This window comes from Pseudoalteromonas sp. GW168-MNA-CIBAN-0100 (genome assembly GCF_040309225.1).
GTDB classification, from domain to species: domain Bacteria; phylum Pseudomonadota; class Gammaproteobacteria; order Enterobacterales; family Alteromonadaceae; genus Pseudoalteromonas; species Pseudoalteromonas arctica.
The window spans coordinates 1-57671 of the sequence record NZ_JBEOOL010000002.1 but is presented as its reverse complement, the minus strand read 5'-3'; the positions used below and the strand labels follow the sequence as shown (position 1 = coordinate 57671).

At 39.4% G+C, this 57671-nt stretch carries 56 protein-coding genes and 1 pseudogene (1 of these 57 running past the window's edge); 25 read left to right on the top strand and 32 right to left on the bottom strand.

The features are described from left to right. The 7 genes from AAEY62_RS01360 to AAEY62_RS01330 all read right to left on the bottom strand — a co-directional run. On the bottom strand, positions 1-35 hold the 5' end (the start) of the coding sequence (locus AAEY62_RS01360) for a DUF3653 domain-containing protein (protein ID WP_350634462.1). Its footprint begins 439 nt before the window's first position; 35 of the gene's 474 nt are visible here — the first part of the coding sequence; the start codon lies at positions 33-35; its stop codon lies beyond the left edge, outside the window. A 315-nt stretch (positions 36-350) separates the two neighbouring features. Then, positions 351-1310: a sugar-binding transcriptional regulator gene (locus tag AAEY62_RS01355; protein ID WP_002960874.1), complete on the bottom strand. Its 960-nt coding sequence runs from the start codon at positions 1308-1310 to the stop codon at positions 351-353. Between the two features lie 248 nt (positions 1311-1558). Further along, positions 1559-2560, bottom strand: a complete 1002-nt coding sequence (locus tag AAEY62_RS01350; RefSeq protein ID WP_350634461.1) for an ABC transporter ATP-binding protein — start codon at positions 2558-2560, stop codon at positions 1559-1561. Positions 2561-2570: 10 nt separating this feature from the next. Further along, positions 2571-3401 (bottom strand): carbohydrate ABC transporter permease, encoded by an 831-nt coding sequence (locus AAEY62_RS01345; protein WP_024589367.1) that lies wholly within the window; start codon positions 3399-3401, stop codon positions 2571-2573. 2 nt (positions 3402-3403) lie between these two features. After that, on the bottom strand, positions 3404-4276 hold the full coding sequence (locus tag AAEY62_RS01340) for a carbohydrate ABC transporter permease (RefSeq protein WP_350634460.1): 873 nt from the start codon (positions 4274-4276) through the stop codon (positions 3404-3406). A 146-nt stretch (positions 4277-4422) separates the two neighbouring features. Then, entirely contained in the window at positions 4423-5727 is a 1305-nt protein-coding gene (locus AAEY62_RS01335; protein ID WP_350634459.1) for an ABC transporter substrate-binding protein, read from the bottom strand. A gap of 152 nt (positions 5728-5879) precedes the next feature. After that, positions 5880-7208, bottom strand: coding sequence for a hypothetical protein (locus tag AAEY62_RS01330; protein ID WP_007582736.1), 1329 nt, complete (start codon positions 7206-7208; stop codon positions 5880-5882). Positions 7209-7737: 529 nt separating this feature from the next. Here AAEY62_RS01330 and AAEY62_RS01325 point away from each other — a divergent pair. The 5 genes from AAEY62_RS01325 to AAEY62_RS01305 are packed head-to-tail and all read left to right on the top strand — an operon-like array spanning position 7738 to position 13334. Then, positions 7738-8121 carry a response regulator gene (locus AAEY62_RS01325; RefSeq protein ID WP_007582739.1) on the top strand — a complete coding sequence of 128 codons (384 nt, stop codon included), beginning with the start codon at positions 7738-7740 and terminating at the stop codon, positions 8119-8121. A gap of 13 nt (positions 8122-8134) precedes the next feature. After that, positions 8135-9040, top strand: coding sequence for an AAA family ATPase (locus AAEY62_RS01320; RefSeq protein ID WP_007582741.1), 906 nt, complete (start codon positions 8135-8137; stop codon positions 9038-9040). Positions 9041-9046: 6 nt separating this feature from the next. Further along, the gene (locus tag AAEY62_RS01315; RefSeq protein ID WP_350634457.1) at positions 9047-10033 is read left to right on the top strand and encodes a DUF58 domain-containing protein; all 987 of its coding nucleotides are present in this window, start codon (positions 9047-9049) and stop codon (positions 10031-10033) included. Next, positions 10033-12003 carry a transglutaminase TgpA family protein gene (locus AAEY62_RS01310; RefSeq protein WP_350634456.1) on the top strand — a complete coding sequence of 657 codons (1971 nt, stop codon included), beginning with the start codon at positions 10033-10035 and terminating at the stop codon, positions 12001-12003. Before AAEY62_RS01315 ends, AAEY62_RS01310 begins: the two co-directional genes overlap by 1 nt. Before the next feature lie 8 nt (positions 12004-12011). Further along, positions 12012-13334, top strand: coding sequence for a Na+/H+ antiporter family protein (locus AAEY62_RS01305; RefSeq protein WP_350634455.1), 1323 nt, complete (start codon positions 12012-12014; stop codon positions 13332-13334). 427 nt (positions 13335-13761) lie between these two features. On the opposite strand, the gene AAEY62_RS01300 is transcribed toward AAEY62_RS01305, so the two are convergent. Genes AAEY62_RS01300 through AAEY62_RS01290 form a run of 3 tightly spaced genes read right to left on the bottom strand, consistent with a single transcriptional unit; the run spans position 13762 to position 15867 of the window. Beyond that, positions 13762-14193 (bottom strand): acyl-CoA thioesterase, encoded by a 432-nt coding sequence (locus tag AAEY62_RS01300; protein WP_007582749.1) that lies wholly within the window; start codon positions 14191-14193, stop codon positions 13762-13764. Positions 14194-14198: 5 nt separating this feature from the next. Further along, positions 14199-15017 carry a M23 family metallopeptidase gene (locus tag AAEY62_RS01295; protein WP_350634454.1) on the bottom strand — a complete coding sequence of 273 codons (819 nt, stop codon included), beginning with the start codon at positions 15015-15017 and terminating at the stop codon, positions 14199-14201. Next, entirely contained in the window at positions 15010-15867 is an 858-nt protein-coding gene (locus AAEY62_RS01290; protein WP_007582754.1) for a 6-carboxytetrahydropterin synthase, read from the bottom strand. The genes AAEY62_RS01295 and AAEY62_RS01290 overlap by 8 nt, the downstream gene beginning before the upstream one ends. A gap of 203 nt (positions 15868-16070) precedes the next feature. Here AAEY62_RS01290 and fabA point away from each other — a divergent pair, with 203 nt between their 5' ends. After that, positions 16071-16586, top strand: a complete 516-nt coding sequence (gene fabA / locus AAEY62_RS01285) for a bifunctional 3-hydroxydecanoyl-ACP dehydratase/trans-2-decenoyl-ACP isomerase (RefSeq protein ID WP_002960896.1) — start codon at positions 16071-16073, stop codon at positions 16584-16586. A 67-nt stretch (positions 16587-16653) separates the two neighbouring features. On the opposite strand, the gene rmf is transcribed toward fabA, so the two are convergent. Then, positions 16654-16824: a ribosome modulation factor gene (rmf, locus tag AAEY62_RS01280; RefSeq protein ID WP_002960897.1), complete on the bottom strand. Its 171-nt coding sequence runs from the start codon at positions 16822-16824 to the stop codon at positions 16654-16656. Between the two features lie 409 nt (positions 16825-17233). On the opposite strand from rmf, the gene acuR reads away from it, so the two are divergent. The 3 genes from acuR to AAEY62_RS01265 all read left to right on the top strand — a co-directional run bounded on the left by acuR (position 17234) and on the right by AAEY62_RS01265 (position 19400). Continuing rightward, positions 17234-17869, top strand: coding sequence for an acrylate utilization transcriptional regulator AcuR (gene acuR, locus AAEY62_RS01275; RefSeq protein ID WP_024589313.1), 636 nt, complete (start codon positions 17234-17236; stop codon positions 17867-17869). A gap of 49 nt (positions 17870-17918) precedes the next feature. Then, entirely contained in the window at positions 17919-18911 is a 993-nt protein-coding gene (gene acuI, locus AAEY62_RS01270) for an acrylyl-CoA reductase (NADPH) (RefSeq protein WP_024606893.1), read from the top strand. A gap of 72 nt (positions 18912-18983) precedes the next feature. Beyond that, a complete protein-coding gene (locus tag AAEY62_RS01265; RefSeq protein WP_007582761.1) occupies positions 18984-19400 on the top strand; it encodes a VF530 family protein in 417 nt (138 codons plus the stop codon). 102 nt (positions 19401-19502) lie between these two features. Here AAEY62_RS01265 and AAEY62_RS01260 read toward each other — a convergent pair whose 3' ends face one another. Next, positions 19503-19934: a DUF3859 domain-containing protein gene (locus AAEY62_RS01260; RefSeq protein ID WP_024589315.1), complete on the bottom strand. Its 432-nt coding sequence runs from the start codon at positions 19932-19934 to the stop codon at positions 19503-19505. A 206-nt stretch (positions 19935-20140) separates the two neighbouring features. On the opposite strand from AAEY62_RS01260, the gene AAEY62_RS01255 reads away from it, so the two are divergent. Together AAEY62_RS01255 and AAEY62_RS01250 are read left to right on the top strand one after the other, a co-directional pair. Then, positions 20141-21148: a YHYH protein gene (locus AAEY62_RS01255; RefSeq protein WP_350634453.1), complete on the top strand. Its 1008-nt coding sequence runs from the start codon at positions 20141-20143 to the stop codon at positions 21146-21148. A gap of 13 nt (positions 21149-21161) precedes the next feature. Next, the gene (locus AAEY62_RS01250) at positions 21162-21686 is read left to right on the top strand and encodes a hypothetical protein (protein ID WP_350634452.1); all 525 of its coding nucleotides are present in this window, start codon (positions 21162-21164) and stop codon (positions 21684-21686) included. A 112-nt stretch (positions 21687-21798) separates the two neighbouring features. On the opposite strand, the gene AAEY62_RS01245 is transcribed toward AAEY62_RS01250, so the two are convergent. From AAEY62_RS01245 to AAEY62_RS01215, 6 genes are all read right to left on the bottom strand, one after another. Continuing rightward, entirely contained in the window at positions 21799-23616 is a 1818-nt protein-coding gene (locus tag AAEY62_RS01245; protein ID WP_350604100.1) for a protein kinase domain-containing protein, read from the bottom strand. Positions 23617-23813: 197 nt separating this feature from the next. Beyond that, positions 23814-24263, bottom strand: a complete 450-nt coding sequence (locus AAEY62_RS01240; RefSeq protein ID WP_101163863.1) for a hypothetical protein — start codon at positions 24261-24263, stop codon at positions 23814-23816. 267 nt (positions 24264-24530) lie between these two features. Then, entirely contained in the window at positions 24531-25190 is a 660-nt protein-coding gene (locus AAEY62_RS01235; RefSeq protein WP_350634451.1) for an NADPH-dependent FMN reductase, read from the bottom strand. Between the two features lie 143 nt (positions 25191-25333). Next, positions 25334-26137, bottom strand: coding sequence for a hypothetical protein (locus AAEY62_RS01230; protein ID WP_165735124.1), 804 nt, complete (start codon positions 26135-26137; stop codon positions 25334-25336). A 702-nt stretch (positions 26138-26839) separates the two neighbouring features. Further along, positions 26840-27853: a DUF5924 family protein gene (locus tag AAEY62_RS01220; protein WP_024608279.1), complete on the bottom strand. Its 1014-nt coding sequence runs from the start codon at positions 27851-27853 to the stop codon at positions 26840-26842. Positions 27854-27988: 135 nt separating this feature from the next. After that, positions 27989-28738, bottom strand: a complete 750-nt coding sequence (locus AAEY62_RS01215; protein WP_024589322.1) for a spermidine synthase — start codon at positions 28736-28738, stop codon at positions 27989-27991. A gap of 614 nt (positions 28739-29352) precedes the next feature. Between AAEY62_RS01215 and AAEY62_RS01210 the strand changes: the two genes are divergently transcribed. Together AAEY62_RS01210 and AAEY62_RS01205 are read left to right on the top strand one after the other, a co-directional pair. Further along, positions 29353-30330, top strand: a complete 978-nt coding sequence (locus AAEY62_RS01210) for a DUF1852 domain-containing protein (protein WP_024589323.1) — start codon at positions 29353-29355, stop codon at positions 30328-30330. A gap of 104 nt (positions 30331-30434) precedes the next feature. After that, positions 30435-31469, top strand: coding sequence for a methionine synthase (locus tag AAEY62_RS01205; protein ID WP_024589324.1), 1035 nt, complete (start codon positions 30435-30437; stop codon positions 31467-31469). A 121-nt stretch (positions 31470-31590) separates the two neighbouring features. Here AAEY62_RS01205 and AAEY62_RS01200 read toward each other — a convergent pair whose 3' ends face one another. From AAEY62_RS01200 to AAEY62_RS01175, 6 genes are all read right to left on the bottom strand, one after another. Further along, positions 31591-32016 (bottom strand): retropepsin-like aspartic protease, encoded by a 426-nt coding sequence (locus AAEY62_RS01200; RefSeq protein ID WP_024589325.1) that lies wholly within the window; start codon positions 32014-32016, stop codon positions 31591-31593. A gap of 123 nt (positions 32017-32139) precedes the next feature. Further along, entirely contained in the window at positions 32140-32727 is a 588-nt protein-coding gene (locus tag AAEY62_RS01195; protein WP_350634450.1) for a DUF6624 domain-containing protein, read from the bottom strand. Between the two features lie 71 nt (positions 32728-32798). Beyond that, positions 32799-33410: a HEAT repeat domain-containing protein gene (locus AAEY62_RS01190; RefSeq protein WP_350634449.1), complete on the bottom strand. Its 612-nt coding sequence runs from the start codon at positions 33408-33410 to the stop codon at positions 32799-32801. Positions 33411-33915: 505 nt separating this feature from the next. Continuing rightward, positions 33916-34890: a transposase gene (locus AAEY62_RS01185; RefSeq protein WP_024589310.1), complete on the bottom strand. Its 975-nt coding sequence runs from the start codon at positions 34888-34890 to the stop codon at positions 33916-33918. A gap of 110 nt (positions 34891-35000) precedes the next feature. Continuing rightward, positions 35001-35240: a hypothetical protein gene (locus tag AAEY62_RS01180; RefSeq protein ID WP_197237323.1), complete on the bottom strand. Its 240-nt coding sequence runs from the start codon at positions 35238-35240 to the stop codon at positions 35001-35003. Positions 35241-35447: 207 nt separating this feature from the next. Continuing rightward, on the bottom strand, positions 35448-36986 hold the full coding sequence (locus tag AAEY62_RS01175) for a transposase (protein WP_350634448.1): 1539 nt from the start codon (positions 36984-36986) through the stop codon (positions 35448-35450). A gap of 451 nt (positions 36987-37437) precedes the next feature. Here AAEY62_RS01175 and AAEY62_RS01170 point away from each other — a divergent pair, with 451 nt between their 5' ends. Continuing rightward, on the top strand, positions 37438-38706 hold the full coding sequence (locus tag AAEY62_RS01170) for an IS110 family RNA-guided transposase (protein ID WP_350604082.1): 1269 nt from the start codon (positions 37438-37440) through the stop codon (positions 38704-38706). A gap of 56 nt (positions 38707-38762) precedes the next feature. Here AAEY62_RS01170 and AAEY62_RS01165 read toward each other — a convergent pair whose 3' ends face one another. Further along, complete coding sequence (locus AAEY62_RS01165; protein WP_197236709.1) at positions 38763-39074, bottom strand: hypothetical protein; 312 nt, start codon at positions 39072-39074, stop codon at positions 38763-38765. Positions 39075-39309: 235 nt separating this feature from the next. Here AAEY62_RS01165 and AAEY62_RS01160 point away from each other — a divergent pair, with 235 nt between their 5' ends. Both AAEY62_RS01160 and AAEY62_RS25330 read left to right on the top strand, forming a co-directional pair. Beyond that, on the top strand, positions 39310-39516 hold the full coding sequence (locus tag AAEY62_RS01160) for a phage integrase N-terminal SAM-like domain-containing protein (protein ID WP_182736427.1): 207 nt from the start codon (positions 39310-39312) through the stop codon (positions 39514-39516). A 16-nt stretch (positions 39517-39532) separates the two neighbouring features. Next, positions 39533-39664: pseudogene (locus AAEY62_RS25330) on the top strand (hypothetical protein); the annotation flags it as partial. A gap of 74 nt (positions 39665-39738) precedes the next feature. Here AAEY62_RS25330 and AAEY62_RS01155 read toward each other — a convergent pair. The 7 genes from AAEY62_RS01155 to AAEY62_RS01125 form a co-directional block, all read right to left on the bottom strand. Further along, positions 39739-40509, bottom strand: a complete 771-nt coding sequence (locus AAEY62_RS01155; RefSeq protein WP_197236708.1) for an SDR family oxidoreductase — start codon at positions 40507-40509, stop codon at positions 39739-39741. 9 nt (positions 40510-40518) lie between these two features. Continuing rightward, complete coding sequence (mmsB, locus tag AAEY62_RS01150; protein ID WP_197236707.1) at positions 40519-41418, bottom strand: 3-hydroxyisobutyrate dehydrogenase; 900 nt, start codon at positions 41416-41418, stop codon at positions 40519-40521. A 10-nt stretch (positions 41419-41428) separates the two neighbouring features. Then, entirely contained in the window at positions 41429-42580 is a 1152-nt protein-coding gene (locus AAEY62_RS01145; RefSeq protein ID WP_197236706.1) for an enoyl-CoA hydratase/isomerase family protein, read from the bottom strand. Next, positions 42580-43371 (bottom strand): enoyl-CoA hydratase, encoded by a 792-nt coding sequence (locus tag AAEY62_RS01140; RefSeq protein ID WP_182769636.1) that lies wholly within the window; start codon positions 43369-43371, stop codon positions 42580-42582. Before AAEY62_RS01140 ends, AAEY62_RS01145 begins: the two co-directional genes overlap by 1 nt. Positions 43372-43381: 10 nt before the next feature. Next, the gene (locus AAEY62_RS01135) at positions 43382-44539 is read right to left on the bottom strand and encodes an acyl-CoA dehydrogenase family protein (RefSeq protein WP_197236705.1); all 1158 of its coding nucleotides are present in this window, start codon (positions 44537-44539) and stop codon (positions 43382-43384) included. A 160-nt stretch (positions 44540-44699) separates the two neighbouring features. Then, positions 44700-46190: a CoA-acylating methylmalonate-semialdehyde dehydrogenase gene (locus tag AAEY62_RS01130; protein WP_101163878.1), complete on the bottom strand. Its 1491-nt coding sequence runs from the start codon at positions 46188-46190 to the stop codon at positions 44700-44702. 129 nt (positions 46191-46319) lie between these two features. Then, on the bottom strand, positions 46320-47501 hold the full coding sequence (locus AAEY62_RS01125) for a thiolase family protein (RefSeq protein ID WP_101163879.1): 1182 nt from the start codon (positions 47499-47501) through the stop codon (positions 46320-46322). Positions 47502-47831: 330 nt separating this feature from the next. On the opposite strand from AAEY62_RS01125, the gene AAEY62_RS01120 reads away from it, so the two are divergent. The 9 genes from AAEY62_RS01120 (at position 47832) to AAEY62_RS01080 (ending at position 57481) form a co-directional block, all read left to right on the top strand. Next, the gene (locus AAEY62_RS01120) at positions 47832-48266 is read left to right on the top strand and encodes a MerR family transcriptional regulator (protein WP_007580242.1); all 435 of its coding nucleotides are present in this window, start codon (positions 47832-47834) and stop codon (positions 48264-48266) included. Between the two features lie 56 nt (positions 48267-48322). Beyond that, complete coding sequence (locus AAEY62_RS01115; protein WP_101163880.1) at positions 48323-49498, top strand: isovaleryl-CoA dehydrogenase; 1176 nt, start codon at positions 48323-48325, stop codon at positions 49496-49498. A gap of 10 nt (positions 49499-49508) precedes the next feature. Next, the gene (locus AAEY62_RS01110; RefSeq protein ID WP_101217335.1) at positions 49509-51116 is read left to right on the top strand and encodes a carboxyl transferase domain-containing protein; all 1608 of its coding nucleotides are present in this window, start codon (positions 49509-49511) and stop codon (positions 51114-51116) included. 12 nt (positions 51117-51128) lie between these two features. Next, positions 51129-51899, top strand: a complete 771-nt coding sequence (locus AAEY62_RS01105; RefSeq protein WP_024590169.1) for an enoyl-CoA hydratase/isomerase family protein — start codon at positions 51129-51131, stop codon at positions 51897-51899. 8 nt (positions 51900-51907) lie between these two features. Further along, positions 51908-53926: an acetyl/propionyl/methylcrotonyl-CoA carboxylase subunit alpha gene (locus AAEY62_RS01100; RefSeq protein ID WP_024590168.1), complete on the top strand. Its 2019-nt coding sequence runs from the start codon at positions 51908-51910 to the stop codon at positions 53924-53926. Further along, positions 53926-54822, top strand: coding sequence for a hydroxymethylglutaryl-CoA lyase (locus tag AAEY62_RS01095; RefSeq protein ID WP_024607467.1), 897 nt, complete (start codon positions 53926-53928; stop codon positions 54820-54822). Before AAEY62_RS01100 ends, AAEY62_RS01095 begins: the two co-directional genes overlap by 1 nt. 63 nt (positions 54823-54885) lie before the next feature. Next, positions 54886-55584, top strand: coding sequence for a CoA transferase subunit A (locus tag AAEY62_RS01090; RefSeq protein WP_077537941.1), 699 nt, complete (start codon positions 54886-54888; stop codon positions 55582-55584). 14 nt (positions 55585-55598) lie between these two features. Beyond that, positions 55599-56255, top strand: coding sequence for a CoA transferase subunit B (locus AAEY62_RS01085; RefSeq protein ID WP_007580251.1), 657 nt, complete (start codon positions 55599-55601; stop codon positions 56253-56255). Between the two features lie 344 nt (positions 56256-56599). Then, positions 56600-57481 carry a LysR family transcriptional regulator gene (locus tag AAEY62_RS01080; RefSeq protein ID WP_024590165.1) on the top strand — a complete coding sequence of 294 codons (882 nt, stop codon included), beginning with the start codon at positions 56600-56602 and terminating at the stop codon, positions 57479-57481. Positions 57482-57671 lie beyond the last annotated feature (190 nt).

Below are 57671 nucleotides of genomic sequence, written 5' to 3'. Positions count from 1 at the left end.
CCAGCGCGAAAAAGCATGTTTTTAAAATTTGTCATAATAATTCCATTATTAACTATGATTTTTTTAGATTGATAAACCGACTTCAATTAATTTTATTGATTGAGCGGTTGTAGGGGAAAACGTGTAAAAACAACACGTAAGGCCAACTTTATCACTCTAAAGGGTTATAGCGTCATAATGGCGGGTTCGACTGTATTTAACATAATATAAATTATAGGTAGTTAATGTGTATATAGAAAGAGCGCTTAAGTGCGCCCTTACTATGTCCAATACTAGACGGTATCGGACATTAAGTGATTTTATTACAATAACAGATATTACTAATACAGATACTTTATTTATCAATTTGTTTAATCAATACTTAATAAACGCTCAGCTGTATATTCGTTAGTAATTAATCCACTGATCATGTTTGACCTTACTGCGCCCAAAATGGCTAACACTTTTTCTTCGCCAGCAGCTATCGCATAAATCTGTTTGTTAGCATTTGTTTTTAATGGCGTACTTGCTACACGCTGATTAACTGTGCAATCTAAAAGCTTACCGTTTTTATCAAACACCCAACTAATCATTTCACCAACAGCACCAAGATCTTGTAACTCTTTAAGTTCTTGCGCATCAATAAAACCATCTATATGTAATGGCGACTTTTCACCTAAGCTACCAATACCCACAAATGTTACATCGGCATCTTTAGCGAGTTTTAAATTACCGGTAATATTTTGTTGTGCATGTAACTGTTCTTTTTCTTCAATACTTCTTGGTAAAACTGGCAATGGCATTGGGTAATGTTTTGCATTGGTGTGTTCGGCCATTCTTACTACAACATCATAAGGTGAAGCCGATCCATCCAAAGCCATATTACCTAGCATTGCTACAATTTTATGTTGCGGACAATCAACGGTTCTTAGCTCATCCACACATGAACGTAAAACTCGACCGGTTCCCATAGCAAGTACTTTGGGTTGTTCTGATTTTAAATGACGTTCTATTTCAGCCGCGCCAGCTTGAGCTAAACCTAATGTAGACGATGGTTCTGAGGGATCGCTCGGTACAACTTCACACGAATCTAACCCAAAACGGCTTTTTAATTTTTCGGCCAAATCCATACATTTGGCAATCGGGTGGTCAAGTCTAACTTTAATTAATCCTTGGCTCACAGATAATGCGACCATTCTTTGTGCAGATTGACGAGATATATTTAGCTTTTTAGCAATTTCATCTTGTGTGTTACCGCCAACATAATATAACCACCCTGCTCTAGCTGCATCATCTAGCTTTCTAATTTCTGTATTTGATAGCTTTACCACGTAAACCTCTTAAAATATAAGGAAAACTAAATCCTTATTTTCATTACATAATTTTAATTATATGTGCTGCTATATAAATTATTTTATTAATTTTGGAATATCTATTTATCAATAACGTTTTTGTTATTTATAATTGTAAATATACCATTCCTTAATAAAAAATACCTAGGTTTCATAGGATTATGTAATTAGAATTTAGTTAATAGCACCTTTATAAAGGTGCTATTTAAGGTAATTAAAAATTGGCTTTAGCGAATAGTTAAACCGGTATTATCAAACTTTAATACTTTATCTGCCGGTGCGCTTAGGTAAATACTGTCGCCATATTTTAATGGGCAATCACCATCTGCTTTTACTGTTACGGTACCTTTGCCTTCAATATTTATATGTAAAAAGCTCTCCGATCCTAAATGCTCAATTACACCTACAGTTCCAGCCCAAGTACCTTGCTCAGTAGAGAGTGTTATATGCTCTGGTCGTATACCAATACAACTAACATTCGCATCTTCATTTTTTGGAGCACCTATAAAATTCATTTTTGGCGAACCAATAAAACCAGCTACAAATTTGTTTACAGGGTTTTTATAAAGCTCTAAAGGTGTGCCTACTTGTTCAATAATACCGGCATTGAATACCGCGATTCTATCTGCCATTGTCATGGCTTCAACCTGATCGTGTGTAACGTAAACCATTGTTGTAGATAAACTTTTATGTAATTCAGATATTTCTAAACGCATATTTACACGTAGTGACGCATCTAGATTTGAAAGTGGTTCATCAAATAAAAATGCCGATGGTTGGCGTACAATTGCGCGCCCTATCGCTACACGCTGGCGCTGACCGCCCGACAATTGCCCAGGCTTTCGGTCTAAATAATCGGTCAAATTAAGAATTTTAGCGGCGTTAGCAATTTTACTTTCGATTTCTGCAGGGCTTACCTTGGCTCTTTTTAAAGGAAAAGCAATATTGTTACGCACTGTCATATGCGGATACAACGCGTAGGATTGAAACACCATTGCTAAGCCTCTTTTTGCAGGCGGTGTTTTTGTAGCGTCAATGCCATCAATTTCTATATTGCCACTGGTGGTATCTTCAAGACCTGCGATCATACGAAGTAATGTAGATTTACCACAGCCCGACGGACCGACAAAAACGATGAACTCACCGTCTTTAATTTCTAAGTCGAGCGGTTTAATTACGTTAACTTCATCAAAGTTTTTAGTGACTTGTTTTAGTGTGATGCTGCCCATATGTATTCTCCTATTTTACTGCGCCGAAACTTAATCCACGCACTAATTGTTTTTGACTAAACCAACCAAGTATTAAAATTGGCACAATGGCCATGGCAGATGCTGCCGATAACTTAGCGTAAAATAACCCCTCAGGGCTTGAGTAACTGGCAATAAATGCCGTTAAAGGTGCAGCATTTGCAGCGGTCAAAATAAGTGTCCAAAACGCTTCGTTCCACGACAAAATAACATTGAGTAATAGCGTTGAGGCTATACCTGGTAAGGCTATTGGCAATAAAACATGGAATATTTCTTCACCAATTGTTGCGCCATCCATACGTGAAGCTTCAAGTATTTCGTTTGGTATTTCTCTAAAGTAGGTGTAAAGCATCCATACCATTATTGGTAAGTTAATGAGTGTCATTACAATTACTAAACCTAATTTTGTATCGAGTAGCGCAAAGTCACGAAACAATAAATAAATCGGAATAAGCACCCCTACTGGCGGTAACATTTTGGTTGAAAGCATCCACATTAATAAATGCTTTGTTTTTTTAGTTTGTACAAAAGCCATAGACCAAGCTGCAGGTACAGCAATTAATAAACCCAGTAAACTTGAACCTAGTGATATAACTACAGAGTTCCAAAAATGGGTAAAGTATGGCGAACGTGACAGTACATCGCGGTAGTTTTCGAGTGTCCAATCGAATGCATATAAGCTTGGGCTTGCCGATATTGCTTCAGCTTCCGTTTTAAAGCTGGTGATTAACGTCCATAAAATTGGAAAGAAAATCATGCCGCTTATTGTCCATGCAGCAATGGTATAAATTAGTTTGGAACGACGGCTATCTTTTATAGTCATAATTAACCCTCCAAGTTTTTGCCAATTAAGCGCATTAAAAATATAGCGACTATATTTGCAATAATAACTGCAACTATGCCCCCTGCCGAACCGCCACCTACATCAAATTGAAGTAGTGATTGCGTGTAAATTAAGTACGTTATATTGGTTGACGAATAACCAGGACCACCGCTGGTTGTAACTAATATTTCAGCAAAAATTGACAGTAAAAATATAGTTTCGATTAAAATAACCGCAGTTACAGCGCGCGATAAATGCGGCAAAACGATGTAAAAAAACTTACTAAATGGGCCTGCTCCGTCCAAGTCAGCCGCTTCTAATTGTTCACGGTCTAATGATTGTATTGCTGTTAGCAGTATTAATGCTGCAAATGGTAACCACTGCCAAGACACAATTATGATGATTGAAAATAACGGCATTTGAGCAAAAAAGTCGATAGGTTCAAAGCCAAGCCAAATCGCGAAATGTGCAAATAAGCCATTAACTAGGTTCATTAGCATGTTTTTCCATACCAATGCCGACACAGTTGGCATTACAAAAAATGGGGCTAGTACCATAATGCGAACGTAATTTCGTCCCCATATTGCTTGGTCTAGTAAAATAGCTAAGCCAATACCACCACAAATAGTGATAAGTAAAACCCCAGTTACTAGGTAAAGCGTGTTAAAAAATGATTCAAAAAAAGCCGGATCAGTTAGGAAAAATTCATAGTTTAAAAAGCCTATAAACTCTTTATCCCCTGGAACGAGTAAGTTGTAATCAATAAATGAGAAATACAGTGTCATACACAGCGGAACTATCATCCAAGCAAGTAATAAAATTACACTAGGAAGAAGCATAAACCGAGCAAGCGTGCGCGAGTTAGTTGTTGCCATAAAGGTGACCTTAAAAAAGCCAATTCTATTTACTTGTTAACTATCAAGTGAAAATCAGAAACCCTTGATAGCGTTTATAACTAACAAGTAAATAGAATTGACATAAAATATTGGGTAAGTTTGAGCACTTACCCGCCCATTACATGCTATTTTGGATAGCGAGCTTTACGCATTGTTCGCTCAACAAGGTGCTGAGACGTACTAAGCGCTTGCTTAACGGTCATTTGGCCAGTTAATGCTGCTGAAAATTGTTGCCCAACAGCTGTACCAATTCCTTGAAACTCAGGAATAGCAACAAACTGAATACCTACATAAGGCACCGGTTTAACGGTTGGATTTTTAGGATCTGCAGATTGAATAGAATCTAAGGTAATTTGTGCAAACGGTGCTGCGTCCATGTACTTTTGATTACTGTAAAGTGATTTACGTGTACCTGGCGGTACTTTTGCCCAACCTTTTTTGTCGGCTACAAGTTGAGTGTATTCTTTAGATGTTGCCCAGCTAATAAATTTCATTGCGGCATCTGGTTTTTTGCTGCTTGCCGGCACGGCTAAAGTCCAAGACCATAACCAGTTACAGCGTTTACCTAGGCCGTTATCTGGTGCAAGTGCAAACCCTACTTTATCGGCAACTTCTGAGTCTTTTTTGTTAGTAACAAATGCGCCTGCAACGGTTGCATCAATCCAAATACCACATTTTCCGGTTTGAAATAGTGCAAGGTTTTCATTAAAACCATTTGCAGATGAACCAGCAGGACCAGATTCTTTCATCACATCGACATAATACTGAAGGGTATTTTCCCACTCTGGGGTATTAAACTGTGGCTTCCAGTTTTCATCAAACCAACGAGCACCAAACGAATTAGCCATTGATGTAATAAGCGCAACGTTTTCGCCCCAACCTGCTTTACCGCGTAAACAAAGGCCATAAACACCTTCTTTTTTATCTGTCATCGCTTTAGCAGCTTTGCGTATAAAGTCCCATGTTGGGGCTTTAGGCATAGTTAGCCCTGCTTTTCCCATTAAGTCAGTGCGGTACATAACCATTGAGCTTTCGCCATAAAATGGGGCTGCGTAAAGCTTGTCGTTAATCGTTAAACCGCTTCGGATTGCAGGTATTAAATCGTCTAAATCGTAGTTTTCACCTAAATTATCCAGCTCTTTTAGCCAATTTTGCTTGCCCCAAATAGGTACTTCATAAGTACCTATGGTCATAACATCGTATTGGCCGCCTTTTGTTGCAACATCGGTAGTGACACGTTGGCGAAGAATGTTTTCCTCTAGAGTAACCCATTTTAGGTCTATATCAGGGTTTTGGCTGGTAAAGTCACTACTTAATTCTTTCATGGTGATCATGTCACCGTTGTTAACAGTCGCTATTGTAATTGTTTCTTTTGCCGCAGCGCCCATGCTTATAAAGCCACACGCGAGCATAATTAATTTATTTTTCATCGGGTATTCCCCATACACGTTATGTTTTAACAAGTGCTATTAAATTTCAATCTATTGCCAATTCTATTTATGGCAGTTTTAACGCATAAAACTGCCCGCAAAGTGCCTTTTTAGGTCCTTTGTTTAAATAGTTAGACTAGTTGGATAATGATTTAAAATTTAACAGATATTTCAGAAGTGAAGCCGTCAAATCCTTTACCGATTTGGCCGCCCGAATTAACACCTTCTTCTTGGTTAACATACTCAACTTTTAAAAGCGTTTTATCGTTAAACCAGTAACCTGCGGCTACTTGAATACGCTCTACTGTGTTGTCTGTTTGTTCAATTAAGTCGGAAGTGTTTTCGGCTTCTGCATAACGAGCCGCTACATATAGCTTTTTAGGGATTAGATATTGTTGTGCTTCAAACACGAAGTACTCAACCGATGAGTCGCCTTCTATTACACTGTTTGAATCAAAAGTAGTGCCATTCTCATCAGCTATGCCGTTTGTACCAAAGTAGGTAATACCGGCAACTGCATTACCAGCGGCATCTGCGAACGTGTAGTCATCAGACGATTTACCAACCATAAAAATTAGACTAGTTTCATCAGATGGTTGATAAGCTAAGTTAAGCTGGATGATTGATTGCTCAAGCCCTGGCATTGCGCCAACATGAGTGTCACGCTCGTTTGAAGGTGACGCCGAGAAATTATAGTTTTCACCATCGCCAAAGCGATAGTTTGTTGTGGTTACACCATCAAGACTGGCTACGCCATTTTCAAAACGTAACTGGTCGCCTTGATTGGCCTTTAATAAGTTTAAGCCTGCTTTAAAGCCACCTTCAAATTCTAGAGTACCTTGAAGTCGGTAGTTATAACCTCTGTCTTCTTGAAACGCTTCACCAAAACTAGAAGTCGTAATGTGACCTGTAACATTATAAGCACGTACTACACCACTTTCGAAAGTTTCGCTGTAACTTAGCTGTGCGCCGTTTTCTGCGGTTGCGTAATCGGTAATACCATTACCAATAAGTGCATTATTTTGGTTATCTGCGCCGTCTTGAAAACCTTTAAATTGAAAAGGCGAGCCACCAATGTTACCTAAACGCAGTGTTAAATTTGCGTTTTCTTTTGGTGTGCCATAAAGACCTAGTAAGTCAAATTCAACACCTGCAAAATCGTTGTGAAATGAAAAGTCACGATCTTCGCCACCAAAGTCATTAGGCTCTTCTGCAATATCTATATCGGCAGTGATGAACTCGTTAATATGAAATTTAAGCATTAGATTAGCTCTAATACGGCCAAATCCTGATTCTTGTTCTTCATCTTCTGGACGAAATGCGCCGTCTTTAGCTTGAATTGACTGAAAGTTTTGCATTAGTAAAAAGTCTACGTCAACGCGATCTAAATATTCAGAAATATCAGCCTGTGCTGGAGCCGATGTAGCCATAGCTGCCGCTATGAGAGAAATTGCAAATTTAGTCTTTTTATTATTCAACATAATAAGCTCTTTATTTAGTGTGGTGTGTGATGCCAACTTTATTAAATTGCATATTCATTTAATGAAATTGGTATTAATTCAGTGTGTGTAGATGAGGCTGGCTGAGCAAAACATTAAATAGATAATGAAATTGCACTTGTGAGCATAAGCCCATCTGGTGAGCATAATCACAGAGTGAATTTAGAAGGTCAACGCTTTTTTATTACAAAACGTTTACAAAAAATCGGATTCATATGTAAATATTTTTGAATCAATAAGTTAAGTAGCAAATTTGTTACATCAAATTTTGAGGAAATAAAGTGTATGATTAAGGGATTTATCGTATATACGTCATTATTGTTCAATACAATTAATGAAAATATAAGTTAGTAGAAGATATAAAAGCAGGTAATCCTTTAAAAATAGGTTGTTGGGCAAACCTATAAACAGTTTATTTATTAGTGTTTTTTAAGTAACGTTCTTGAGCTTATGATGGGGTTAGCTTAGTATTAAAGCACTTAGATGTATTCAAAATAGAAGTAACCTACATATGGAATTTGTTCGCCCGCTAGAGCCCATCCTCATTATTGATGACGTTAAGGAAATTCGTGATTATCTAAACCAAATTTTAACTGATTTAGGGTTTGAAGATATATTAGAAAGCGCTGATTTTAGCTCTGCTAAACCTATTATGAACAATAAACCGCCAGGCGTAATATTTGTAGATGTAGATTTACCTGACTCTAACGGTGCAGATATATTGGAATACATTAATAGTGCTTACCCGCACACTCATGTTGTTATGTGCTCTGGCCACAATAGTCTCGAAAATGTACAAAACACGTGGGAAATGGGCGCTAAAGGCTTTATTGCAAAACCTTTCAACACAAAAAAAGTAGACACTGTAATGAAGCGTCTTGAAATAATAGAATAATAATAAGGTTAGCATGCATAGTACTGTTACTGCGATTATAGAAGATCTTTCGACTGTTATATTTGGTAAACAACAGCAAATAAAACTGGCACTTACATGCTTATTTAGCGAAGGGCATTTACTCATTGAAGATTTGCCAGGTATGGGAAAAACCACTCTTTCTCATGCATTGTCAGCTGTGTTAGGTTTATCGTATCAGCGTATACAATTTACCAGTGATCTTCTTCCTGCTGATATTCTGGGTACTAATGTGTTTAACTCTACCGAGCACAGTTTTACGTTTCATAAAGGCCCTATTTTTAGCCAAGTTGTTTTAGCTGATGAAATAAACCGCGCAGGACCCAAAACACAAAGTGCGTTGCTTGAAGCAATGGAAGAGCAACAAGTAACAGTTGATGGAAAAAAATATACGCTGCCAAATCCATTTTTTGTGATTGCAACACAAAACCCGCTTTACCAATCAGGTACCTACCCGTTACCTGAGTCGCAATTAGACCGTTTTTTAATGCGTATTAGCTTAGGTTTTCCACCCAAAGAAGCCGAAAAACGCTTAATTTTGAATATGCAAAAACGAGATTACAGCCAATTACCTAAGCGTATTAACCAACAAGAGTTAGCGGCAATTCAAACCCAGATAAGCCAAATTACTTTGAGTAGCCCGATTATTGACTACATTATAGAGCTTGTTAATTACACACGCACAAGCAACGCTTTTGCAGCATCGTTATCACCGCGTGCCAGTATGGCTCTGGCTAAAGCGGCTAGGTCGTGGGCCTTTATTGATGGTCGTGATTTTGTAATGCCAGAAGATGTTCAAGCCGTATTTGCAAGTGTCTGTCAGCATCGATTAGGTTTGCATAATGAGTCAGGTGAAGCGCAAGTAAACGATATTTTAAAAAACGTTTTAGTTCCGGTATAAACTTTTATGCCAAAAAAAATAGTTAAACGCCCTTCTTTATTTAAGTCATTTAAGCAAAGTGTATTTAATAAATTATTAAAAAATAAGCATTTAAAAAACTCAATTACACTTGAACACAGAACAATTTATGTATTGCCATCATCCCTTGGTTGGTACTTTGTAATTGTGGCTATTTTAAACTTTGTAATGGGCATTAATTATCAAAATAACTTAATTTTAATAATGTCTTATCTTATGTTTGTGGTGATGATTATTGCTGTATTAATGGGCTACAGTAACGCTAAAGGCTTAACGGTTAAATTTAAAGATGCATTTAACAGCTACGCACCTCAAAAACCGAGTATTGTATTTGAATTACAAAGCCCTTCTGTTACCCAATCTATTAATTTAACATATCAAGGTAATGAGCAAATTCACAAACATACCGACGAAGTTGATAGTAAGACTCAGTTACTTACACTCCACTTACCCTACAGCTCACGGGGTAAGTACTCAGTGCAACGTATTAAAATAGCGAGTAACTATCCCTTTGGTTTAATAACTGTTTGGAGCTACATTCAATTACAAACAGATGTTTTTGTATACCCGTCGCCTGAACAAGTTCACAGTGATACGCATGTTTCTATGCTTGATGAGCAAGCCGATAAAGGTATTTCTTCCCAATCTGGTAGCGAAGAGTTTGAGTCGTTAATCCCACACTTACCTGAGATGGGCTTGCAAAGAGTGTCGTGGAAGCATTACGCAAAAACACAGCAGTTGTTAGTTAAAGAGTTTGTAGACTTTAAAACAGCGAATGCGCTTCTCGATTTTACGTTGATGAATGGGGATACAGAACAACGTTTAAGCCAGTTATGCTTTTTATTGTGTGAAGCAACCGAAAAAAATACCCCTTTTATGTTAAAACTACCGAGTAAAACAATAAATACAAATACCGGACAGCAACATAAGCAGCAATGCTTAGAATTATTATGCTCATTTAATGGTGATGTGTAATGGACATACTTAAAAACGAAAAAGTAATAAATTATTCACTGTCTTTTATATATTCAAGTTTAATTGTATTTTTTGTATCACATTTACCGCTTGTTTTTGTTGGTGTACTTACACTCATTTGTGCATGGAACTTTTACATAACGCTGAGTAATAAACCAAAGCCAAATGCTTGGCTGGCAAATATACTCGCAGGTGTGTCACTAGGTTTAATGCTCTACACAGTAGGCATGTCGGATACGGTTATTTTATTTGTGGCCATGCTGCTACTTGCTAGTTTATTTAAGCTACTACAGGCTAAAACCAAAAAACACTATCATGTAATTACAACGCTTACGTTTTTTTCACTCTCATCGGTGTATTTATTTAACCAAAGTATTTTAACGACTTTAACTGTAAGTGGTTTATACATATTAAACTTTGCAGTACTTGGCCTACTCGAATCCAAACATAATTTAAAAATCGCCTCTAAGCAAAGTGGTAAATTGCTACTTTTAGCGCTTCCTTTAGCTATATTTTTACTGCTTTTTTTACCAAAAATGCCCGCCTTTTGGCAGCTTCCTGGGCCTAAACTTGCAAAAACAGGGCTTTCTGAACAAGTCGATCCATTCGATATTGCAAAGCTTTCAAATTCTGACGAGCTTGTGTTTAGAGCTAAATTTAATGAAGAAAAACCTGTAGCGCCTTATTATTGGCGAGCAATCGTTCATGATGAGTTTAATGGCAATGCGTGGCTTACGTCTGACTTTTTAAAATATAATAATCTAAAAACAAATACCCAGAGCGAAAATGATGAGCAACTTATTGCAAGCTACTCAGTTATTACAGAGCCTGCTACACAAAAATGGCTCTATGGTTTAGCGTATTCCAGTAGTAACTCACCAAATGTTGAAGGTAATTCGCTAGGTTTATTGCGTAAAAAAAGTCGCCAAGCTAAAAACTTACAATACGATGTAAATAGCTTTAACTTCACAGCTTTACCGCTTGGCGAATTTGAAGAAAAACGCTACAAATACCTCGCTTATAAAAAGAATGTAAAAACATCATCACTTGCTAAAAACTTAAAGCAAGATACACACTCTGACCGCGATTTTTACAATACCTTATTACAATACTTTGCAGGTACGGGATTTACTTACACGTTAACACCCACTCCTATGAGCGGCGATAACACCATTGATCAATTTTTATTTGATAACCAACGTGGCTTTTGTGGCCATTATGCAAGCGCCGCTGTGTACATATTTAGAACCGCAGGGATACCCGCTCGATTAGTAAGTGGTTATTTAGGCGGTGAATTAAACCAAGATAATAATACACTAACAGTTCGCCAGTACGACGCACATGCATGGGTAGAAGTATATTTACAAAACGAAGGTTGGGTTATTTTTGATGCAACCGTCGTTGTTGCACCTGAGCGTTTAAATGGCTCGCTTTCGCAAAACGAAGAGCTGAATGACGAATTTAAAAGTAATCTTGATTTTGGTTTAGTGAGTTTAAGTAATTTCCCCGCTATTAACTGGTTAAGGTTGGAACTTGAAAATCTCGATTATCAATGGTCTAGCTGGGTACTTGGTTTTGACGAAGAAAAACAAAATGATTTTTTAAAATCAATTTTTGGTAGTAAAAACATTTGGCTTGTACCATTAATGGTTTTACTAACAGCTGGTTTTTGTTTTGTCGGTTATTTTGTTTATTTAAACTTACCAAAACGCCCGGCTAAATTAGCGCCTATGGTTAAAGAGTTTTATGAAGTAAAAGCATGGGCGAAAAAACAAAAAATAAATACACCCGATAATTTAACACCGAGTCAGCAGTTACATTTTTTTGCTGACAAATCCCCTCGTTCTGCACAATCTATAAACACATTTCGTCAGTTATTTAACCAAGTACGCTATGGTAAAAAACCTTTTACGAAAGAGCGTAAAACTCAGGCTAAAGATCTGATAAAATTAATTAAAATTTCCAAATAGAGAATACTATGAATGCTGTTGTTATAGGCGTTATTTTAATGCTCGGGCTATCTCTGGCTCGCGTTAACGTCATTGTTGCCATGATCATAAGTGCTTTAGTTGCTGGTTTAACCGCAGGCTTGGGTATAAAAGAAAGTGTTGATGCATTTAATTCTGGCCTTTCTGCCGGAGCTGAAATTGCACTAAGTTATGCCATGCTCGGTGCATTTGCCGTTGCTATTTCTAAGTCGGGTTTAACACGCATTCTCGCTGATAAGTTACTTGCTAAAGTAAATGCTAAAGGCAGCGGGAATGAAACGTTTTTAAGTTACTTCATTTTATTAATTATTTTAGGTTGTGCGATTTCTTCGCAAAACTTAGTACCCGTACATATAGCGTTTATTCCTATTTTAATTCCACCGTTGCTCGTTGTTTTTAATCAGTTAGGGTTAGACAGGCGTGCTATAGCGTGTATTTTAACATTTGGATTAGCAACTTCTTACATGGTGCTGCCTTATGGTTTTGGGGGTATTTACTTATATTCTATTTTGCACAAAAACCTAGTTGATAACGGCCTAGACATTGTAAATACCCAAGTCCCTGTGGCGATGATAATTCCTGCATTAGGTATGTTTATTGGGTTACTTATTGCGGTATTTATTACCTACAAAAAACGCCGCGAATACACCGAGCTCCCATTAACTACTCAGAGTAAATCGGCTGAGGTAGAAAACCCTAAAAAAGTAATGATTGTAGGGCTATGTGCGGTACTTGCCTCACTTGTTGCACAAAACCTAAGTGGCTCAATGATTTTAGGCGGTTTAGTAGGTGTAATGATATTTAGTGTATTTGGTGTAGTTAAGTGGGAAGAAAACGGCGACGTATTTAGTAAAGGCGTTGCGATGATGGCGATGATTGGTTTTATTATGATATCGGCACAAGGCTTTGCATCAGTTATGCAGGCCACTGGCGACGTAGCGAGCTTAGTACACAGCACAGCCGCCCTTTTAGATGGTAATAAACCTTTGGCCGCCGGTGTTATTTTGTTAGTCGGGTTATTAATTACAATGGGAATTGGTAGTTCGTTTTCAACAGTGCCTATTATTGCAACTTTGTTTGTTCCTTTGTGTTTAGACCTCGGGTTTTCTGTTATGGCTACCGCTGCACTTGTTGGTACTGCGGGCGCTTTAGGTGATGCAGGCTCCCCTGCTTCAGACTCAACGCTTGGCCCAACGTCAGGTTTAAATGCAGATGGCCAGCACGACCATATTAGAGACTCTGTTATTCCAACGTTTATTCACTTTAACATTCCACTGCTGATATTTGGCTGGATTGCTGCAATGGTGCTTTAATACCAACCTGCATAAATCTTTGATCAATTTAACGAATTAAATTGCACTATAACGTCGTTAAAAGTTTTTTATTTAGAACAACTAAATATAAAAACTTTTGCCTAGTTCTAGCGTAATTTTCTTAACGTTAAATAGACCCCATATATAAGCAGATTGGTATAAGTAGTATTCATGTAAGTATTAAAAAATTTAATTAAAAGCTGAAGATAACCAAAAAGGTATGTTTAAAGCATGCCTTTTTGGTTCTAACAATTCTTATCCCTATCAATTTCCCCCCAGTTTGATTATTTTTTTAGTTAATATTAACTCTGTTGTTGAGGTTATATTTAATGAACATTTAGTATGATGTGTTCTTTCAGGGGTTTTATATAAGCACCAATTAAGGTGCTTATATAAATTTACTTTACCGCATATTTAAAGCTTTAAATTAATCAAAACCATAAATCATTTTGTCGCATACTACCGGAGTCGGTCTGTGGTTATCATCGACTGCAACAAACGTAAAGCTACCACTAATGGCAGAGTGCTTATCATCTCTGTGCATAGTTTCTAATAATATATCTACGTCAACTTTTAAGCTGGTGTTACCTACATGCACTACTTTAGCTATTAACTCTGCAAAAGTACCTGCTGGTATGGCTTCTTTAAAATCAACTCTATCGGAAGATATGGTAACCAAAGGTTTACGACAAAAACGAGTAGCTGCTATAAATGCCACTTCATCCATCCACGCCAGTGCATCACCACCAAATAAAGTATTGTGATGATTGGTACGCCCTGGAAACACAGTTTTAGTTACCGATGTGGTTGAGTCTTCAATACGCTGAGCAATTATTGCATCGCGATTTACGTCAGTCATAATCTCTACTTTTTGTTTGCTAATGTATCTTGCATTAGTAATGCAGGATCAAGGCGTTCGCCTTTCCAGTTAAAACGCCAATCTAGGTGAGGACCCGTTACACGCCCTGTTGCACCAATTTCAGCCACTTTGTTACCTTGCTTAATTTTGTCACCCACTTTTACATCAAGCTTACTTAAATGAATGTAAGTTGAGGTAATACCATGGCCATGATCAATAATTAATGTACCGCCTGAGTAGTATAAATCAGGTTCAGAAAATACCACGGTACCACTAATTGGCGCGTAAACAGGAGAACCTGTTTTATTAGCGATGTCTAAGCCAAAGTGCGGACGACGAGGCTCGCCATTAAAATAACGCTGGCTGCCATAAACACCCGATATACGCCCTTCTGCAGGCTTTAACACAGGGTCTAAAAAGTACAGTAAATCAGAGTCTACTTCTCTCGCTTTACGAACAGCAACTGCTTCGCGGCTTATACGTGCACTGACTTCTTTTGCCGGTGAAACATACTTCTTAGCCACGCCGGTAATTTTATCAATTTCATATTCACGCTTAGTTATGGCTAGCGGCTGAGAATGCGATTTACCCGTGTTATCTACCCATTTTAAAGTATGAGTCGTTTCAGCGTCACGCCCAAAACCAAATACAAAGTCACCATTTGGCGAAAGTTTTAAGCTTTTGCCATCTAAGCTTACTGATTTAGCGTTTTCTAGCTTTCCAGTAACTAAACCGCCTTGTGTTAAATGCCCTTTTAACTCAAGCGCCATAGCACTAAAGCTAGCAGAGGCAAAAAGCGCTGTTGCTAAAAGTGTTTTAAACATAGCTAATCGATCCTTTTCCAACCCCTTCATAAGCGGTTACTTTTACTGCTTTTTCTGGGTATTGGGCTTTAATTTGGCCAGCAACATGTTCAGCAATACATTCTACAGTGGTGTCTACTGGTAAAATGTCGCAACGAGATTCGCTAATCGCCATTTCAAAATAGCCTTGTGCCGATGTATAAGCAAAACATACATCACCCGCTTTGGCTGTTATGTGTTTTAAATCAGGTGCGTTAATTTGATCTTCACTGGTGGCTAAGTAAATATCTTCCCACTTTTGAGACCATTCTTTTTGCAAGCGCGGCATAGAGATGCCATCTAGGCTAATACCAATTTGAGAACGATGCCCATGAATAATACGTTGGCAATTACCGTCATGCTTTTTAAGGCCATGGCTGTAATGATAGTAAAAGCTTTGGCTGTGCTCAGGCTTAAGAGACAGCTCAATTTTTTCAATGTTATCTGGTAGCTTCGGTAAAATAGTCGCAATTAAAAATTCAGTAACCGATTCAACCGTTACTTCGTCTGCGTTAATCATGCAATAAGCTTGATGAGGAGCACTCATAGCTAAGTGGTTGTTTTCACCAAATGTACAGTCGAGTGTTTTATGCTCGTCAAATTCAGATACAGTGCCATTAAGGCCCGTAGGAATTGCTAATCGGTGATCAATACACTCATCTATAATGCCTTTAATTTGCTTTTTAACTAAACCAAAGTCTAAAACCATAGACTCTTCGTTAAGTTTACCGTGCAAAGTTAAATCAACAATCCAGCTCTCGCCAACGGCGCCGCGTTTGTTACATAAGTAAGAAAAATCAATCACAGTTAGTGAGTTAACAAAAAGGATCATAAACTTCCTTTAGACTGGTTATAAGACAGCGTTAATTATAATGATTTCTGATTGTAATTGCGCGGTTTTATAGTGCAAAAACCAATCGCGTTGATTGATTGATGATTTAATATGCAATATTTTGATTTTTTAACTGCTCCGAGTTGTTTAGCGTACAAGTGTACGCTAAAGTACTTGGCAATTTCTAAGCGAAGATAAGTGTTATGGAACCTAAAAATAGCTATACAAAAGAAGAGTTGATCCTGTGTGGTCAAGGTGAAATGTTTGGTGAAGGTAACTGCCGTTTACCAAGTGACAACATGTTAATGATGGATCGCATTACCTCTATTACTGCTGATGGCGGTATTCATGGTAAAGGCGAAATTGTTGCTGAGCTTGATATTGACCCTAGCCTTTGGTTTTTCGATTGTCATTTTAAAGGCGACCCAGTAATGCCAGGTTGTTTAGGCTTAGATGCTATGTGGCAACTAGTTGGGTTTTACTTAGGTTGGTCTGGTGGCCCTGGTCTTGGTCGTGCGCTAGGTGTGGGTGAAGTTAAATTTACTGGCCAAATTTTACCAACTAATAAAAAAGTAACTTACCGTCTTGTAATGAAACGCGTAATTAAACGTAAATTGTTTATGGGCGTTGCTGATGGCACTGTAGAAGTAGATGGCCGAGTAATCTACGAAGCAAAAGATTTAAAAGTGGGCTTATTCCAAGACACTAGTGCGTTTTAATTTTTAAATGCACAAACAAAAAGGCCTCCAATGTGGAGGCCTTTTTGCTTAAATTCGATTATTGATTTTAGGTTTTGTACATGTTGCGGTTTTCAATCGCTTCACGCCAACCTCCTAACCACTCTGATTTTGGATCTACTTGTTGATAAGGGCATAGCTCTTTTGAGCGACCTGCTAAACCTGCTTTAAAACCTTGAGAATGAGCTCTTTCTAAACGATCTCTTTTCTGTCTCTTCATCGGTAATATCCTCACCTTTTTATTTATATATTGTGTAGCATTAGTGAAATCTACATTTAATGAATAGTTAATAAAAATGTAAAATTCAAATTGTAAAAGCAATTAAATTGTTTGACTTTAACTAAGCTGCTGATGCAAAAATGAATTAACATTTAAAAAAGTAAGTGGTCATACAACATTTAATTTGACCGGTTCGTAAAAACAAATTGGCGATTTAATAATCGCTAAAAAGCACTTATGTGCTTTAATTGTGACCGACTAATATTGACTAAGTTCCAAACAAAAATGTAATCGTGACACTTTTATTTCATTAATTTTAAATTAGTATCCCGCCCCTAAATTTGAACTATTTTTAAACAATTTAAATTTATACTTGATTATTTAAAGTCGATCGGTCTAATATAAGTTCATGAACAAAAATACATCAACACCAATACGCCGTGGTCGCCCACCTAAAATAGCCAGAGAAAACGCCGATACAAAAGCGTTACTTATTCGCACGGGCCTAGAAACATTAACTGAGTTTGGCTTTAGCGCCACGGGGCTCGATACTATTTTAAAAAAAGCAGCTGTACCTAAAGGCTCTTTTTATCATTACTTTAAAAGTAAAGAAGCCTACGGTATTGCGTTAGTTGATGCATACGACAGTTATTTTATTGCCAAGCTTACCCATTACCTACAGCAAGAAGATGTTCCCCCACTTGAGCGAATCGTTAATTTTACCCAAAGCGCAATTAAAGGGATGAAAAAATACGATTACAAACGTGGCTGTTTAGTCGGTAACTTAAATCAAGAGCTTAACCATTTAAGTGAAGAGTTTAAAACCAGATTAATGCAAAGCTACACCGCTTGGCAAAACCATGTAGAGGTTTGCTTAAACCAAGCTAAGCAACAAGGCACTATTGCAAGCCATGTAAATACAAAATTGATGAGTGAGTACTTTTGGATAGGTTGGGAAGGTGCTGTTATGCGCGCCAAGCTCACAAAATCAAATACTCCACTTACTTTGTATACAGAAATGTTTTTACGCGCATTATTAACCTAATGTGTTTTTATTTACCAATTAAAAGACGATCGGTCTAAAAGGATATCCCATGAGTAACCCAATTAAAGCCATTGTTATTAATAAAGAAGATAATAACTATAGCGCTTCATTATCAACTATCGAACATAGTGATTTACCAAACGAAAACGTATCTATCGACGTGCTATACAGCACACTTAACTATAAAGATGGTTTAGCTATTACGGGTAAAGGCCCCGTTGTACGTAGTTTTCCTATGGTGCCAGGTATTGATTTAGTGGGTACGGTTACAAATTCCACCAGCGATGAATTTAAAAACGGCGATAACGTAATATTAAATGGCTTTGGTGTAGGCGAAAAACATTGGGGCGGACTTGCTCAAAAAGCGGCACTTAATAGCGATTGGCTAATCCCCTTGCCTGCAGGTATTTCACCAAAACAAGCAATGCAAATAGGCACTGCGGGTTATACCGCCATGCTAAGTGTTATAGCACTTCAAAAACAAGGTATTACGCCTGAATCTGGCGAGATACTTGTAACTGGTGCTAATGGTGGCGTAGGCAGCTTTGCTATTTATTTATTAAATCAACTTGGGTTTAATGTAACAGCAGCAACGGGCCGATTAGATCAAAGTGAGTACTTAATAGAGTTAGGCGCTAAACACGTAATTGACAGAAATGAGCTATCAAACCCAGGCAAGCCTCTGCAAAAAGAGCGCTTTGCAGGGGCAATAGACTCTGTAGGTAGCCATACACTGGCAAATATATGTGCATCATTAAAATATGGAGGTGTAGTAACCGCCTGTGGACTTGCACAAGGTATGGATTTACCAGGGTCTGTTGCGCCATTCATATTACGTGGCATATCGTTAATGGGGATTGATAGCGTAATGCGCCCTAAAGCCGACAGAATTGAAGCATGGGATCGTTTAGCTAAATTAGTAAGCGCTGATTATTTAGATAAAATTTCGACAGAAATATCACTCGAACACGTAATCGATAACGCAGAGCAACTTATGGAAGGTAAAATTCGTGGTCGTGTTGTAGTTAATTGCCAAAGTTAAGCTATTTACTCTGTTAAAGCCTCGTTATTAAATTTATAATGCAATTTGTATTTTAATAACGAGGCAACACCTATGAGCAACCAAGAACTTTTCAGTAATAACCCACTGCAAGGCGTAAAATTAGAACAAGTGGTTGAAGAGCTGGTTGAACAATACGGGTGGGAACTCCTACACGCTTATTTACAACTTAACTGCTTTAAAAATAATCCTGATGTTAAGTCTGCGGTTAAATTTTTACGTAAAACACAATGGGCACAAGAAAAAGTAGATAACTTTTACCTTTACCGCCTTAAAAACTTACCTAAGCCTGATGATGTTCAATACGAATTACCACCACGAGATCGTGTGATCCCAGCTGATCATAAACCGGGTGAGCCGTGTGAACTTAGTTTTGTTGATGCTAAACGTATTGTAGAGAAAAAAGAATCTAAGCAACGTGCTCGCGATCGTAAACAGCGTTCTAATTCTAGTAACCCTTGGGGTAACTAAAAACTTACTAATTTAAGGTTGAAGAGCTGTTTATAAATAGCTCTTCGACTATTTTCTCATTAACTTCAATTATTTCCGTGTTACATAGCCAATAAATAACAATTAATATCCTCGGTTTTTCCAAAAATCTGTTTCGGTGCGCTCTGCCTCTAATGCCACATTAAAAGTTTTATCAGCAATGATTTTTCCATTTAGTTCAATCGTCATACGCCAATCACCCAATTTATTTTCTATTGGCAACCAAAGCGTATCGCCTAAATAAAAGTTCCAATTACTGTTTTTAACGTATACATCGCCTTCAAAAGGGTCCATTACATCACCGTTACTACCTGGAATATCAGGATGGTAAATACAGTAATGAAGCTTTTCGCCTTTACCTTTTTTAATATTTACGATTAAGCCAAACTCAATATCTACCTCAGCTATTACATTTGTTGTAAATTGCTCTATTTGCGGCAACGTTTTACTTTCACTATCCCACTTTGAGTAAATGCCGTGGCTTTGAAGCGTTACTACAGGTTTTATTTTAGCCATTTAGGTAGCCTTTTATATTAGCTATTTTGGCATTAGTTTAACTTTTTGAAATTTTAAAATAAAACACATTCTCATAAAGTTAAATCTCAACTTAGCTTTAATACTCCGCCTATTTACATAATTGCTAATTTGTCATCATTGTTTACACACTATTTGCACAATTGCTGATTATTGTTTGAGTAACTTAATTGATCAGGTAGGCAGCAATGAAACAATACGCACTTAATAATAAAAATCGAAATAGGATAAATGCTTTAAAGCTCACTTCTCTTGCTTTAATTGTTTCATCGTTAGTTGCATGTGGAGGTGGAGAAGGCATAGCTGATAGCTCAGCAACTACAGAAAGCTCATCACAAACCACCACAGATAATGGCACAGGTACCAGCAGTTCAACCCAAAGTGTACTTTGTGAATATAGCTACAGTGAATATAACGAATCAGAGTCAGTACAAGCCACCAGCGCAGCAGATTGGTCATGCACAGGAACTACACGCGACTTAGTAGCTAATGGCATACCCGATCACGAAGTAGGCACATTCCCTAATGCTGATAACCCAAATACTATTTCTGAACAATCAGTAAATGAAAGCTACACACTTGAGCCTATAGAAACAACACAAGCAACCATGCTTGGTGGTCCTCGTGGAATGATAGGCGTTGTACTTAATGGCATTAAAATAGACGCTGGTACAGGCGGAAGTTGTGATGATTCTGGCACCGATTGCGATTTAGGCGACAACAGCGGCAACTGGAATATAGAAGCCCTAAGCCAAGACACGTTTAGTTTTGGAACAGACGACAACAATGCACATGTACAACCCGATGGCACATATCACTATCATGGTATGCCAGAAGGCTTTGTAGCAATGCGAGGTGGCAATAGCACCACTATGACTCTAATAGGCTGGGCAGCAGATTGCTTTCCTATATATGCACGTTACGGCTATTCAGACTCAAGTGATGCAACTTCAGCCCTAACCGCAATGACCGGTAGCTATCAACAGGTAACAACCGAAAGTGCAAACCGCCCTTCTACCGATATATACCCGTTAGGTACATTTGCACAAGATTGGGAATACGTAGCAGGCTCTGGTGATTTAGATGAATGTAATGGCCGCGTTGGTGTAACGCCTGAGTTTCCTGATGGGATATACCACTACTACGCAACAGACACTTACCCATTTTTTCAACGCTGCGTTAAAGGCGAAGTTTAGTTAGGAGTAAGTTATGCCTTATACAAAAAGAGGTCTACTGAGTATGACTACTTTGGGTTTGTTGATTATGCCAAATTTAGCAAACGCACATTTAATGGTTGCAGAGCACGGTACGCTGAATTTTGTTGATAATAACGTGTTTATTGTGCTTTCAATCCCTATGTCGGCTTTTAAAGGGGTTGATGAAAACAAGGATGGCAAAGTATCAATAGTTGAGTTCAATGCTCATAAAAAAAAAATAAGTAAGCGAGTTAAAAAGAACGTTTATTTAGCAGATCATCAGTATAAATTTACTATTGACGGACTTTTGCTAAACCCAGAAGCGTCGCATACACATAAAAGCGACAATATAGACCAAGTAACCATTACTGGTCGCTACTCTTTGCCCAGTAAATTAACCAAAGTTAACTTTAACGTTAAGCTATTTAGTAACAATGAGCACAAGCAGCATTATCAAATAACAGCGACTAATAAAACGCAAAAACTTACTCATCAATTTGAGCTAACACCAACGTCGCCCTTTAGTAAGGTGTTTTAATAATTAGTAATACTTACCTAATAATTAAGTAGCAAAGAGTACAAGTTAAACAAACTTGTGCTCTTTTTTATCTTTGTCTTTTCATTCAGTACTCTTTATTTAAGTGCTTTTTCTATAAAGGTACAAGCTTAGGATTTTTAGGAAAGTAATGCTCTTCTTGCTGCTCACATAAACTAAACTCACGGGTGTTTTTATATGGGAGTTTCATAAAGCCCGCAACACCAACGTCCGTAATATTTACCGCGTATTGCATTAGTTTATTTAGCAAACGTTTAAACTCAACCTCTTTACTCGAATCGAGTAAGCGGTAGTAATGGTGAATCTTCATTCTATCCGGCAGTGCTTCAAAAATAATACACCCTGTATGGTGAATTTGGTTAAGCTCAAATACGCACTTGATTACTTTTTTAGGGAGCTGTAGTTGTTCATCAGGATCTTTACCGTCTTCAAAGTATGAATGCGGGCGGGTTATGTCGTTTGCTTTCATACTGACTACTTCGTATTCAAGCTCTGGTAGGCTATCAAACTTAAATGCCCCCGTGCCATCTCGCTCTAGCTGAATGGTTTTACGGGCATCAAACAAACAACACTTAAATAACCCTTTTTGATTAATCGCTTGCGCAAGCATCACCGTGTTATTAATCGCATCACTAAACGCATCACCCAATGATTCGTCATGCATAATTAAAGACGATTCAACAAACATTGACTCATCCTTCCAATGAAAACTAAGCCCTCCTACTACAGGGTACTTAGCTAATCGGCTTATCGATGCTAAAAATGCTTTTTCGGTATCGCCTGTATCAAACAAAAACTCTTTATAATAACGGTCAAGTTGCGCGTCGTTTATATCTAGTAATTGCTGATTATGATCGGCTTGGCGTAAAAACTGTTTTCGTGAACTATATACAACCGTGTCGGGTTGCTCTGCCTTGCCATACCAAAAAGGGATATCTGCTTTTTTTTGTTTTTTATCAAATTCAGGTAAATACGCTTTAGCCATAGTTGTAATGTTACGCATAAAGTAATCACCGGCACCATCACGTTGTGCCTTACTTTTAGAGAGCATGCCATCAATCACTTTAGCCAGCTCTTTTGGGAGCCCTAAGCTGCTTGCAGGGATGGCTTGCGCACCAAAGCGACACGACTGCGCCGACGCTAGCGCATACAACGTGGCGGCTACACCTTGCTCGTCAAATCGTGGGGATGATTGCTCCCCCGACATTTGCGCTTCACCAATAAAGTACACATCGCCCATACGGGCATTCGTTGTGCTTAAATCGCCCGACATTAAATCCATAAAATTACTCGCAACAGGATTCCCATCACTATCGAGCTGTGCATACACAGAGCTGCCCCAATCCACTAACGAAAGCGCATCAGTGTTTGCATCCCAAACAAGGTTTGAAGGTTTTATATCGCCATGCACTATAGGTTGTGGGCTAACGCCATTTTTGTGGCTACGTAAATCAATTAATACATTACGTAACCTAACAGCTAGCGCCATTATTTGCGCGGCACTAAAGCGCCCTGTTTTAAGCGATACTTTTTCAAGGTCCTCTCCAATGGCGCGCGCCATCATTAAAATCCCTTGTCTTTTAATTCGCTCAAATGCATAAAAGGTAGGCACTAAGGGGTTATTAATTTGCGAAAGCATATACGCTTCGTCTTCTAGGCGATCACGTACACTTTGGGCAAGCGTAATACGCGAAAACTTAAATACCCAAGGTAAGCCATTATCGTCATCACCTGCAAACACAAAACCAAAAGCACCCGAGCCAATCATTTCAACGTTTTTGTAGCCCAGCAGTGTTAGCTGCTTGATACAAATATTAAGCCACTGGCGGTGTTTTTTAGCATCGCGGTGCGAAAGCAAATAAACAGATTGCTCTTCGTTGATATAAAAATTGCGGATTTCTTTGGCTTTCAATACAGGTACTCAAACTTATAAAACTAACCAATTATTAGTTTTATGTAATGAGATTACAATAGGTTAAATAAGAGTTTTGAAATCGTTGAATAAAACAGCGCTAAAGTAGCGCCAGAAAAGTAAATTTAAGTGTAAACGTTAAAGCTCAAAGTAAGCTTTTACAATGCACTGTATATAAATACAGTGCATTGTTTTTACTAACTTTCAATAACACGAAGTTGCTTGAGTGATGACACAGCTATGTGCGTTTGATAATAATATTTATTAGTGACTCTTCCACGGCTCATAAAATCGATAGTTACCCGTTTGGCTTCGCCTGTTACTTCTATTGTTTTATCAATAAAAAAGGTGTCTGCTGGTTGTCCGTATTTACTTTGAAGCTCTGCTACCACATTAGGTTGTATTGATACCGTAATTGAACGCCTGTCACGATAATCAGTTTCTGTATTTAAATACAACCAACTCCCCTGAGCTCCCGCCGCTTTAATATGAAACTGGTAAGTGCCAGCAACACCCTTAGGTGCACTTTGCTCAGTTAAAGCGATAAGGTTCATATTTGCAGCCGTACTTTGGCTCATTTCAATTTTATGGGGAACAGAACTACATGCACTAAGCGTTAGCACACTTAGTAAGGCTAGATATTTCAAGACACAATTTCCTTGTTTCTTACACCAATTCGCATAATTCAGTGTTCTATTTTGAGACAAGAAAATCGTGTCGATAACAAAGCAAAAATTTCGTTATTGAGTTGTTCTATATCAAAATTTTTTAATGCCGTTAGCGATTTAATCCCTAAAATTGATTAAGTATTATTGCGGATTGGTATTATGCATTATTAAAAATATGTAGCGTTAATGATACCACTATATGCAGCCATGTTTCTATAATCAATCCAAACAATTAGTTAGCGGGTATTAAGGTGCATTGCGCTGAGAAGGAGCTGTTTTAAAGCTCTTTAGCAAACTTTGCGGGTCAACCACCTCGGTATGGTCTTTAGCAGCCTGCGCCCACCATATTAGTTGGCTAAACGTGCGTGAGAAATAATTAAACCACGATGATTGACTCTCTCCTGCAACAGGTTTGCCATCCTCACTAAACACATCTTGCGCTTTTGGCACGTGGATCATCGCCGATACCGGCAAACAGCCAAGTTCAGATAAAAATGTGCGCATACTAATGGCCGCTCTTACGCCACCCCACTGCCCTGCTGAGTAAGTTACTATTGCACTTGGTTTATACGAAAATAGTGAGCTACCAAAATGATTAAGTAAGTCAGCGAGAGCTGGACTCATGCTGTGATTGTACTCAGGGCTAATCATTATATACCCATCTGCGGCTTTAATTTTATCAGCTAAAAGAGTGAGCTCTGTAGGTGCATTACTTTCAGCGTATGCAAAGTGTGGTTTAAATATGTTTTCGCAAGGAAAATCCAACGTATCAATTAGCTCAAACTCATGATCGCCAAAATGCTCTGTTAAGCATTCTATACAAGCCCTAGAAACCCTTAAGCCTAAGCGAGCTGGTTTTGGTGGAGTGCTATCGCGTACTGTGCCTAAAAATACTAAAAACTTCATATGTAATTCTCAACTGTGTTTAAACGATAGCTAAACACTAACATTTTTTAGTTATTGTGTATTACACATACGCATTGTTCATTGATTCAAAACATACGAATAATTTAAAAGCTGTAAACTCACCCTCGAAAAGCAAACACGCCCTAGTATTGATAACTTAGCCCTACACCACCCCAAAATATATTTCGAAGTGTCTCGTCACCTGCAAAGCGTTTTTCATCTTTATTAACGGCAATGCTATAGCTTGTATATGTGTATAAGGCTAATTGATTAAAAAGCTGATACGACAAGTTTGCAGTAAACTTTACGTTGTTAATTCCGTTGTGCCCATTACTAACATACCCCGCGTTAAACCCCACGCCCGATTGAATATCCAATAATAGTAAATCGTTAATATAAAAATCTTTTTTTACTGCCAACTCCAAAAATGTACCGCTGGCATCAAATGAATGATAAACACTACTTAACAACTGAATATCGTCTGCATAGAGATACGCAAAGTCGAGGCTTAGCTCATTATCGTGAGCGTCAATGCCATCTTCGCGAGCTTTAATATAGTTATAACCTACATACATCTCTACTCGCTCAGATAAGTGAGCGGTATAAATGGCATTTAAATTAAGCTCTGAATAATCACTACTAATACCTTTTGCGGCCCAAGGGATCACCGCAAAGTTTTTATAATTAAACTCAGTAGCAATTGATACAATACCATTACCGGCAAGGTTATCTCGACCTTCGGTTACATATCGGCTTTCCCATAATGGGTGAATATGTAAATCAAACTCTTTATTTTTATAATTTACGTCAGTATGGGTATGCTTAATATTTCCGCCTACACCCACTTCAAGCTCTTGATAGTGCTCTTGTGTTTTTGCTTGTGCGTAAGCTGTATTTGCACCCGCTAGAGTCGTAATAACAAATACATATTTTAAATAGTGAGTCATTTATTAAGTCCAAAACCATCATAAAGGGTAAATGTGGCGCATAGTATTGTTATAAAACGTGTTAGCGCAATAAATGGATGCATATATATTGTTTTATTTATTAGATTTGAAGTATTTACTAAGTATTACCCATAAACTACAAGTTGCAATTAGCTCGGATTTCAACCAACAAACCAAAGCTATATACGCACCGAGCAATGCTCTAGCAGGTACTTAATTTAATAGTTAAAATGATAGTTATAGTACTCACGGTGAGGTGTTCCCTATTGCAAAAACAGGAAAAGTATAAGTAGGAAGTGTAAAAAAGTGCGATAAAGGGGAAAACTATAAGCAGCAATAACTCATTAAGCTGCTTATTATTCTTAAAATTATTAACCTAATTTGTTGGCCAGTTTAGTGATTTAAATAAGCCATAAGGACAATCAGTGCAACATAAAAACAAAAACCGAGTAAGAAGATTAAGTCGACTCTTCTAGCTTTACTCGCTTTATAAGATGCAAAATCCTTAAACTCGCTTTTATACTGCCCAAACGTTACCACTTTTAATAGCAGCCAGCCGGTCGAGTAAAACAAGAAGCTCAAACAAGTTTCAACTATTAGCCAAATAAAAATCTCAAATGCAATACTCATTAACTATGTCCATTAGTTTGGAATACAAAAACTATATCAGCTATGTGTTTAAAATACAGCCAGCTAAGTTAATTAAGGTGTAACAGTAAATTTCGTTAAACCTATTAACTGACCTGATTCGGTGACTACTTTTACTTGCCACTTACCAACAGAGTCACTAGGGAAATTTACCTTGTGGGTCCATGCTCTGTACCCTAGCTCTCTCCCGCCGTTTATATTTAACGTGATCCGATCAACTTCTTTTTTATTATGAAGCCACACATGAAATATTTTTTCATTTAAGCCTCTTGGTGCTTTAACAGCAGTCCAACTATATAAACCTTGATGGTGCAGTGTATAAGAGTCTAACTGTTTAATACTCCCTACTGGCTTTTTATGCTGTAAATCAACTTCATGAGCTAACGTAATATCGGTTAATCGCAGCGCTGCAGGAGGCACAAAGCTTCTTAATTGCCACACAGCAGTGCTCAAAGCACATAAAATCAATACAAGAATAGGAAAACGCCACCAGCGTGCATTAGGCATTAAATTGTTTAAACTCGGTAGAGTAACCACTACAGCCGTTACAAGGGCTGCGGCTAAGCTTTGGCTCGTTGTAAGGTTCAACAAAATAGGTAAAGTAACAAGCAAAACAACGAATAAAGCAAAGTTATGAAACACACTAAATAACGTGCGATTTCTAGCAAGTTTTTTGTAATAAAAGGGGTCTATAACCGATATAACCGCACACAAAACAATGAGGGAGGTAAAAATTGCTTGAGGATGATCCCACTGTGTAACCGCTAAAAAAAACGGTAAAGCAAAAAATAAGCTTTCTTGCTGCACCATTTGCAGAGCAAAACGCATTACATTAGGAGATACAGCCACACCAAACTTTTCTTCTACTTTGTCACGTAACCAATTATCAATAATTAGCCACAACCAACTAATAAGCAAAAATATCGCAATAACTTGCGAAAAAGACTCTTTTCTATCTACAAGTGCAAAGCTAGCAACGCCCGACAAAAATGCCAACACAGCCAACAATCCAGGTCGCTTTTGCATCGCGCTTATAAATTTAGCGATTATATTTTTACAGTAATCCATGTATGAGTGTTTCCGTACGGGTACGTACTTTATTATTTTTATTCAGAGTATGATTAGTTTAACCAAGTTTAAATGAACAACAGATAGATGGATGGATTCAAACGCGTCATTTACCAGTAAATCAAACTAACCATTTTAATTAAATAAAAGCCCGGCATAGCGCGTCATTGGTACGTTTATTAATTTTTGTAACACGTGAGCTTTAGCAAGTAATTCATCTTCACTAAGTGCAGGCATTTTATTGTTAAAAGCGAACACAATTTTATTACCGCCTTCAATAATAAAACTAAGAATCTTTCCTGCAAATTCTTTCTCAAGAAGTTGATCAAACGCTTCCCTCTGCCCAACTTTGGTATGGCAAATATTAAGTACTAAAACACCATCAAAAGTGAGCGCATTTTTACAATCGCGTAAGTAGGATGATTGCACCTGATCTGATTCCATCCCATCTGAGCTATATAAATCAGAAAAAATAACATCCGTTTTTATCTGCGTTTTTTTCATGTAGTTTGCCGCATCATCAATATGAATAAACAAACGTTCTGACACAGGCAGTTCAAAATATTTTATAGCCATATCAGCCACGGCTTTACGGTATTCAACGGTATGTATGGTCAGTGCAGGAAACGCATGATAAAGACTTTTTGCTATAGAGCCCGCCCCAAGCCCCATTATCATCGCGGTTTTTAAGTGTGGAATAAAAAAAAGCGCAGCCATCATAGCTTGCGTATAAGCTAAGCTTAACCCGTTTATATTATTTAATTTAATACAGCTTTGATAAATTTTTCCGTCAAAGCTGAGAATAAGATTTTTTTTTGTTTGATATACATAAACAGGGCCATGCTCATCAATAGTTGATGCAATACAAGTGCCTTTGATATCCACGAATACTCAATAGGTGAGGTGATGAAAAACGAGTATAACTTACTTAACGCACTGGCATTGCCATTAATATGGTTTATAGCCTTTTATTAATTTACAAGCATTTATATACGTACTTAGAAAAGTCGGTTTATCTTTTGAGATTAGATTAGCTAAGGTATCTACTTATATAGCTAGATGGAACTTACCCGTGACGACATTTATTATAAACAGCGACTTAACATACTAAAAATTTGGCTAATGTACTGTTATAGCTATAAAAAAACCCCTTTGAATATTCCTCATGTTCAACATGAATAAAGTGCACGCCACCACCAAAGAAGTCTAAACGGCTAAACATCTATCTTTTATTTTTATCGATTTATGCCTTTTTATCGTCAATTACTACGTAATCGAATTTAACAATAATGATTAATGAATATGACTCATGTTTTATGTGAAATTAAACCGTTTTTCTTCATATACCAATCAACGTATAAATTACTCATCCCTTAGCGCTAAACACTATTGCTAACAACTTAAAGCTGCTAAATAACAAAACCAGCTAAGTAAGTTGCAAGGCTAATAAAGCGCAGAGCATCAATCAGGTTTAAATTATAAAATTGGATATAAACACGATGAAAAAAGATTTTACATTTAATATAAAGAGCGTTTCACTCGATGAAAATTATCATCCATCAACTAATACGCGTATCACAACCAACTTTGCTAATTTAGCCAGAGGTGAATACCGCAAAGCAAACTTGCGTAACGCCTTAAACATGATTAACAACCGTTTTAATGCCCTAGCCCACTGGGATAACACCAAAGGTGAGCGTTATGCTGTTGAGCTTGAAATTGTCTCTGTTGAGATAGGTATTGAAGATGGCGGCGAAAGCTTCCCCTCTATCGAAATATTAAAAACAAATATTGTTGACCATAAAACTAATAAGCGCATTGAAGGCATTGTAGGAAACAACTTTTCATCGTATGTGCGCGACTACGACTTTAGCGTACTCCTACAAGAGCATAACAAAGGCAAGCCTCAATTTAGTATTCCTAATGACTTTGGGGTTTTACATGGCAAGCTATTTCAGTCATTCGTAAATTCGGATACATACAAACAAAACTTTAAAAAACCACCGGTTATATGCCTAAGTGTGTCAGATAACAAAACCTACAACCGCACTGAAAACCAACACCCGGTACTTGGCGTTGAATACGAGCCAAATGAATCGTCTTTAACTGAGCAATACTTCAAAAAAATGGGCTTGCAGGTACGTTACTTTATGCCGCCAAATAGTGCCGCGCCTTTGGCATTGTTTTTCTTTGGTGATTTACTTAATGATTACAGCAATCTTGAGCTTATAAGCACTATTAGTACGATGGAAACGTTTCAAAAAATCTACAGACCAGAGATTTATAATGCCAACGCAACAGCGGGTAAATCATATAAACCAAACTTAAAAAACTTGGATCACTCACTAACGCAAATTGTGTATGACCGAGAAGAGCGCGGCAAGTTAGCGAATGAGCAAGGCAAGTTTGCACAAGAGCATTTTATCAAGCCGTACCAAAGAGTTCTTGAGCAATTCTCTACTAGCTATCTGTCATAACAACTAATAGTAACAACCAGTTATAACAACTAATAGTAACAACCAGTTATAACGCGCTTAACGATACGTTTAATAATTAACTAAAATATACGGCATTATTTATTATGAAAAAATTACTACCTACATCTATCGCTGGCAGTTTACCTAAGCCTTTATGGCTTGCAGAGCCAGAAACACTTTGGTCACCTTGGAAATTACAAGGTGATGAATTAACCCAAGGAAAACACGACGCCCTACGTTTGTCATTATTTGACCAGCAACAAGCAGGCATTGATATTGTTAGCGATGGCGAGCAAACAAGGCAGCATTTTGTAACTACATTTATAGAGCACCTAAATGGCGTTGACTTTGAAAAACGTAAAACAGTAAAAATTCGTGACCGATACGACGCGAGTGTACCCAGCGTTGTGGGCCCTGTTAGCCGTCAAAAGTCTGTGTTTGTTGAAGACGCTAAATTTTTACGCAAGCAAACCAAACAACCTATTAAATGGGCATTGCCAGGCCCAATGACAATGATTGACACGCTTTACGACGATCATTATAAAAGCCGCGAAAAGCTAGCGTGGGAATTTGCCATAATTCTCAATCAAGAAGCAAAAGAATTAGAAGCCGCCGGCGTTGATATCATCCAATTTGATGAGCCCGCGTTTAACGTATTTTTTGATGAAGTGAACGACTGGGGAATTGCCTGTTTAGAGCGCGCAATTGAAGGTCTTAAATGCGAAACCGCCGTGCATATTTGCTATGGCTACGGCATTAAAGCAAATACAGATTGGAAAAAAACACTAGGAAGCGAATGGCGACAGTACGAAGAAGCATTCCCTAAGCTTCAGCAATCTAATATCGATATTATCTCACTAGAGTGCCATAACTCGCATGTACCAATGGATTTACTAGAACTCATTCGTGGTAAAAAAGTAATGGTAGGCGCAATTGATGTAGCAAATCATACTATCGAAACGCCAAAAGAAGTAGCTAATACGCTACGTAAAGCACTGCAATTTGTAGATGCCGACAAACTCTACCCGTGTACAAACTGCGGCATGGCTCCACTACCTCACCATATAGCCAGAGGTAAACTAAATGCCTTGAGCGCTGGGGCTGAAATTATAAGAAAAGAGTTATTAGAAAAGAACTAGAAAAGTAGCTTTGAAATACAAATTGTAAACAATAACAGCTGTCGCACCATGCCACGGTTAAACCCATAAACATGGCATGATGTGCTAGTTAAAACCGACTAAAGAACAAAGTTTAGGTTAGTTATTTAATTTTTTTATTAAAAAGCTCTAACCTATTTTTTGAAAAATCGATAACTGCTTGGTATTGAGTAAAAAAGGGAGAGCCTAACAAGCCATGTACTCCCTTTTCACCACCCGCGACCTGAACATGGTCAAGATTAAGTGACACAAAGTCAGGACTTTCAAACAAGGCATTTCCAAACTCAATTGAATGAACTTCTATATCCCCCATTGCGTGATCAGAAGTGCCTAAGCCTGCCGCATTCTCAATATTGAGTATTTCTTCAATGCCTAACTCACTTAGGCATCCCCTGTCTAAAACAGATGTCCCAGCGCCAGTATCTAAAATAAAACGTAACAATTTACCGTTAATTTTAGCTTCAACAATTTGGTGGCCTGTTTCTGATATTTCAAACTCAATTACAGTTTTGTTCTCAAATAAATTCATATACGTTCCTTGTTATAAAGTTTTTAAAATCTTACTTACTATTTTCAGCTACCCACAATTAATAGCCAAATTTTACTAGTCGCCCACTTCAGCGCGTTTTGTTATATGTACATTAATTCAAGACTATTTCAGGGTGTTCTTTAATCCCGTACATTTTTCCATTATTTTTAAGTAAAAATCTAAAGAGGGCATATTCATTTCTTCACGCCGTTTATCTACATTAGTTTCATCTTCTATAGGGCTAAACACAACTTTACCTTCACTCACGTCAGCTTGAGTACCATAGATTTGTTTCTTTCCTTGTGCAATAAGAACTTTATCAGTTAAAAGAGCAACTTGTTGTCCGCTAACACCTTCGCCATTCAAATATGATTGCTTTAAATAAGGAAGCATTTTTACTTTAAATGCAACATCAGGAGAATGCTGGATGACTAAAAATGCTGCTCCAACTCCTTTAACTCCGACTAAATCCCTTGTTACCCAATGATGCTTTTTAATGATAGCTTTAAGTTTTCCTGTATTACTTTCATCTATTTTCATCATTTTTTCTAGGAGTGCTTTAGGCGGGCTATGCCACCCAGCTTCTCCTATTTTGTTTCGAATATGTTGATCTTCAATTTCCATTTCAATTAGTTCTTTTTGCAGAGGAAGGTTAATTTCGGCAAAAGAATAAAAAGGTATTATCAACAGTAAAAATAATAGGTAACGCATCAACTGAACTCTCCTTGTACATATAACGCCCCACTGTTATTTGTCCTGTTTGAGTGGCTTGTTATACGTACCTACAACGGAAACCATTTTTTATATTTTTGTTTCCGGGCTAACTCCACAGCATCTATTATCTCGTCTCGTTTTGACGTTGAACAAAAAGCTAAATACTCATCAACCTTTTTCCCCGACCAACCTGGAGCAGCAGCTAAGACCCAAAAGTGCATTCCATCATTGTTGTTTTTAGCGACAACATAATTAATTATTTTTTCTATATCTAGATTCACTGGCACTACTTTAAGCATTGCCATTGCTCGAATAGCTCCGTCAATAAGCATGTCGTTTTCTGTATCTATGGCTTCAAATATCGTTGTAACATCCTGTTCATTTTGCATAGATAATCTTTGGATTGCATCACCTATAGCGACATAAACCATTGTCGCTTCGAAAGTTTGGTGTGCAAGTGATTGAAGGAATTCCAGCGCAGGTTTATAGCCACATTCTCCAATGGCCATAATCATTTGATACTGAGTTTCCCAAGTACGTAAATCTTTAAGTTCTTCTTTTAAAGCACTTAATAGAAAGGGGCCAGCATCAATATTTTTAAGTTTACGTAATTTCTTAGTCGCAGAGCGTCGTTTAGGTGACTTTTTATCCTTAAGCTGCAAAATTATTTCATCTAGCACAAAACCCTCCTGTACGTATAACGAGCCTGTAGATTAACTCGTATTTTATTTATTTTTATTGATAAACAAACCATAGCTGAGTTCCTATTTTGGTTCAATCGATTACTGTATTTTTACGCAGAATATAAAAAGGTTTGGTGTTGTTTTAATTGGCGTTTTAGAAGGGATTACGGGAAAACTAAACATGACAGCCACTCTATTTTTAATCTGGCTATTCACTTTTAGGTTGAGAATTTATCTTTTAAAGGAATACAAACCTGACAGCCACCTTAATCGAACAAACAAAACTGTGCCACTAAATTCAAAAACTAAACAAGACAGCCACTCTATTTTTAATCTGGCTATTCACTTTTAGGTTGAGAATTTATCTTTTAATATTGGGTTACTTTTATTTCATCCATTAAATAAGTCATTAGCACGTTAAAACCTGAATTACACGCATGATAATAACTACATAATTGCAGTTATAATGTTTACTGAATGGTTTTACTGAGTAGCTTAAGTATTATGCGAGTAGCTTTTCGCAGTTGCTAATATTTGATCGCCGTTTCCGCTTTAAGTTTTCACAGTAACTTGCTTGTGAAGTGGGCCTGCCTACTGCACCATGAAATACGCGCGTAAATTGCGTAGTCAGTTTTAACCAGTTCTCTGGAGAGATATTAAGCCTTTCTAACAAAGGTAGGTTCATGTAATCAATATACCCGCGTTTATCCTCTCGTATTATTCGCCCTGTTAACTCAACAAGTTCAAGGTACGATTTAAGCTCAAACGGCAGTCCTTTAGGCATAATCTGACGTGGCATACCTGCAAAACGTAGTAACTGTTTAGGCTGTTTACCTTCTGTCGCGCATGTTAAGCGCTTTTGTACACTGGTATGGTCTGACTCTTCTGGTGTGTTAGCCATTTTAGCCCTAATGGGATTTAAATCGACATAGGCCATGCAGGCCGCAAGGGCTGCTTCATCTAGTAATGCTTGCGATTTGAATCTACCCTCCCAGAATCGTCCTGTGCAGTTATCTTCTTTATTTGCTCTGCGCGCAATGTCTTCATTTAACAACCGCATAAACCAGCTAATACTTGCTAGGCGTTCGCGGTATTGTTTAACCGTTTGGTTGAAAAAGATGAGTTCAACTTTACTTAGCTTTTCACCTTGTACATATTTTTGCGTTAACAATGTGCCTTTACAGAGTTTATGCCAGCGAATAACAATCGCTTTATCATTCAGCCTGTTTGCTTTCTTATCATCTACATATAGTACCAAATGGGTGTGATTACTCATTACGGCATAAGCACATACATCAATACAAAATACCTTTGCTAATTCAAGCAGCTTATCTTCAACCCACCCTCGTCGATGCTCGTAAGATTGACCAGTAAAACGGTCTTCTCCACATAAAAATGCACGACGAACACAGCGTGAAATACAGTGATAGTATTTTGTATCAACCAAACTTACTTGACGCTTTCTTGCGATAGCCATAAGACACCCTGCTTATTTTTTACACTAAATAAACGTAGTCCTTAATTTTAAAAAGATCAAAATTTAGGATGGGTGTCACTGTTAATTAAAATTTAGGATGGGTGTCACTGTTAATTATGATCAACAACAGTAACAAATAGACTTAATGCTCCCAAAACCATGGCTGCAATTATTAAATTTAATGTGATACCTGTAAACGTAACACCATCAGATGAACCTCTACCTGGAAGGTAAAGTTCACCGTGTTGGTAACCATATAAGGCATAACTCAATAATCCTAGCCCCCAAATTATATTGAAGACTCTCTCTGGTTTTGGGATAGAATTTGGAATATTGTACGAACCTTTCATTTGCTAGCTAACGAGCCTGTAGATTAACTCGTTTTTAAATTTGTTTTTATTGATAAACAAACCATAGCTGAGTTCCTATTTTGGTTCAATTGATTACTGTATTTTTACGCAGAATATAGAAGTGTTTGATATTGTTTTAATTGGCGTTTTGGAAGGGATTACGGGTGTTTGAGTGGCTTTTATTTAGGGTGAAAGGGCTTACCCTTCTTAATGCATCGTGTTTTGCAGCTTTTCTATATTATGAACAAGGCAATACAATTGCCATTGCGCATTCACTTTCATTTGACCCCGTAAGGTCAATTTATTCATACCTTTATTCACCGTAATATTCCCGAACACCGGTTCGATACACCCGAGTCGTTTGCTGTATTGTCGTCGACCTATGGGGCTGTCTATTTTTACTTTCATTTTGTCGATATAGCTTAGCTTTTTGCGTGATTCATTATTTATAAACTGTACTTGTCGCCCCGTTTTAATGGGTGGCTTTCGCATGCATTGTTGTTGTAGTGGGCAGGTTTTACAGTCTCTTAAATAACCACAGAATCGCGTGTATTGTTGGCTATGGCTGTTTACATTGACCCCGCTTCGCCACATGGCATTGCCTGCAGGGCAGCGGCATGTTTGCGTTGCCTCATCATAATGAAAATCGTCTGAGGTAAATAACCGAGGCTTGCCTTTTCTGCGTTTTAGTCGCCGTTTTTCTTGCTCTGTTTCGTATGTTTCGCTGTCTTTAAATAGCGGATTTCGTTTTCTAAATTGGTTATCCGCAATGTAGGTATCGAACCCGCTTTGCGCCATAAACTCAAGGTTTACTTCGCTGTTAAACCCACTGTCTGCGGTGAATTTGATAGTGTGTTTATCTGCCATTTTTTCTGTATTGAGTTTAGCAAGCTGCTGTTTTAATTGTGCAACGGCTGGCTGTAAAGTTTGTTGTTCGCCCACTGAGCCCCACGCTTGTGCTTGCAGGATGATTTGATGTTTATCATCGTTTATCGCGATGCCGTTGTAGCCTTGAATTGTCCCTTTTGAGGTCGTCATCTTCGCACTATCTGGGTCAGTGATATTACTTTTAACAGGCTTGCCTTTACTGCCTGTTTTCTCTTCGTGAGTGGCTAAAAACTCGGTGATTTTACCTGCACTTCTATCCAGCTTTTCTTTTTGTTTTAAGTCCTGAGTTATTAACTCTTCGCCCAGTCCATCTTGTGATTGGTGGCGTTCAATAATACGTTTGCTTGCGCGTTCTAGTTTTGCTTTTTTGCGGCTTAACTCATCGAATGTGCCGCTCCACTCTTTACTCGCATTGGACTTTAATTTACACCCATCAATGGCAAACATGTTGCGGCCTATCAAGCCTTCCTCATCACATATCATCAGCACTTGCGTAAAAAGCGGCTCAATCTGTTCATGCATTTTAGCCACAAAACCCGCTATAGATGTGTAATGTGGCTGGATATCACCCGACACACTCATAAATAAAATATTATGCTCGCAAGCCTTTGCAATCCGACGGCTACTGATAAAACCATGTGCATAGCCCAGTAAAATAATCTTTAGCATTACCGAAGGCGGATACGCAGCAGCGCCTGTTTTGTCGTTGTTATACCACGCGTCAAATCCCGATAAATCGAGTTTATTTTCGACGATATAACAAAGGGCATATTCAAATGTGCCAGGCAAAATTTGCTCAGCGAAATTGATAGGAATGAATTTATTTTGACAGGATAAGTCAGGCTTGTAGTTAGCCATAACAGTTTACCGTGGGTGAATAATATCTATTAGATCACAGCGAACACATGGATTCAAGGTTAAAAAGCAACCAACCAAGAATAGTTGGATACGTTCCTAAAAAAAGTAATTCTACAGCCTCAACGCTTTGCTAAGCGGCTAAAAATGGCTGGCTATAATAGCGAGGAACGAGCACAGCCAGCTGTTTGTGTCCGTTTAAGCAACTTATAGTTACTCCGTTCCATTAATTAATGTATTTACCTATCTCATTAATACATGGAATATGCTTCTGTTGGTCACGAATATTTGAGCGGAAACAATCTATGTTTGTAACAAGACTTTCGGACCAACAGGAGTTATTTGTTTCAATACGCATACTCAGGGATTGTCGTAATGCCGACTATCTATAAGACCTGCGAGAAACACTATTGATCACTACCTATCCTTTCACTTTACCTCTAGGAGGCCCAAAATGGAAGCCTTTAACGTTTCAGATTTTGCTGCCCTTATCGGGATCGATTGGGCTGACCGTAAACACGATATTTGTGAAATAAATCGCGACACAAATACACAACACTTAAGTGTGATTTCATCTGATCCTAAGTCAATTAATGCATGGGCGCTTGAGTTAAAACAACGCTACAATGGCAGACCTGTTGCTGTCGCGTGTGAGCTTAAAAAAGGCCCGCTTATATACGCACTCAGTAAATTTAAGCACATTGTATTATTTGTGATTAATCCATCAAGTGTCGCTAAATATCGTGCAGCATTTACGCACAGCGGGGCTAAAGACGATCCTACTGATGCAATTATTCAAGTTGAAATTCTACAACTTCATATGGATAAATTAACAGTTATCAGACCTGATTCGGAAGACGTTAGATGCCTTGCGCAGCTTGTCGAATATCGCCGTAAATTATTACAAGATCGTGTTGATTTAACCAATAAAATAGCCACAACGCTAAAAAATTATTATCCCCACGTGATTGATTGGTTTAAAGAAAAAGACACTCAAATATTCTGTGACTTCTTACTGCGTTGGCCCTCTCTTGCTCACGCTAAAAAAGCGAGAAAACAAACACTACTCGACTTCTTTAATCAACATAATTCCCGCTATCCACTCATTAATGAAAAGCGGATAAAAGAAATAAAGGATGCAGAAATACTCACCGATGATATGGCGGTGATCACGCCAAACTTATTGCTTATTGAATGCCTCGTTCCGCAACTTAAACAGCTGATGTTGGCAATAACACGATTTGATGACGAAATTAAAACATTTTATAAGCAACATGCAGATCGCGCTATTTTTGATAGTTTACCAGGTGCAGGCCCACAATTAGCACCTCGACTATTAGCCGCTATGGGGTCAAATCGTGACCGCTATAAGTGCGCCGCTGACATACAAAAATACGCAGGCATTGCCCCTGTTACCGAACGCAGTGGCAAAAAGGAATGGATACACTGGCGGTACTCATGCACTAAATTTTTAAGGCAAACATTTGTGGAATGGGCAGGATTATCTGTACGTTATTCATTTTGGGCTAAAGCATATTATCGGCAGCAAGAAGGCAAAGGAAAACCTCATAATACCATCATCAGATCATTGGCATTTAAGTGGATACGAATCCTATTTAGGTGCTGGAAAACACATACGCCCTACGATGAATCAACTTACTTAACTGCATTGAAAAGTAAGGGATCACCGCTGTTAAAATTTGCGGTGGAAAGTGAGCTTTAGCGCTTGCTGTCCACCTCAGGGCGTGTTGTTATGAGTTTGAAACTCAAAAATAGAAATTAGTATCCATAATCCCATAATTTTTTCTGAGACAAAATACTCTTTTCTTTGTTTTTCCTAAAAAGATAACCTTGGCTATGACCTTCATCACACAGTATTTTTTTTCGTTCAATATATACAGCAACGACAATTTCATCATCTGGAGGATAAACATCAACAATGATTGATAAGGTAAAGGTTTTTCCATTTAGCGTAACCTTTTCCGAACCAAAGTCATTAATAAGTTTACTGGCATCTTCATATGAACTTATATTCAAAGAACTTAACTTGTTACGTAGGAACTTATGGTAGCCAAGAATATCGATATTCATAGAAGAACTCATAACAATTTTGTCTACGACATTTGTCGTTTTATAAACCGACAAATATCCATATATTACAGTGCATTTATCTTAACCATCAAATAAACACCTGTAAACAATTAGTTAACTGGAAATTATTTTTAATCAATGCACAAATACACCGAAATGGTGGAGATCAGTAATATTGGACAAAACAACAAGTGCTGTCTATATATACAGTTAACTTTTACTAGAGATTCATATCATGAAATCATCTTTTTTAACTATGATAGCCGAACAAATGTATCTAAAGCGTTATGCTAAAAGTACTATTAAAGCGTATTTATACTGGATAGCTTCGTTTATTCGATTTAACTCTATGAGGCACCCAACAACGATGGGAGATAATGAGGTCGAACTTTTTTTAGCTTTTTTAAACTCGTTTAGTCAACCAACAAAATGTTGCTCCTAACACTCAAACACAAGCCTTAAATGCGTTGAGCTTTTTATTTAAAGAAGTGATTAAAAAGCCACTCTCATTAGGTTTTATTAAGAGCAAACGAGCAACTAATTTCACAACAAATTTCCAACGCCGTTATCAGTCCTTTTCAAGATTATAAACTCCCCGATTTAAAACAAAAAAGCACAGCCCACAAGCGCCATGCTTTTAAAATCAATCTTAATCCCGCTTGTTTTACAAACGAATACCGCCGTCTATTTCAACCACGCGGCCGGTAAAAAAGTCGTTTTCAATTATGTATTGTGCAGTATGGGCAATTTCGTCGCTTTCGCCTAAGCGCCCTACTGGCGTTACTGCAAGCATACGTTGTTTGGCTTCAGGCTTCATGGCGTCGGTCATGGCAGTACTTATTACACCTGGTGCAATAGCGCCTACACGTATACCAAAACGGCCAAGTTCTTTAGCCCATGTGGTGGTAAGTGCCACTACGCCTGCTTTTGATGCCGCGTAATTTGTTTGGCCTATGTTACCTGCTCGCGCTACGCTCGACATATTGACTATAACGCCGCCTTTGCCTGATTCAATCATGTGGCTTGCAGCTTCCCGCCCTGCTAAAAACACACCGGTCAGGTTTACATCAATAACTGATTGAAATTGCTCAAGAGACATTTTTTTAACGACTTTACCGTCTTTAGCCTTTATAAACATGCCGTCGCGTAAAATACCTGCGTTGTTTATAAGCACACCAATGTGGCCAAAATCGCTGTTAATGGTATTAAATACGTTTTCTACTTCGCTCTCATTTGTTACGTTTGCGGCATAACCTTTAATATTGCTGGTTACACCTTCAAGCTGTGTTAATTGCTTGCATGCGTTGTTTAATAAGTCTTGTGCCATATCTATTAAAGCAATGTTAGCACCCATAAGTGCAAACTTTTGCGCCATTGCAAAGCCTAAACCTTGTGCGCCACCGGTTATTACTACCGTGTTATTTTTAATTTCCACGCGTTGCTCCTACTTTGAAAACAGTTTAAAAATGGCACTAAAGTCATCACTACCCGCACCTTGGTGCTGCAGCATAGTGTATAAATTTTTAGCCATTGAACCCATAGGGGTTGATGAATTACTTTGCTGCGCGGCTTCCATAGCAAGGCCTAAATCTTTAGCCATTAAATCCACCATAAAGCCAGGTTTGTAATCGTTACTTGCTGGGGCTGTATCCATTACACCTGGGCAAGGGTTGTAAAGTTCAAGCGTCCAGTTTCGCCCAGAACTTGCGGTCATTATGTCGCTAAGTACTTTAGGATCGAGGCCGTTATTAATACCCATTTGCAGTGCTTCGCTGGTGCCTGCCATTAAAATACTGAGTAACATGTTATTACATATTTTTGCTACTTGCCCTGCACCAATATCGCCTGCATGAAATATGTTTTTACCCATATCACTCAGCACTGTATGTGCTTTATTAAACGCGGCTTTCTCGCCGCCTACAATAAAAGTAAGTGTGCCTGCGGTTGCGCCTGCAACACCGCCCGATACCGGTGCATCTACAAAGCTTATGCCTTGTTTGCCAAGTGCACTGCCTACAGTGCGTGCTGATCCTGCATCTATTGTTGAGCAATCAATTACTAATGTATTTTTGCTTAGCACATTAATTAAACCGCTGTCGTCGTTATTACCCAAATACAGCGATTTAACATGTTTGCCTGCAGGTAACATACTAATAAGTACGTCAGCATTGGTTGCGCACTGCTTTGCATCAACTGCGGCTTTTGCGCCTTTGCTTGCAAGTTCATTTACGACCGACTGGTTTAAATCAAACACACTCACAGTATGTCCAGCTTTAATTAAGTTAGCCGCCATTGGGCCGCCCATATTGCCTAAGCCGATAAAACCAATATTGAGTTTAGTCATCGTCTTTCCTTTATTTGTGTATTGGCGTGTCTAAGCCATTGAGTGGGTGGTTTTCGCCAAAGCGATTAGCAAAAAAGCTGTCTATTATTGTTTGTGGTACATCACTTAGTGTTTTATATTGCCAATTTGGCGCACCGTCTTTATCTATTAATAGCGCCCTTACACCTTCTTGAAACTCGCCTACTTCGCCAGCGCGAACCGACATACCCAGCTCCATTTTAAAACACGCTAATAAGCTTTTGCCTTTACTGGTTTTTAATTGATCACTAACGAGTGCGCAGCTTAGTGGGCATCCGTGTTTAAGTGACTTTTGAGCGCGCTGTAGCCATTTATCGTCAGTAGCTAACCCTAAAATATAATCAACTTGCTCCTGCAAGGTTGTAAATTCACCCAGCTTTTGAATCGTTTTTAAATTAGCTTTTATATTGCCTTTTGGCATACGCGCTGATTGGTTGTCTAAATCGGTTAATAACTTAGTTAAACACTCATGATTTAAGCTTGCGGTTTTGCCCCATTTAGCTGCTAAAATTTGCGCAAGCATGGAATCATATTTAGTGCTGTCTATAAAGTGATCGGCAAGCGATACAAAACGCGCGTCGTCACAGTTAATTGATGCCGACGTTAACCCTAAAAATAATCCAACACTTTGTGGCATTTTATGTAAAAAGTAACTGCCGCCTACATCAGGGTATAAACCTATGGTTTGCTCTGGCATGGCAATGCGTGATGTTTCTGTAACAACGCGGTGGCTAGCACCGGCCATTAGTCCTAAACCGCCGCCCATTACTATGCCGTTACCCCAAACGAGGATAGGTTTATCAAAGGTATGAATAAGGTAATCAAGCTTGTACTCTAGCGTAAAAAACTCTTCAACTAAGCTTGTTGGTTTACCTTGCGCCATTGCATGATGAAGGCTTACAACATCGCCGCCTGCACAAAATGCTTTATCGCCTGCGCCTTTTAACAACACCATTGCAATAGCATCATCGTCTTGCCAAGCTCGCAATTGCGGTTCAAGTAACTTGATCATCTCAAAATTAAGTGCATTTAACGCTTTTGGCGCGTTGAGTGTAATAAGCCCAATTAAACTGCCATTTTCTGCGGTTGCGGTTTCAAATACCACGGGCTCATCGGCGCTATTTAATAATGTTAAAGCACTCATTAGCCGTTTACCCAGTTAGCTCGGCGTTTTTCTAAAAAGGCATTTACGCCCTCTTGTTGATCTTCGGTATCAAATAAACCAACAAATAACTCGCGCTCAAGAGGCAATACACTTGCCATTGGTTGATGGCGCCCTTTTTGAATCAATGTTTTACATGCTGCAACTGAGGTAGGGCTTTGATCGGCCACTTGGTTTGCCAGTTTTAATGCTGCTGCAAAGCTTTCACCTTGTGGTACTACTTCTTCTACTAAGCCGATTTGCAGGGCTTTATCAGCTTTTAAGCGCTCGCCGCATAAAATCATGCGCTTTGCCCAGCCTTCGCCTACAAGCCATGCTAAATTTTGTGTCCCACCCGCACACGGTAATAAGCCAACTTTAGCTTCAGGGAGCGCCATTTGTGCTTGCTCTTCCGCTATACGTACGTCGCACGCAAGGGCGACTTCTAGCCCGCCGCCCATTGCATAGCCGTTTATGGCTGCAACCGACACGCCTCTAAAATTAGTAAGCGCTTCAAATGCTTCACCAAATACACGCGACATATCGGCGGCTACGCCTTTATCGCCACCAGCAAATACGTTTAGGTCGGCACCTGCGCTAAAAAACTTCTCGCCTTCACCTGTCAGTACTAATGCATAAATATTTTTATTATTATTAAGCTCATTAACGGTATTTTTTAAATCAACTAGGGTGTCTTTTGTCCAGGTGTTTGCTGGCGGGTTAGACATCGTTAAAATAGCAACATGACCTTCGGTTGTTAGTTCAATACTCGGATTAGATTTAGATTCTGACATACATTGCTCCTTATAAAACGTCGTTTGCAGACTGCGCTAAAATACGGCGCGCTATAATTACACGCATAATTTCGTTAGTGCCTTCTAAAATTTGATGAACGCGTACATCACGTACATGGCGCTCAAGCGGGTATTCTTTTATGTAACCGTAACCACCATGAATTTGCAGTGCGTCGTTACACACGGTAAAGCCAACATCGGTAGCAAAACGTTTAGCCATGGCGCAGTAAGTGGTTTTTTCAACGTCGTTATTATCAAGTTTAAATGCAGCAAGCCTAACCATTTGGCGCGCAGCTACAAGCTCGGTGTTCATATCGGCAATTTTAAATTGCAATGCTTGAAACGCAGCCAATGGTTTACCAAATTGTGTACGTTCTTTTAAATATTCACGGGCTGTATTAAGCGCCGCTTGCGCTGTACCAATTGAACATGTGGCAATGTTAATTCGACCGCCATCAAGGCCTTGCATCGCAAATTTAAAGCCTTCGCCCTCTGCGCCTAATAAGTTATGCGCAGGAATGCGTACATCTTCAAAGCTAATTAGGCGTGTAGGTTGTGCGTTCCAACCCATTTTTTCTTCGGCTTTGCCGTATTCAACGCCTTTTGCGTCGGCCGGGACTACAAATGCCGAAATACCCGCAGCGCCTTCGCCGCCTGTACGTGCCATTACCACTAATACTTCGGTTTCGCCCGCGCCCGATATAAACATTTTTGAGCCGTTAATAACGTACTCATCGCCCTCAAGCACGGCTTTTGTTTTAAGTGATGCGGCGTCTGAGCCCGAGCCTGGCTCTGTTAAACAGTAAGAGGCAAGTAACTCGCCCATTACTAATTGCTCTACGTATTTGTCTTTAACGGCATCGGTACCAAAACTTGCTACCATCCAGGTAGCCATATTATGAATGGTTAACATGGCCGTTGTTGCGGTACAACCCATAGCAAGTTGTTCAAAAATAATACTCGAATCTAAACGAGATAAACCAAGGCCGCCTGCTTCCTCTGGCGTGTATAAACCACAAAAACCAAGCTCGCCCGCTGCTTTAATCGTGTCTTTAGGAAAAATATGTTCGCGATCCCATTTTGCTGCATGGGGCGCAAGTTCTGACTCGGCAAATTGGCGTGCTGTTTGAGCAAAGGCTTGTTGATCTTCAGATAAGTTAAAGTCCATGGTAGACCTCTTTAATTATGTTAGTTGTGTTGTTAGTGTTTCCCGTCACGGGAGTAGTTTGTGACGAGCGGCGAAGGCTTATGTGTGTTGTGTGTGAAGTAGCCTTCGCGCCCATCTTTATTATTAATTATTCTTTTATTTACTCATTTTTTAATTACGATTATTTTAAGTTAATGCTCATATTTGGACCCGACGCAATGTCGTCTTCAAACCAACGTGAGGTAATCGTTTTAGTTTCTGTGTAAAAACGAATGCCTTGTTTACCGTACGTGTGTGTATCGCCGTAAAACGAGCCTTTCCAACCAGTGAACGAAAAGAACGGAAGTGGCACCGGAATTGGCACATTAATACCTACTTGGCCTACTTCAATTTCGTGTTGGAATTTACGAGCCACTGCGCCGCTTGAGGTAAATAACGAGGTACCGTTACCGTAAGGGCTGTCGTTAATAAGTGCGATTGCTTCATCAAGCGTGTCTACAAACATACACGCCAGTACTGGGCCAAATATTTCTTCTTTATATAAATCCATCTCTTTGGTTACATCGGTAAATAACGTTGGGCCAACCCAGTTACCTTGCTCATACCCTTCAACTGTAAAGTCAGAACCATCAATTAAACAAGTAGCGCCTTGCTCTTTACCACCGGCAATGAGTGATAAAATACGTGCTTTTGCTGCTTTTGATGTTTGTGGACCGTATGCTGCATTTGCATCATCCCACACGCCTGGGCGTACATTTTCAAAGCCTGCTTTAATTTCATCTATCCACTGACTTGCTTGACCTACAAATACAGCAACCGAAATACCCATACAACGCTGACCAGCAGCACCTACCGATGCGCCTACTAGGTTGTTTACAACGTGCGATTTACTTGCATCTGGCATAATAACCATGTGGTTTTTAGCGCCAACACAGGCTTGCACGCGTTTAAGATTTTGTGTGCCTTTAGAATAAATATAAGCACCTACACCACACGAGCCAACAAACGAAATAGCACGCACAGCTTTATCTTCTAGTAAACGGTCTACTTGTGGTTTTGTACCGTGAACAACTTGTAATACGCCTTTTGGTGCGCCGGCTTCAATAAATAGCTCTGCTAAACGCATTGGTGTAAGTGGATCTTGCTCAGACGGTTTTAAAATGAAGGTGTTACCACACACAATAGCCAGCGGGAACATCCAAAGTGGGATCATCGCAGGGAAGTTAAACGGGGTAACACCTGCACACACGCCAAGTGGCTGCATGTAAGAATACGTATCGATTTTACGCGCTACGTTTTCCATTGTTTCACCCATCATTAATGATGGCGCGTTAGCGGCTTGTTCTACTACTTCAATACCACGCCAAACATCGCCTTTTGCATCTTCAAACGTTTTACCCAATTCGTGGCAAATAATGGTAGCAAGCTCATCGTGATGTTCTTTTAATAGCGCCGCGTACTTCATCATAATGCGAGCACGTTCAGTAATAGGTACGTCTTTCCATGTTTTAAACGTTTCAGAGGCTGAGGCAATTGCTGCATCCATTTCTGACTCGGTGGTACATGGCACTTGTGCAAGTACTTCTTGAGTTGCTGGGTTTATAACATCGATAAGCTCTTTAGACGCTGATTGAATAAATTCGCCATTAATAAGTAGTGGTACTTGGTGCATGATTAAATCCTAGTGTGTGAGTTGTGTGTTCTCTTTTAAAATTGGTAGCGCCGCTTTGTTAGTATTATGAGTGCAGCGCCTTTATAGTTATTCGTTAAAGTATTCGTCTAGCTATTCATGTAACCCTAATTAGTAAGCTTCTACGGCCATAGCAACCGCTTCACCGCCACCAATACATAAAGACGCAATGCCTTTTTTAAGGCCTCGGTTTTTAAGGGCATGAATAAGCGTTACTAAAATACGCGCGCCGCTTGCACCAATTGGATGACCCAATGCACATGCACCGCCATTCACGTTTACTTTGCTTTCATCAAGTTTTAACTCGTTAATAGCCAGCATGGTTACCATGGCAAATGCTTCGTTAATTTCCCAAAGGTCAACATCGTTTACAGCCCAGCCTGCTTTTTCAAGCACGCTGCTTATTGCACCTACTGGCGCTACAGTAAATTCACTTGGTTTTTGAGAGTGAGTACTGTGCGCCACAATTTTACAAAGCGGTGTTAACCCCAGCTCTTTTGCTTTTGATTCGCTCATTAATATAAGCGCTGCGCCACCGTCTGAAATTGACGATGAATTAGCCGCTGTAATGGTGCCGTCTTTTTTAAAGGCTGCACGCAGGCTTGGAATTTTTTCTGGGCGGGCGTTACCTGGTTGCTCGTCAATCGAAACTGTTACATCGCCTTTGCGTGTTTGCATCGTATGCGGGGCAACTTCGTTATCAAAGCTACCATTTTGTATCGCGGCTTTTGCTTTACTTAATGAGCCTAATGCAAACGCATCCATTTGCTCGCGGCCAATGCCGTATTCGTCGGCGGTGTCTTGTGCAAAACAACCCATAGCTTTGTTGTCGTATGCATCTTCAAGGCCATCGCTCATCATGTGATCTTTTATTTCGCCATGTCCCATACGCATTCCGCCACGCGCTTTTGGTATAAAGTACGGTGCGTTTGTCATGCTTTCCATGCCACCAGCAATAGCAGATTGAATAGAGCCTGCTTTAATTAAATCGTTTGCAAGCATGGCGGCTTTTAAACCAGAGCCACATACTTTATTAATTGTTGTAGCGCCAGTGCTAAGTGCAAGGCCTGCTTTTAACATTGCTTGGCGTGCAGGTGCTTGTCCAAGGCCTGCTGGTAATACACAGCCCATAATTACTTCATCTATTGCATCATTAGCTAAACCAGTTTGTGCAAGTGCACTGGCAATGGCGGTAGCGCCAAGCTCTGTAGACTGCGCATCACTTAACGCTCCCATAAAACCACCCATTGGGGTGCGTTTTGCTGCTACAATTACCACTGATTCTAAAGTCATAACTAACTCCGTTGTAATTTAATGCAAATAATTGTTAGTATATTTGCTCTATTAATTTAGTATTCATTTATTATTTAATACCTACACACAATACTAACGTTTACGCCAACGTCAACTAAAAACAGCTTAATTTTTAGTTTTATAAGTGTAAGCATTATTTTCCAGCTGTTAGGCCACACTGAGGAAATAAAATTAACCTACTGAAAATTAATAAAATAAGTCAATTCTTCGCACCAACATTCCTTTATAAATAGTTTCAAACTACGCCAAGCTTTACCTTTACGTAAACTTCACTTATATTGGGGTTATTCGAATGAGGTAAATACAATTATGAAACCAGATAATCAAACAAACTTTGCAAGCTCAGCCAAAATGCCGGCTAGTAATGAACAAACATTTAGCATTAGCGAACTCGCTAAAGAATTTGACATTACAACCCGCTCCATTCGCTTTTACGAAGATCAAGGGTTAATAACCCCAGAGCGTAATGGTCAAACACGTATTTATTCAAAGCGCGACAAAGTGCGTTTAAAACTAATATTACGTGGTAAGCGCCTTGGTTTTACATTGGCCGAAACCGGTCGTTTGTTTGAACTGTACGACGCTGATAAGTCGAGCGCTAAGCAGCTGGTTACCATGCTTGATTTAATAGCCGATAAAAAGTCTGACCTATCTCAACAAATGGACGACATTAAAGTTGTTCTTATGGAGTTGGTGACGGCCGAGCGCCGCTGCAGAGACACGCTTAATAAAATAGACGAGTAAGTTTATTTTTAAAATAACAACACACTGACAACACACACGTCACACAGGAATGAATCATGAGCACTATTTCACTATATAAAGAAATGAACTTTGGCCTTGGCGAAACCGCCGATATGATCCGCGACCACGTAAACAGTTTTGCGAGTCAGGAGATTGCCCCGCTTGCTGAAAAAACTGACTTAGATAACGCTTTTCCAAATCAACTTTGGACTCAAATGGGCGAAATGGGCGTACTAGGTATGACCGTATCTGAAGAACTTGGTGGCGCCGGTTTAGGTTACTTAGAACATGTTATTGCTATGGAAGAGATTAGCCGTGCCAGTGCCTCTATAGGTTTAAGCTATGGAGCACATTCTAACCTGTGTGTTAATCAAATTAACCGTAACGGTACACAAGCTCAAAAAGAAAAATACTTACCAAAGCTTATTAGTGGCGAGCACATTGGTGCTCTTGCAATGAGCGAGCCTAATGCGGGCTCTGACGTTGTATCGATGAAACTTAAAGCCGAGAAAAAAGGCGATAAGTACATTTTAAACGGCAACAAAATGTGGATCACCAATGGCCCCGACGCACACACACTCGTTATTTACGCTAAAACAGATTTAAACGCCGGCGCTAAAGGCATTACCGCGTTTATTGTTGAGAGCAACTTTCCTGGTTTTTCTACGGCGCAAAAGCTCGACAAACTGGGCATGCGCGGCTCAAACACCTGTGAGCTGGTATTTGAAAACTGCGAAGTGCCCCAGGAAAACATTTTAGGTAACTTAAACGAAGGCGTTAAAGTACTTATGAGTGGCCTTGATTACGAACGCGTAGTACTTGCAGCAGGCCCGCTTGGCATAATGCAAGCGTGTATGGACATAGTGGTACCGTATATTCACGAGCGTAAACAGTTTGACACCCCTATTGGTCAATTTCAGTTAATTCAGGGCAAAGTAGCCGACATGTATACACAAATGAATGCTGCCCGTTCATATGTGTATACGGTAGCTCGCTCTTGTGACCGTGGCGAAACAACCCGTAAAGATGCTGCCGGTGCCATTTTATATGCAGCAGAACTTGCGACTAAAATGGCGCTTGACGCGATTCAAATTTTAGGTGGCAATGGCTACATAAACGAATACGCAACGGGTCGCCTGCTTCGTGATGCTAAATTATACGAAATTGGTGCAGGTACATCAGAAATACGCCGTATGCTTATTGGTCGCGAACTTTTCACTGAAAGCCGTTAAGGATTAAACCATGACGATTTTAAAATCGAGCGTTAACCCTCACGATCCAACGTTTGTGCAAAACCATAAAAACATGTCGGCGCTGGTGGATGATTTACGCAGTAAAGTAGCAACAATTAGCCAAGGCGGAGGCGCGGCATTAAAGGAGCGCCACGAAGGCCGTGGTAAATTATTTGTACGCGACCGTATAAGTACGTTAATTGACGAAGGCTCACCGTTTTTAGAAATTTCGCAATTTGCTGCCTTTGGTGTGTACGAACAAGCAATACCGTGCGCCGGTGTTGTAGCCGGTATAGGCCGTGTTAAAGGCATTGAATGCATGATTATTGCAAACGATGCCACGGTTAAAGGCGGTACGTATTTTCCGCTTACTGTTAAAAAGCATTTACGCGCACAAGACATAGCAGAGCGCTGCCACTTACCGTGTATTTATCTTGTAGATTCGGGCGGTGCAAACCTGCCTGAGCAAGACGATGTATTTCCGGACAAACTGCATTTTGGTCGTATTTTTTACAATCAAGCCCGTATGTCGGGTAAAGGTATTCCACAAATTGCCGTGGTAATGGGATTATGTACCGCAGGTGGTGCGTACGTACCTGCTATGGCCGATGAAAGCATTATTGTAAAAGATCAAGGCACTATATTTTTAGCAGGCCCGCCGCTTGTAAAAGCAGCAACAGGCGAAGAAGTAACAGCCGAAGAACTAGGCGGTGCCGATGTGCACTGTAAAGTGTCGGGTGTCGCCGATCACTACGCTGAAAACGATGCTCATGCGCTGTCTATTGCGCGCCAATGTATTGAGCGCATTAACTACACACGTCCGACCGCCCCTCTTCTAGAGGATGTAAAACCACCTCGTTATGATATTAACGAGCTTTACGGCATTGTAGGCACCGACCTTAAAAAGCCGTTTGATGTACGCGAAGTAATAGCCCGCACTGTAGATGACTCATCATTTGATGAATTTAAACGCTATTTTGGTGAAACGTTAGTCACCGGTTTTGCCAGCATTTATGGCAACCCCGTTGGCATAGTGGCTAATAACGGTATTTTATTTAGTGAGTCGGCGCAAAAAGGCGCGCACTTTATTCAGCTGTGTGCTCAGCGCAATATTCCTTTAGTGTTTTTACAAAATATTACCGGCTTTATGGTGGGTAAAAAATACGAAGCCGAAGGCATTGCAAAGCACGGCGCTAAAATGGTGATGGCGGTTTCGTGTGCTGATGTGCCTAAATTTACAGTACTTATTGGCGGCTCTTACGGCGCAGGTAACTACGGAATGTGTGGCCGTGCATTTGAACCAACCATGATGTGGATGTGGCCTAATGCCCGAATTTCGGTCATGGGCGGCGAACAAGCAGCGGGTGTAATGGCGCAAGTTAAACAAGATGGTTTAGCACGCAAAGGTCAAAGCATGAGCGAGCAAGAAATCAGTGACTTTAAAAAGCCAATTATTGACCAGTACGAAGAGCAAGGTCATCCGTATTACGCCAGCGCACGCTTGTGGGATGACGGTATTATAGACCCTGCCGATACGCGTAATGTATTAGGGCTTGCGTTAACGGCTGCGAACAACGCACCAAAACGTGATTCGAAATTTGGCGTATTTAGAATGTAACCGGAGCGCAAAATGTCAGTAACACTACAAATAACAAAATCTAATGTGGCTGTACTTGTATTAAGCCGCCCAGAAAAAAGAAACGCATTTAACAGCGAAGTAATACATGAGCTGATTCAGTGTATTGAACATGCAAATACGCTTGATATTCGCGCTTTGGTTTTAAAAACAGAAGGTAAGCATTTTTCAGCCGGTGCCGATTTAGCCTGGATGAAGTCGATGGCTGATAACAGCTACGCAGATAACTTGGCTGATTCGATGCAATTGGCTAAATTAATGCAGGTGCTGGCAAACTCGCCCCACCCTACAATTTGCGCTGTGCAAGGTGCTGCTTTTGGTGGTGCACTGGGCTTAATTGCCTGTTGCGACATAGCCCTTAGTAAAGACGATGCGCAATTTTGTTTAAGCGAAGTAAAGCTTGGCCTTATTCCGGCTGTTATTAGCCCGTATGTCATTAAAGCGATTGGTGAACGCGCTGCTCGCAGGTACTTTTTAACGGCTGAAGTGTTTGATGCACATACTGCTAAGCAACTTGGTTTAATTCATCAAGTAACCGGTAATTTAGACTGTGCGCTCGATAATATGCTGCAAACACTGATTGATAACGGACCTGTTGCAGTAAAAGCCGCAAAAGCATTAATTAACGATGTAGCAAATAAACCAATAACCGATGAACTCATTGAGCTTACCGCAGAGCGTATTGCAAAAATTCGCGTATCTGAGGAAGGCCAAGAAGGGCTAACTGCTTTTTTTGATAAACGCCCACCCGCTTGGCAACTGTAGGATTGATTATGAACACACAACGATTACAAAAAATACTGATTGCCAATCGTGGAGAAATTGCGTGCCGAGTAATGCGCAGCGCAAAACAAATGGGCTTAACCACGGTCGCGGTTTATTCTGATGCAGACAAACATGCCCGGCACGTAAAAATGGCCGACGAGGCTTACCATATTGGTGCTGCGCCAAGTAAAGATTCGTATTTAGTAGCAGACAAAATTTTGCAAGTTGCCAAAGACTGCGGCGCTGATTGTATTCACCCGGGGTATGGTTTTTTATCTGAAAACAGCGAATTTGCTAAAGCCTGCGAAGCTAACAACATTGCTTTTGTAGGGCCACCAGCAAGTAGCATTGAAGCAATGGGGTCTAAAACCCGCGCTAAAGAAATAATGGCAGCTGCTAATGTGCCATTAGTACCTGGTTATTACGGCGATAAACAAGACCCTGCTTTTTTACAAAGTGAAGCTGAAAAAATTGGCTACCCTGTACTAATTAAAGCCGCCTTTGGCGGCGGCGGTAAGGGCATGCGTGTGGTTGAAAAAGCAAAAGACTTTATGAGCGCACTACAAGGTGCGCAACGTGAAGCTATTGCCGGTTTTGGTAACGATTTAGTATTGCTTGAGCGCTACGTAAACCAACCTCGCCATGTTGAAGTGCAAGTATTTGCAGATAACTACGGTAACTGTGTTTATTTAGGCGATCGTGATTGTTCTTTGCAACGTCGTCATCAAAAAGTAATTGAAGAAGCCCCTGCTCCCGGTTTATCTGACGAACTACGTAAAGAAATGGGCGAAGCGGCTGTACGTTGTGCACTGGCTATAAATTATAGAGGCGCAGGTACGGTTGAGTTTTTACTGTGTGGCGATGAATTTTTCTTTATGGAAATGAATACGCGCCTTCAAGTAGAACACCCAGTAACCGAAATGGTAACCGGTGTAGATTTAGTCAATTGGCAAATTAATATTGCGGGTGGGCAAACACTGCCACTGACACAAAGTGATATTCAATTGCAGGGTCATAGCTTTGAAGCGCGTATATACGCAGAAGATCCAGCTAACGACTTTATCCCGTGTTCGGGTACTATTGAAGCGTTACATACACCGCTTAACAGCGAATTTGTACGCATTGATACAGGCATTGCACAAGGCGACGAAATTAGCCCGTTTTACGATCCGATGATTGCAAAACTTATTGTGCACGACGACAATCGCGAACAAGCACTGAGCCGTTTACAACACGCTCTTGAGCAATTTCATTTAGCAGGTTTTAGCACTAACATTGGCTTTTTACATAACTTAGCAAGCCACCCTACCTTTAAACAAGGTGCGCCAAGTACACACTTTATTGCAGAGCAAGGCGACTCGTTAGTTGCGGTTGATAAATCGTTATTACAAGCAAGCCAACTTATTGGTGCTTTTGCATATTTAGAATCGTTAACTAACACCCAAAATGCGCCAAACAGTGCAAGCCCGTGGCAACAACTAAGCGGTTTTACACTCAATGCTCCGCAAGCAATTAAAGTTCCTTTTGCTGATTTACAGCTAAGCGCTATAAAAACGTCAGCGGGCTATAGTATTACGCATAACGAGCACGTATTTAACCTACAAGGCACATTAAATAACAATCTTTGCAGTGTATTTATTAACGGCGAAAAACATACCGCGCATGTAAATACTGTTGGCAATAGTACCGTGAGCAATAGTACTGTTGGCAATATTGTCACTGTTATGAATAAAGCACTGCAAACTAAGCTTGAACTAGTTGATAAACATTATATTAGTTCGCACGAAAGCGAAGCTCTGCCACTTGCCGCGCCACTTAATGGCACGGTAGTTAAGCACTTAATCGAAATTGGTAGCACAATCACCAAAGGCGATGCGGTTGTTATTATCGAAGCCATGAAAATGGAATACACGCTTAACGCACCACACGACGGCATTTTAAAAAGCTATTGTTTTGGTGAAGGCGAATTAGTAACGCATGGTGCTCTGCTTGCTATAGTAGAAGATACAACAGAGGAAGGTGCATAATGAGTGCCTTTGCAAGTAAAGTACGTATTGTTGAAGTTGGCGCGCGAGACGGCCTACAAAACGAAAAAACAGTAAGCACAGCCGATAAAGTAGCGCTTATTAACGCCCTAAGTGCCGCAGGTTTAAAAGATATTGAAGCTGGCGCGTTTGTCTCCCCTAAATGGGTACCACAAATGGCAGACTCAGCGGATGTAATATCAGCGCTAGATTTACCCGATGTAAATTTAAGTGCCCTTACACCTAACTTAAAAGGTGCACAAGCAGCGCACACTGTTGGCATTAAAGAGTTTGCTATATTTACCGCTGCGAGTGAGTCGTTTTGTCAAAAAAACATAAACTGCTCAATAGATAAGAGTATTGAACGCTTTAGTGAAGTAATGGCGTTTGCTAAAGCGAATAATATCCGCGTACGTGGTTATGTAAGCTGTGTGCTAGGTTGCCCCTATGAGGGTGAGATTGACCCACAAGCAGTACTAAGTGTATCGCAAAAGCTATTAGATTTAGGGTGTTACGAAGTAAGCCTTGGCGATACCATTGGTGTTGGCACCGCTAAAAAAGTAACGCAATTAATCGAGTTACTCTTAACACGCATTGATAAAACCAAGCTGGCCGTGCATTTTCATGATACTTACGGGCAAGCGCTCACAAATATTTACGCAGCCTTAAGCCTAGGTATAGCAACGGTTGACGCGGCAGTTGCAGGCCTTGGTGGCTGTCCTTATGCTAAAGGAGCGTCAGGAAATGTTGCCACCGAAGATGTAGTTTACTTACTGCAAGGGCTTGGCATTGAACACGGAATTGATTTACAAAGGTTAAGTGACGCTGGCTGGGAGATAACCAAAGCACTTGGTAAGCAACCTGTGAGCAAAGTATCTGTGGCACTGCACACTAAATAGCTATCTTATAAAATGATGATTCAAGATAGTTAACAACAAATAGCACACAATGAGGAGAGACTCATGGCCGGTTTTGATAAGGTAGTTTCTAGTTACGAAGCTGCAATGGAAGGATTAAAAGACGGCGATACCATTATTGCCGGAGGTTTTGGTTTATGTGGTATTCCAGAGGGCTTAATTAAACAAATTAAGCACATGCAAACAAAAGACTTAACCGTGGTATCTAATAACTGTGGTGTTGATGACTTTGGTTTAGGTATTTTATTACAAGACAAACAAATTAAAAAAGTGATTGCGTCATACGTTGGCGAAAACGCCCTATTCGAACAACAGTTATTAAGTGGCGAAATTGATGTAGAGCTTACACCTCAAGGTACACTTGCTGAAAAAATGCGTGCTGGTGGCGCGGGTATACCCGCATTTTACACGGCAACCGGTTACGGTACTCCTGTGGCAGAAGGCAAAGACGTAAAAGAATTTAATGGTCGCCCATATATTTTAGAAGAGTCTATAACGGGTGAATTTGCTATTGTTAAAGCGTGGAAAGCCGATCGTTACGGTAATTTAGTGTTTAGACACACCGCCATGAACTTTAATCCAATGGCAGCAACGGCTGGTAAAATTACCGTTGCCGAAGTAGAAGAAATTGTAGAGCCGGGTGAGCTTGAACCAAGCCAAATTCATACCCCGGGTATTTTTGTAAATCGCGTTATTAAAGGCAGCTTTGAAAAACGCATTGAACGTGTAACAACACGAGATTAAGCAGGAGCATAATTATGGCATTATCACGTGAACAAGTTGCAATGCGCGTTGCACAAGAACTACAAGATGGTTACTACGTTAATTTGGGCATAGGAATTCCGACACTCGTCGCAAACTATGTACCGGATGATATTGAAGTTATGTTACAGTCCGAAAATGGTCTTTTAGGCATGGGCCCGTACCCTACTAAAGCAGAGCTAGATGCCGATATGATAAACGCGGGTAAAGAAACCGTGACAGCAGCTAAAGGTGCAGCCATATTTAATAGTGCAGATAGTTTTGCCATGATACGGGGTGGTCATGTAGACTTAACTGTTCTGGGTGCATTTGAAGTTGACCAGAACGGCAACATCGCATCGTGGATGATCCCTAAAAAGCTGATTAAAGGCATGGGTGGCGCGATGGATTTAGTCGCTGGCGCGAAAAACATTATTGTTACTATGACCCATGCAAGTAAGCATGGTGACTCTAAACTATTAGAAGCCTGCTCTTTACCGCTTACTGGCGTTAATTGCGTTAAAAAAATAGTGACAGATTTAGCCGTACTAGAAGTTAAAGACGGCGCATTTCATTTATTAGAACGCGCTCCGGGCGTAACTGTTGATGAAATCATTAGTAAAACAGCAGGTAAATTACTTGTTGACGGTGAAGTACCAGAAATGGTTTTTTAGTAACTTTTAATAAGTTAACTTAAAATAACGCTTTACCCTGTACCGACCTCATTCCCAGTGCCAATGGCGCTGAGTTACCCAAAATCCCTCTCACGAGGGATTTTTTTTATCTTTTGCCATTATTTTTACCGTCATTCATACATCTGTAGTAAATTTTATCTATAATACAAATATAAATTAAATGTAAGCGCTTAGATTCTTTGCACTATTTTGTGGATAGTCTGCACCCTTTTTGTGAACTAGCGTTAAATTTATTTTTAACCTACTGATATTTAAATATTAAATAGTTGGTTCAAATTTTGCCTAAGTAAGGCGTCTCAATAAATTAAATAATTCTGGAAAACATGCAAACTCCTATTCGTGGCCTTCGCTCTTTTTGCTTTGCCGCAAGAAGCCTAAGTTTTAAGCATGCAGCTAATGAGCTGTACTTAACGCCGTCTGCGGTAAGCCATCAAATAAAACAACTTGAAGAACAACTTGGTATTGAACTTTTTCAACGTAAAACGCGTTCAATTAGCTTAACCACAGCGGGTAAAAACTTTTTTGATGCTGTGTCTCCTATCATCACAATGTTAGAGGGCACCATTAACGAGTTTAGTCAGATGCAGCAAAATACAAATTTGACAATTACGTTGCCTGAGTTTTTTGCCAGCGAGCTACTCATGCCTAAATTAAGTGAGTGGACGTCAGAGCACCCTAATATAAACCTGCAAATGGATACGCTTAAAACACGCAAAGAATTAACGCGCCATAGCGATTTATCTATTGTATTGTCCTCAGGTAAACCTACTGAAGGATTAGCGACTGAGTTGTTTAACCTTGAATATATTCCTGCATGTAATAAAAAATTGCTCGACCAATGGAGGGACGATCATCGTCAAGCGCTTAACCAAGTTCCGCTGATCCTCCACAAAGCTCGCCCTTGGGCATGGCACCAGTGGGCCGAAAAAGCGGGGATTGATGACTTTTCTCCTTCGCAGATTATTCAAATAGATAGCATGTTTGGTGTAGCGCGTGCAGCGCAGCAAGGCATGGGCATTGCGCTTATCCCACTGCCTATTAGTCAAAGCTGGTTAGATGAGCAATGGCTGTACAAATTATTCGAACAGCCTTTAACAACTAAAGATAAATACTATTTAGTACAGCACGAATCAAGCACGCCTAATCACCCGCTTGATTTATTTGCGAAGTGGGTTGTAAATACGTTTAGAAAAATCCAAGAATAATCCCCTATTAGACGAGTTCAGTAATACAACCCACTCTGTGTTTTATTACTGAACTCGTCTAATACCAACCTGCATAAATCTTTGATCAATTTAACGAATTAAATTGCACTATTACGTCGTTAAAAATTTTTTATTTAGAACAACTAGATACAAAAATTTTTGCCTAGTTCTAGCGTAATTTTCTTAACGT

Excerpts from the sequence above, each read along its gene's own strand:
- AAEY62_RS01350 (WP_350634461.1), bottom strand. The coding sequence starts at position 2,560 with ATGGGCAGCATCACACTAAAACAAGTCACTAAAAACTTTGATGAAGTT.
- AAEY62_RS01345 (WP_024589367.1), bottom strand. The coding sequence starts at position 3,401 with ATGACTATAAAAGATAGCCGTCGTTCCAAACTAATTTATACCATTGCT.
- AAEY62_RS01340 (WP_350634460.1), bottom strand. The coding sequence starts at position 4,276 with ATGGCAACAACTAACTCGCGCACGCTTGCTCGGTTTATGCTTCTTCCT.
- AAEY62_RS01335 (WP_350634459.1), bottom strand. The coding sequence starts at position 5,727 with ATGAAAAATAAATTAATTATGCTCGCGTGTGGCTTTATAAGCATGGGC.
- AAEY62_RS01330 (WP_007582736.1), bottom strand. The coding sequence starts at position 7,208 with ATGTTGAATAATAAAAAGACTAAATTTGCAATTTCTCTCATAGCGGCA.
- AAEY62_RS01325 (WP_007582739.1), top strand. The coding sequence starts at position 7,738 with ATGGAATTTGTTCGCCCGCTAGAGCCCATCCTCATTATTGATGACGTT.
- AAEY62_RS01320 (WP_007582741.1), top strand. The coding sequence starts at position 8,135 with ATGCATAGTACTGTTACTGCGATTATAGAAGATCTTTCGACTGTTATA.
- AAEY62_RS01315 (WP_350634457.1), top strand. The coding sequence starts at position 9,047 with ATGCCAAAAAAAATAGTTAAACGCCCTTCTTTATTTAAGTCATTTAAG.
- AAEY62_RS01310 (WP_350634456.1), top strand. The coding sequence starts at position 10,033 with ATGGACATACTTAAAAACGAAAAAGTAATAAATTATTCACTGTCTTTT.
- AAEY62_RS01305 (WP_350634455.1), top strand. The coding sequence starts at position 12,012 with ATGAATGCTGTTGTTATAGGCGTTATTTTAATGCTCGGGCTATCTCTG.
- AAEY62_RS01300 (WP_007582749.1), bottom strand. The coding sequence starts at position 14,193 with ATGACTGACGTAAATCGCGATGCAATAATTGCTCAGCGTATTGAAGAC.
- AAEY62_RS01295 (WP_350634454.1), bottom strand. The coding sequence starts at position 15,017 with ATGTTTAAAACACTTTTAGCAACAGCGCTTTTTGCCTCTGCTAGCTTT.
- AAEY62_RS01290 (WP_007582754.1), bottom strand. The coding sequence starts at position 15,867 with ATGATCCTTTTTGTTAACTCACTAACTGTGATTGATTTTTCTTACTTA.
- fabA (WP_002960896.1), top strand. The coding sequence starts at position 16,071 with ATGGAACCTAAAAATAGCTATACAAAAGAAGAGTTGATCCTGTGTGGT.
- rmf (WP_002960897.1), bottom strand. The coding sequence starts at position 16,824 with ATGAAGAGACAGAAAAGAGATCGTTTAGAAAGAGCTCATTCTCAAGGT.
- acuR (WP_024589313.1), top strand. The coding sequence starts at position 17,234 with ATGAACAAAAATACATCAACACCAATACGCCGTGGTCGCCCACCTAAA.
- acuI (WP_024606893.1), top strand. The coding sequence starts at position 17,919 with ATGAGTAACCCAATTAAAGCCATTGTTATTAATAAAGAAGATAATAAC.
- AAEY62_RS01265 (WP_007582761.1), top strand. The coding sequence starts at position 18,984 with ATGAGCAACCAAGAACTTTTCAGTAATAACCCACTGCAAGGCGTAAAA.
- AAEY62_RS01260 (WP_024589315.1), bottom strand. The coding sequence starts at position 19,934 with ATGGCTAAAATAAAACCTGTAGTAACGCTTCAAAGCCACGGCATTTAC.
- AAEY62_RS01255 (WP_350634453.1), top strand. The coding sequence starts at position 20,141 with ATGAAACAATACGCACTTAATAATAAAAATCGAAATAGGATAAATGCT.
- AAEY62_RS01250 (WP_350634452.1), top strand. The coding sequence starts at position 21,162 with ATGCCTTATACAAAAAGAGGTCTACTGAGTATGACTACTTTGGGTTTG.
- AAEY62_RS01235 (WP_350634451.1), bottom strand. The coding sequence starts at position 25,190 with ATGAAGTTTTTAGTATTTTTAGGCACAGTACGCGATAGCACTCCACCA.
- AAEY62_RS01230 (WP_165735124.1), bottom strand. The coding sequence starts at position 26,137 with ATGACTCACTATTTAAAATATGTATTTGTTATTACGACTCTAGCGGGT.
- AAEY62_RS01220 (WP_024608279.1), bottom strand. The coding sequence starts at position 27,853 with ATGGATTACTGTAAAAATATAATCGCTAAATTTATAAGCGCGATGCAA.
- AAEY62_RS01210 (WP_024589323.1), top strand. The coding sequence starts at position 29,353 with ATGAAAAAAGATTTTACATTTAATATAAAGAGCGTTTCACTCGATGAA.
- AAEY62_RS01205 (WP_024589324.1), top strand. The coding sequence starts at position 30,435 with ATGAAAAAATTACTACCTACATCTATCGCTGGCAGTTTACCTAAGCCT.
- AAEY62_RS01200 (WP_024589325.1), bottom strand. The coding sequence starts at position 32,016 with ATGAATTTATTTGAGAACAAAACTGTAATTGAGTTTGAAATATCAGAA.
- AAEY62_RS01195 (WP_350634450.1), bottom strand. The coding sequence starts at position 32,727 with ATGCGTTACCTATTATTTTTACTGTTGATAATACCTTTTTATTCTTTT.
- AAEY62_RS01185 (WP_024589310.1), bottom strand. The coding sequence starts at position 34,890 with ATGGCTATCGCAAGAAAGCGTCAAGTAAGTTTGGTTGATACAAAATAC.
- AAEY62_RS01180 (WP_197237323.1), bottom strand. The coding sequence starts at position 35,240 with ATGAAAGGTTCGTACAATATTCCAAATTCTATCCCAAAACCAGAGAGA.
- AAEY62_RS01175 (WP_350634448.1), bottom strand. The coding sequence starts at position 36,986 with ATGGCTAACTACAAGCCTGACTTATCCTGTCAAAATAAATTCATTCCT.
- AAEY62_RS01170 (WP_350604082.1), top strand. The coding sequence starts at position 37,438 with ATGGAAGCCTTTAACGTTTCAGATTTTGCTGCCCTTATCGGGATCGAT.
- AAEY62_RS01165 (WP_197236709.1), bottom strand. The coding sequence starts at position 39,074 with ATGAATATCGATATTCTTGGCTACCATAAGTTCCTACGTAACAAGTTA.
- AAEY62_RS01160 (WP_182736427.1), top strand. The coding sequence starts at position 39,310 with ATGAAATCATCTTTTTTAACTATGATAGCCGAACAAATGTATCTAAAG.
- mmsB (WP_197236707.1), bottom strand. The coding sequence starts at position 41,418 with ATGACTAAACTCAATATTGGTTTTATCGGCTTAGGCAATATGGGCGGC.
- AAEY62_RS01145 (WP_197236706.1), bottom strand. The coding sequence starts at position 42,580 with ATGAGTGCTTTAACATTATTAAATAGCGCCGATGAGCCCGTGGTATTT.
- AAEY62_RS01140 (WP_182769636.1), bottom strand. The coding sequence starts at position 43,371 with ATGTCAGAATCTAAATCTAATCCGAGTATTGAACTAACAACCGAAGGT.
- AAEY62_RS01135 (WP_197236705.1), bottom strand. The coding sequence starts at position 44,539 with ATGGACTTTAACTTATCTGAAGATCAACAAGCCTTTGCTCAAACAGCA.
- AAEY62_RS01130 (WP_101163878.1), bottom strand. The coding sequence starts at position 46,190 with ATGCACCAAGTACCACTACTTATTAATGGCGAATTTATTCAATCAGCG.
- AAEY62_RS01125 (WP_101163879.1), bottom strand. The coding sequence starts at position 47,501 with ATGACTTTAGAATCAGTGGTAATTGTAGCAGCAAAACGCACCCCAATG.
- AAEY62_RS01120 (WP_007580242.1), top strand. The coding sequence starts at position 47,832 with ATGAAACCAGATAATCAAACAAACTTTGCAAGCTCAGCCAAAATGCCG.
- AAEY62_RS01115 (WP_101163880.1), top strand. The coding sequence starts at position 48,323 with ATGAGCACTATTTCACTATATAAAGAAATGAACTTTGGCCTTGGCGAA.
- AAEY62_RS01110 (WP_101217335.1), top strand. The coding sequence starts at position 49,509 with ATGACGATTTTAAAATCGAGCGTTAACCCTCACGATCCAACGTTTGTG.
- AAEY62_RS01105 (WP_024590169.1), top strand. The coding sequence starts at position 51,129 with ATGTCAGTAACACTACAAATAACAAAATCTAATGTGGCTGTACTTGTA.
- AAEY62_RS01100 (WP_024590168.1), top strand. The coding sequence starts at position 51,908 with ATGAACACACAACGATTACAAAAAATACTGATTGCCAATCGTGGAGAA.
- AAEY62_RS01095 (WP_024607467.1), top strand. The coding sequence starts at position 53,926 with ATGAGTGCCTTTGCAAGTAAAGTACGTATTGTTGAAGTTGGCGCGCGA.
- AAEY62_RS01090 (WP_077537941.1), top strand. The coding sequence starts at position 54,886 with ATGGCCGGTTTTGATAAGGTAGTTTCTAGTTACGAAGCTGCAATGGAA.
- AAEY62_RS01085 (WP_007580251.1), top strand. The coding sequence starts at position 55,599 with ATGGCATTATCACGTGAACAAGTTGCAATGCGCGTTGCACAAGAACTA.
- AAEY62_RS01080 (WP_024590165.1), top strand. The coding sequence starts at position 56,600 with ATGCAAACTCCTATTCGTGGCCTTCGCTCTTTTTGCTTTGCCGCAAGA.